This window comes from Chromobacterium sp. (assembly GCF_041912965.1).
Lineage (GTDB): Bacteria > Pseudomonadota > Gammaproteobacteria > Burkholderiales > Chromobacteriaceae > Chromobacterium > Chromobacterium aquaticum.
In genome coordinates this window covers 1-55799 of sequence record NZ_JAYSGF010000027.1, presented here as the reverse complement: position 1 = coordinate 55799, position 55799 = coordinate 1, and the positions used below count along the sequence as shown (strand labels likewise).

Annotated in this window: 51 protein-coding genes (1 of these 51 running past the window's edge); 29 read left to right on the top strand and 22 right to left on the bottom strand. The window is 64.1% G+C overall.

Features of this window, described 5'->3' with window-relative positions; all coding sequences use genetic code 11:
• The 3 genes from ACE3QM_RS14990 to ACE3QM_RS14980 form a co-directional block, all read right to left on the bottom strand.
• Positions 1-1147, bottom strand: partial view of an ABC transporter substrate-binding protein gene (locus ACE3QM_RS14990; RefSeq protein ID WP_374422973.1) — the 5' portion only. Its footprint begins 446 nt before the window's first position; 1147 of the gene's 1593 nt are visible here — the first part of the coding sequence; its start codon is at positions 1145-1147; the stop codon falls past the left edge of the window.
• A 288-nt stretch (positions 1148-1435) separates the two neighbouring features.
• Positions 1436-2209: a 3-oxoacyl-ACP reductase FabG gene (gene fabG, locus ACE3QM_RS14985; protein WP_374422971.1), complete on the bottom strand. Its 774-nt coding sequence runs from the start codon at positions 2207-2209 to the stop codon at positions 1436-1438.
• A gap of 41 nt (positions 2210-2250) precedes the next feature.
• Entirely contained in the window at positions 2251-3150 is a 900-nt protein-coding gene (locus tag ACE3QM_RS14980; RefSeq protein ID WP_048411556.1) for a LysR family transcriptional regulator, read from the bottom strand.
• A 469-nt stretch (positions 3151-3619) separates the two neighbouring features.
• Here ACE3QM_RS14980 and ACE3QM_RS14975 point away from each other — a divergent pair, with 469 nt between their 5' ends.
• The 4 genes from ACE3QM_RS14975 to ACE3QM_RS14960 are packed head-to-tail and all read left to right on the top strand — an operon-like array spanning position 3620 to position 7124.
• The gene (locus tag ACE3QM_RS14975) at positions 3620-4333 is read left to right on the top strand and encodes an ABC transporter permease (RefSeq protein WP_269326031.1); all 714 of its coding nucleotides are present in this window, start codon (positions 3620-3622) and stop codon (positions 4331-4333) included.
• Positions 4334-4386: 53 nt separating this feature from the next.
• Positions 4387-5307 carry a glycine betaine ABC transporter substrate-binding protein gene (locus ACE3QM_RS14970; RefSeq protein WP_374422967.1) on the top strand — a complete coding sequence of 307 codons (921 nt, stop codon included), beginning with the start codon at positions 4387-4389 and terminating at the stop codon, positions 5305-5307.
• A 9-nt stretch (positions 5308-5316) separates the two neighbouring features.
• Positions 5317-5976 carry an ABC transporter permease gene (locus ACE3QM_RS14965; protein WP_231462777.1) on the top strand — a complete coding sequence of 220 codons (660 nt, stop codon included), beginning with the start codon at positions 5317-5319 and terminating at the stop codon, positions 5974-5976.
• Positions 5976-7124, top strand: a complete 1149-nt coding sequence (locus ACE3QM_RS14960) for a betaine/proline/choline family ABC transporter ATP-binding protein (RefSeq protein ID WP_048411560.1) — start codon at positions 5976-5978, stop codon at positions 7122-7124. The genes ACE3QM_RS14965 and ACE3QM_RS14960 overlap by 1 nt, the downstream gene beginning before the upstream one ends.
• A 3-nt stretch (positions 7125-7127) precedes the next feature.
• On the opposite strand, the gene ACE3QM_RS14955 is transcribed toward ACE3QM_RS14960, so the two are convergent.
• Positions 7128-7355: a helix-turn-helix transcriptional regulator gene (locus tag ACE3QM_RS14955; protein ID WP_231462778.1), complete on the bottom strand. Its 228-nt coding sequence runs from the start codon at positions 7353-7355 to the stop codon at positions 7128-7130.
• A gap of 415 nt (positions 7356-7770) precedes the next feature.
• Between ACE3QM_RS14955 and ACE3QM_RS14950 the strand changes: the two genes are divergently transcribed.
• Positions 7771-8319, top strand: coding sequence for an NADAR family protein (locus tag ACE3QM_RS14950; protein ID WP_048411562.1), 549 nt, complete (start codon positions 7771-7773; stop codon positions 8317-8319).
• Between the two features lie 67 nt (positions 8320-8386).
• Here the strand turns inward: ACE3QM_RS14950 and ACE3QM_RS14945 are convergent, their stop codons facing one another.
• The gene (locus ACE3QM_RS14945; protein ID WP_048411563.1) at positions 8387-9394 is read right to left on the bottom strand and encodes a class 1 fructose-bisphosphatase; all 1008 of its coding nucleotides are present in this window, start codon (positions 9392-9394) and stop codon (positions 8387-8389) included.
• 319 nt (positions 9395-9713) lie between these two features.
• Here ACE3QM_RS14945 and ACE3QM_RS14940 point away from each other — a divergent pair, with 319 nt between their 5' ends.
• Complete coding sequence (locus ACE3QM_RS14940) at positions 9714-10475, top strand: substrate-binding periplasmic protein (RefSeq protein ID WP_374422963.1); 762 nt, start codon at positions 9714-9716, stop codon at positions 10473-10475.
• Between the two features lie 7 nt (positions 10476-10482).
• On the opposite strand, the gene gcvA is transcribed toward ACE3QM_RS14940, so the two are convergent.
• Complete coding sequence (gene gcvA / locus ACE3QM_RS14935; RefSeq protein WP_048411564.1) at positions 10483-11376, bottom strand: transcriptional regulator GcvA; 894 nt, start codon at positions 11374-11376, stop codon at positions 10483-10485.
• Between the two features lie 202 nt (positions 11377-11578).
• Here gcvA and acnB point away from each other — a divergent pair, with 202 nt between their 5' ends.
• Complete coding sequence (gene acnB, locus ACE3QM_RS14930) at positions 11579-14164, top strand: bifunctional aconitate hydratase 2/2-methylisocitrate dehydratase (RefSeq protein ID WP_048411565.1); 2586 nt, start codon at positions 11579-11581, stop codon at positions 14162-14164.
• A 190-nt stretch (positions 14165-14354) separates the two neighbouring features.
• On the opposite strand, the gene ACE3QM_RS14925 is transcribed toward acnB, so the two are convergent.
• Positions 14355-15140, bottom strand: a complete 786-nt coding sequence (locus ACE3QM_RS14925) for a helix-turn-helix domain-containing protein (protein ID WP_374422960.1) — start codon at positions 15138-15140, stop codon at positions 14355-14357.
• A 26-nt stretch (positions 15141-15166) separates the two neighbouring features.
• Here ACE3QM_RS14925 and ACE3QM_RS14920 point away from each other — a divergent pair, with 26 nt between their 5' ends.
• From ACE3QM_RS14920 to ACE3QM_RS14910, 3 genes are all read left to right on the top strand, one after another.
• Entirely contained in the window at positions 15167-16099 is a 933-nt protein-coding gene (locus tag ACE3QM_RS14920; RefSeq protein WP_374422958.1) for an alpha/beta fold hydrolase, read from the top strand.
• 116 nt (positions 16100-16215) lie between these two features.
• On the top strand, positions 16216-16401 hold the full coding sequence (locus ACE3QM_RS14915) for a hypothetical protein (RefSeq protein ID WP_374422956.1): 186 nt from the start codon (positions 16216-16218) through the stop codon (positions 16399-16401).
• Positions 16401-16607, top strand: coding sequence for a hypothetical protein (locus tag ACE3QM_RS14910; protein ID WP_374422954.1), 207 nt, complete (start codon positions 16401-16403; stop codon positions 16605-16607). Before ACE3QM_RS14915 ends, ACE3QM_RS14910 begins: the two co-directional genes overlap by 1 nt.
• Positions 16608-16630: 23 nt before the next feature.
• Here the strand turns inward: ACE3QM_RS14910 and ACE3QM_RS14905 are convergent, their stop codons facing one another.
• The 7 genes from ACE3QM_RS14905 to ggt all read right to left on the bottom strand — a co-directional run bounded on the left by ACE3QM_RS14905 (position 16631) and on the right by ggt (position 22547).
• Positions 16631-18019, bottom strand: coding sequence for an MATE family efflux transporter (locus tag ACE3QM_RS14905; protein WP_374422952.1), 1389 nt, complete (start codon positions 18017-18019; stop codon positions 16631-16633).
• Between the two features lie 120 nt (positions 18020-18139).
• Positions 18140-18583 (bottom strand): aminoglycoside 6'-N-acetyltransferase, encoded by a 444-nt coding sequence (gene aac(6') / locus ACE3QM_RS14900; RefSeq protein ID WP_374422950.1) that lies wholly within the window; start codon positions 18581-18583, stop codon positions 18140-18142.
• Between the two features lie 83 nt (positions 18584-18666).
• Entirely contained in the window at positions 18667-18825 is a 159-nt protein-coding gene (locus tag ACE3QM_RS14895) for a hypothetical protein (protein WP_156183980.1), read from the bottom strand.
• Positions 18826-18932: 107 nt separating this feature from the next.
• Complete coding sequence (locus ACE3QM_RS14890; RefSeq protein WP_374422948.1) at positions 18933-19253, bottom strand: SMR family transporter; 321 nt, start codon at positions 19251-19253, stop codon at positions 18933-18935.
• On the bottom strand, positions 19250-19624 hold the full coding sequence (locus ACE3QM_RS14885; RefSeq protein ID WP_048411570.1) for a multidrug efflux SMR transporter: 375 nt from the start codon (positions 19622-19624) through the stop codon (positions 19250-19252). Before ACE3QM_RS14885 ends, ACE3QM_RS14890 begins: the two co-directional genes overlap by 4 nt.
• 280 nt (positions 19625-19904) lie before the next feature.
• Positions 19905-20666, bottom strand: coding sequence for an ABC transporter substrate-binding protein (locus ACE3QM_RS14880; RefSeq protein ID WP_197081546.1), 762 nt, complete (start codon positions 20664-20666; stop codon positions 19905-19907).
• Between the two features lie 123 nt (positions 20667-20789).
• Entirely contained in the window at positions 20790-22547 is a 1758-nt protein-coding gene (ggt, locus tag ACE3QM_RS14875) for a gamma-glutamyltransferase (RefSeq protein ID WP_374422944.1), read from the bottom strand.
• Between the two features lie 166 nt (positions 22548-22713).
• On the opposite strand from ggt, the gene ACE3QM_RS14870 reads away from it, so the two are divergent.
• Both ACE3QM_RS14870 and ACE3QM_RS14865 read left to right on the top strand, forming a co-directional pair.
• Positions 22714-24333: a methyl-accepting chemotaxis protein gene (locus tag ACE3QM_RS14870; RefSeq protein ID WP_374422942.1), complete on the top strand. Its 1620-nt coding sequence runs from the start codon at positions 22714-22716 to the stop codon at positions 24331-24333.
• A gap of 197 nt (positions 24334-24530) precedes the next feature.
• Positions 24531-26150: a methyl-accepting chemotaxis protein gene (locus ACE3QM_RS14865; protein ID WP_231462789.1), complete on the top strand. Its 1620-nt coding sequence runs from the start codon at positions 24531-24533 to the stop codon at positions 26148-26150.
• A gap of 90 nt (positions 26151-26240) precedes the next feature.
• On the opposite strand, the gene ACE3QM_RS14860 is transcribed toward ACE3QM_RS14865, so the two are convergent.
• The 3 genes from ACE3QM_RS14860 to ACE3QM_RS14850 all read right to left on the bottom strand — a co-directional run bounded on the left by ACE3QM_RS14860 (position 26241) and on the right by ACE3QM_RS14850 (position 29596).
• The gene (locus ACE3QM_RS14860; RefSeq protein WP_231462790.1) at positions 26241-26435 is read right to left on the bottom strand and encodes a hypothetical protein; all 195 of its coding nucleotides are present in this window, start codon (positions 26433-26435) and stop codon (positions 26241-26243) included.
• 400 nt (positions 26436-26835) lie between these two features.
• Positions 26836-27201, bottom strand: a complete 366-nt coding sequence (locus tag ACE3QM_RS14855; protein WP_048411576.1) for a hypothetical protein — start codon at positions 27199-27201, stop codon at positions 26836-26838.
• Positions 27202-27949: 748 nt separating this feature from the next.
• The gene (locus ACE3QM_RS14850; protein WP_053074552.1) at positions 27950-29596 is read right to left on the bottom strand and encodes a methyl-accepting chemotaxis protein; all 1647 of its coding nucleotides are present in this window, start codon (positions 29594-29596) and stop codon (positions 27950-27952) included.
• 303 nt (positions 29597-29899) lie between these two features.
• Here ACE3QM_RS14850 and ACE3QM_RS14845 point away from each other — a divergent pair, with 303 nt between their 5' ends.
• A complete protein-coding gene (locus tag ACE3QM_RS14845; RefSeq protein WP_048411577.1) occupies positions 29900-30649 on the top strand; it encodes an endonuclease/exonuclease/phosphatase family protein in 750 nt (249 codons plus the stop codon).
• A gap of 107 nt (positions 30650-30756) precedes the next feature.
• Here ACE3QM_RS14845 and ACE3QM_RS14840 read toward each other — a convergent pair whose 3' ends face one another.
• Positions 30757-32502 carry a methyl-accepting chemotaxis protein gene (locus ACE3QM_RS14840; RefSeq protein WP_374422938.1) on the bottom strand — a complete coding sequence of 582 codons (1746 nt, stop codon included), beginning with the start codon at positions 32500-32502 and terminating at the stop codon, positions 30757-30759.
• A 46-nt stretch (positions 32503-32548) separates the two neighbouring features.
• Positions 32549-34243, bottom strand: a complete 1695-nt coding sequence (locus tag ACE3QM_RS14835; protein WP_374422936.1) for a methyl-accepting chemotaxis protein — start codon at positions 34241-34243, stop codon at positions 32549-32551.
• A 207-nt stretch (positions 34244-34450) separates the two neighbouring features.
• Between ACE3QM_RS14835 and ACE3QM_RS14830 the strand changes: the two genes are divergently transcribed.
• The 8 genes from ACE3QM_RS14830 to ACE3QM_RS14795 all read left to right on the top strand — a co-directional run bounded on the left by ACE3QM_RS14830 (position 34451) and on the right by ACE3QM_RS14795 (position 44776).
• Positions 34451-34753 (top strand): STAS domain-containing protein, encoded by a 303-nt coding sequence (locus tag ACE3QM_RS14830; protein ID WP_374422934.1) that lies wholly within the window; start codon positions 34451-34453, stop codon positions 34751-34753.
• Positions 34740-36833 carry a chemotaxis protein CheA gene (locus tag ACE3QM_RS14825; RefSeq protein WP_374422932.1) on the top strand — a complete coding sequence of 698 codons (2094 nt, stop codon included), beginning with the start codon at positions 34740-34742 and terminating at the stop codon, positions 36831-36833. Before ACE3QM_RS14830 ends, ACE3QM_RS14825 begins: the two co-directional genes overlap by 14 nt.
• A gap of 26 nt (positions 36834-36859) precedes the next feature.
• Complete coding sequence (locus ACE3QM_RS14820) at positions 36860-38521, top strand: methyl-accepting chemotaxis protein (protein WP_374422930.1); 1662 nt, start codon at positions 36860-36862, stop codon at positions 38519-38521.
• Between the two features lie 11 nt (positions 38522-38532).
• Positions 38533-39072, top strand: coding sequence for a chemotaxis protein CheW (locus ACE3QM_RS14815; RefSeq protein WP_048411580.1), 540 nt, complete (start codon positions 38533-38535; stop codon positions 39070-39072).
• Positions 39073-39954: a protein-glutamate O-methyltransferase CheR gene (locus tag ACE3QM_RS14810; RefSeq protein WP_374422927.1), complete on the top strand. Its 882-nt coding sequence runs from the start codon at positions 39073-39075 to the stop codon at positions 39952-39954.
• A complete protein-coding gene (locus ACE3QM_RS14805) occupies positions 39929-40999 on the top strand; it encodes a chemotaxis response regulator protein-glutamate methylesterase (RefSeq protein ID WP_374422925.1) in 1071 nt (356 codons plus the stop codon). Before ACE3QM_RS14810 ends, ACE3QM_RS14805 begins: the two co-directional genes overlap by 26 nt.
• Positions 41000-41453: 454 nt before the next feature.
• Positions 41454-43091 (top strand): methyl-accepting chemotaxis protein, encoded by a 1638-nt coding sequence (locus ACE3QM_RS14800; protein ID WP_048411582.1) that lies wholly within the window; start codon positions 41454-41456, stop codon positions 43089-43091.
• Between the two features lie 338 nt (positions 43092-43429).
• On the top strand, positions 43430-44776 hold the full coding sequence (locus ACE3QM_RS14795; RefSeq protein ID WP_374422923.1) for a glycosyltransferase: 1347 nt from the start codon (positions 43430-43432) through the stop codon (positions 44774-44776).
• A 65-nt stretch (positions 44777-44841) separates the two neighbouring features.
• On the opposite strand, the gene ACE3QM_RS14790 is transcribed toward ACE3QM_RS14795, so the two are convergent.
• On the bottom strand, positions 44842-45405 hold the full coding sequence (locus tag ACE3QM_RS14790; RefSeq protein ID WP_082151178.1) for a C40 family peptidase: 564 nt from the start codon (positions 45403-45405) through the stop codon (positions 44842-44844).
• Positions 45402-47312, bottom strand: a complete 1911-nt coding sequence (locus ACE3QM_RS14785) for an ATP-binding cassette domain-containing protein (protein ID WP_048411584.1) — start codon at positions 47310-47312, stop codon at positions 45402-45404. The genes ACE3QM_RS14790 and ACE3QM_RS14785 overlap by 4 nt, the downstream gene beginning before the upstream one ends.
• A 122-nt stretch (positions 47313-47434) precedes the next feature.
• Between ACE3QM_RS14785 and ACE3QM_RS14780 the strand changes: the two genes are divergently transcribed.
• The 7 genes from ACE3QM_RS14780 (at position 47435) to ACE3QM_RS14750 (ending at position 53153) form a co-directional block, all read left to right on the top strand.
• On the top strand, positions 47435-47788 hold the full coding sequence (locus ACE3QM_RS14780) for a hypothetical protein (RefSeq protein WP_231465705.1): 354 nt from the start codon (positions 47435-47437) through the stop codon (positions 47786-47788).
• Between the two features lie 3 nt (positions 47789-47791).
• Positions 47792-48244 (top strand): protein YgfX, encoded by a 453-nt coding sequence (locus tag ACE3QM_RS14775; RefSeq protein ID WP_374422919.1) that lies wholly within the window; start codon positions 47792-47794, stop codon positions 48242-48244.
• Positions 48241-49509, top strand: coding sequence for a bifunctional tetrahydrofolate synthase/dihydrofolate synthase (gene folC / locus ACE3QM_RS14770; RefSeq protein ID WP_374422917.1), 1269 nt, complete (start codon positions 48241-48243; stop codon positions 49507-49509). The genes ACE3QM_RS14775 and folC overlap by 4 nt, the downstream gene beginning before the upstream one ends.
• A gap of 7 nt (positions 49510-49516) precedes the next feature.
• Entirely contained in the window at positions 49517-50344 is an 828-nt protein-coding gene (locus tag ACE3QM_RS14765; RefSeq protein ID WP_374422915.1) for an SPOR domain-containing protein, read from the top strand.
• 5 nt (positions 50345-50349) lie between these two features.
• A complete protein-coding gene (locus tag ACE3QM_RS14760; protein ID WP_048411589.1) occupies positions 50350-50844 on the top strand; it encodes a CvpA family protein in 495 nt (164 codons plus the stop codon).
• A gap of 106 nt (positions 50845-50950) precedes the next feature.
• Complete coding sequence (purF, locus tag ACE3QM_RS14755; RefSeq protein WP_048411590.1) at positions 50951-52486, top strand: amidophosphoribosyltransferase; 1536 nt, start codon at positions 50951-50953, stop codon at positions 52484-52486.
• A 268-nt stretch (positions 52487-52754) separates the two neighbouring features.
• On the top strand, positions 52755-53153 hold the full coding sequence (locus tag ACE3QM_RS14750; RefSeq protein WP_048411591.1) for a hypothetical protein: 399 nt from the start codon (positions 52755-52757) through the stop codon (positions 53151-53153).
• Positions 53154-53160: 7 nt separating this feature from the next.
• Here ACE3QM_RS14750 and ACE3QM_RS14745 read toward each other — a convergent pair whose 3' ends face one another.
• Positions 53161-53550 (bottom strand): hypothetical protein, encoded by a 390-nt coding sequence (locus ACE3QM_RS14745; protein ID WP_374422912.1) that lies wholly within the window; start codon positions 53548-53550, stop codon positions 53161-53163.
• 519 nt (positions 53551-54069) lie between these two features.
• Here ACE3QM_RS14745 and ACE3QM_RS14740 point away from each other — a divergent pair.
• Positions 54070-55689, top strand: a complete 1620-nt coding sequence (locus ACE3QM_RS14740) for a methyl-accepting chemotaxis protein (protein WP_374422910.1) — start codon at positions 54070-54072, stop codon at positions 55687-55689.
• Positions 55690-55799: the final 110 nt, after the last annotated feature.

The following is a 55799-nucleotide window of genomic DNA, read 5'->3' as shown; positions in this document are numbered from 1 at the left end:
GGTTGTACGGCCGCTGCACCGGCATCGCCCACAAGCTCAGCTCGAAGCCGTTGGGGTAGCCGGCCTTGGCCAGCAGCGCCTTGGCGGCGGCCACATTGTAGGGCGCGTTCTTCAGGCTCTTGTTGTAGGACCACAGCGAGGATGGGAAGGGGTTGCTGGCGGCTTGGCCCTGGCCCTGGTAGACCGCGTCTATGATGGCCTGGCGGTTGATCGCCATGTCCAGCGCCTGGCGCACCTCGCGCTTCTGGAACTGCGGCTTGTCCAGGTTGTAGCTGAGGTAGCCGATATTGAAGCCGGGCGCGGTCAGCATTTTCAGCTTGGGATCGGTCTTCATCACCGCCAGATCGCTGGGGCGCGGATAGGACATGATCTGGCACTCGCCGGCCTTCATTTTCTGATAGCGCACCGAGGGGTCGGTGGCGATGGCGAACACCAGATTGTCCACCTTCACCGCGCTCTTGTCCCAATACGCCTTATTGCCGGCGTAGCGGATCTGGGCGTCCTTCTGGTAGCGCTTGAAGATGAAGGGGCCGGTGCCCACCGGTTTCTGGTTGATGTCGGCGGCGCGGCCGGCCTTGAGCAGCTGCTCGGCGTATTCGGCGGACAGGATGGAGGCGAAGGGCATGGCGATCTTGATCGCCAGGTCGGCGTCCGGCGCTTTCAGCACGAAGCGCACCGTCTGCGCGTCCACTTTTTCCACGGCGCTGACGTTGCTGGCCAGGCCGGTGTCCACCGCGTAGGGGAATTCCGTGTTGTAGGCTTTGCGGAAGGGGTGGTTCTTGTCGAACATGCGCATGAAGGTGAACACCACGTCGTCGGCGTTGAAATCACGCGTCGGCTTGAAGTAATCGGTGGTGTGGAACTTCACGCCCTGGCGCAGCTTGAAGGTGTAGACCTTGCCGTCCGGCGAGGCGCTCCAGGTGGTGGCCAGGCCAGGAATGGCCTTGGTCGAGCCTTTCTCGAAACCCACCAGGCGGTCGAACAGCGCGTGGCCGGCCGCGTCGAAGGTGGTGCCCGAGGTGAACTGGGCGGAGTCGAAGCCGTCCGGGCTGGCTTCGGAGCAGTAGACCAGGGTGCCGGCAGCCTGGATGGAGACGGCGAAAGCGGCGCAGCAGGCCGCGGCCAGCAGAGTGGCGGAGGTTCTCATCTATTTCCCTTTCTGAGCGATTCAGCGTGGCGGGGCGCGGCTGGCGCCGCTATCCGCCCGCCAATTGGCGCTTTGGCGCGCCTGTGTTGTTGTCGGGTTTAGCCGCGGTCCTTTGCATCCGCGGTGCCAACAGCATAACGATTGTTCGCGCACAGTCAATCGCCATCGCGGCGCATGCTGTTATGTCTTTATTGTTTTTTTGAAATGAAATCTATTGAAAAGCCCCATGTGAGCGCTGGAACATCGCTGGCGCCGAGGCCAGCGATGCCGGCCGGAGGTTTGTCGCGCTCAGCCGGCCATGGCGTCCAGCGACTCCGGCAACACCTGACCGCCGTCGACGATCAGGGTCTGGCCGGTGATGAAGCCGGCCTCCTTGCTGGCGAAGAACAGCGCGGCGTTCGCGATGTCGTCGACGCTGCCCAGCCGCCGCAGCGGCACCGCCGCCGCCATTTTGTTCAGATAGTCCTCGCCCAGCTCGCGCAGCCCCTCGGTCAGCACATTGCCCGGCATCACCGCGTTGATGGTGATATCGTCGCGCGCCAGCTCCAGCGCCGCGCTGCGCATGAAGCCCAGCTGCGCCGCCTTGCTGGCGCCGTAATGGCTCCAGCCGGCATAGCCGGTGACCGGACCGGTGATGGAGGAGGTGAGGATGACGCGGCCGTATTCGGCCTGGCGCAGAAAGGGCAGCGCCGCCTGCACGCACAGGAAGTTGCCGCGTACATTGGTGTGCTGCACCTGGTCCCACTCCTCGGCGCTCATGCTTGCCAGCGGGGCGGACGGGAAGATGCCGGCATTGCAGCACAGCACGTCCAGGCCGGCCTGCGCCGCGGTGGCGGACAGCAGGCGGGCAACATCCTCCGGCCGGGCCACATCGGCGATGTGACCGGCCGCGTTCAGCCCTTCGGCGCGCAGCCGGGCCAGCGCGGCATCCAGTTTGTCCTGGCTGCGGCCACTGATCGCCACGCGCGCGCCGGCGCCGGCGAAGGCACGGGCCAGGCCCAGGCCGATGCCGGCGGTGCCGCCGGTGATGAGTACGCTCTTGTCCTTAAGCGGGGTCAACATGGATAGGTCTCCTTGAACGAGGGTGAAAGGGGATGGCGGCGCTAGCGCAGCGCCGGATCGGCGCGCAGCCGTTGCGCCATCAGTTCGATGAAGGCGCGGGTCTTGGCCGAAGCCAGCCGGCCTTGCTGATGGACGATGTGAATGGCCTGGACCGCATCATCGCTGTCGCTCAGCACCGTGCGCAACTGGCCGGAAGCCAGCAGCGGCGCGGCCTGATAGGACAACAGACGGGTAATGCCGACGCCGGCCGCCGCGGCGGCGATCGCCGCCTCATTGTCGCTGACGGTGAGTCGGGGCGTCAGCCGCGCGCTCAGTATCTTGCCGCCGCGCTGGAAGCGCCATTCAGCGACGGAACCGACGCCGCGCGACGCGATGATGGCGTGGCGGCGCAAATCCTCCAGCGAGGCCGGCGCACCGTGTTCCGCCAGATAGTCCGGCGACGCGCACAGCAGCAGCCGCACTTGGCCCACGCGTTGCGCGCGCAGGCTGGAATCCGGCAGTTCGCCGATGCGTATCGCCACGTCCACGCCTTCTTCCAGCAGATTGACCACTCGGTCCAGCAATAGCGCGTCCACGGTCACTCCGGGGTGGCGGCGCAGGAAGTCGCTGATGCCCGGCATCACGTAACGGCGGCCGAACAGCACCGGAGCGGTCACGGTCAGCAAACCGCGCGGCGGCGCGTCTATGCCGGCGGCGGCTTCGTCCGCCTCGTCGGCCGCGGCGATGACGCGGCGCGCGTCCTCCAGATAGCGCTGGCCGGCCTCGGTCACACGCACATGACGGGTGCTGCGGTTCAGCAGCCGCACTTGCAGCCGAGTTTCCAGCGCGGCCACCGCGCGGGTCACCGCTGGCGGCGACAAGCCCAGTTTGCGCGCCGCGCCGGCAAAGCTTTCCGCCTCCGCCGTGGCGATGAATACAGTCATCAGATGGAATCTGTCCATATTTTTTGCCGCCATTATTCCGGCATCCGGAATAGCGCATTCTGCGGCCGAGTCATGCCGATGGCAAGCGCTGGCCAGCTGCGCTCACGGCCGTTCTCGCGCGCGTACCTTATAGGGGATGCCCGCGGCGGTGGCGGGGATGCGTCGTCGGCTTATCCATTTGGCTTTATTTGCAGGTAAAGAAATATCGGCTTTTCAAGGCCTTGCATCGGCCATAAACGGCTGTTAACGTAAATTAGAAAATTTGCATGTTCGATACAAACAGTGTTATAACTTATTAGGTTTTTCATCAGGCGCACACCGCGCCACTCAAAATCGGCAGCTTTGCCGCTGTCGAACTCCGCGTTTTACGCACCTCATGTCCGGTGAACACCGGATGTCTATCTACTGGCAGCTCTCTAGTTGTCGCGATCATTACAGCGGATCGTCGTGGCCCTGGCCGCCATCGTTTCCGCCTAGGAGGACGCAGATGCACAAAAGAGCGTTTAGCAAGCGCAGCATGATCGGGCTGATCCTGGCCGCAGTGGCGGCGGGATTGATTTACGGCGTCAGCCCCGCCGTATGGAGCGAGTACCGCGAAGACCTGCTGTACCTGGGGCGTCAGCATCTCTACCTGGTGGGCGCGTCCATGGCGTTGGCCCTGGCGGTGGGCTTGCCCAGCGGCGTGCTGCTCAGCCGTCAGCGGCTGCGGCACAGCGCTGAACACTGGATGCAGATTTTCAATATCGGCAACACCCTGCCGCCGATGGCGGTGCTGGCGCTGGCCATGGCCCTGATCGGCATCGGCGACGCGCCGGCCATCGTCGCGCTATTCCTGGCGTCCTTGCTGCCCATCGTGCGCAATACCTATGCCGGCCTGGCCGGTTTGTCCCCGGCGCTGCTGGAAGCGGCGGACGCGCTGGGCATGACCCCGCGTCAGCGGTTGTGGCGGGTGGAATTGCCGAATGCCTTCCCGGTGATGCTGTCCGGCGTGCGGGTGGCCCTGGCGCTGAATGTGGGCACCGCGCCGCTGGCTTTCTTGATCGGCGCCAGCAGCTACGGCGAGCTGATCTTCCCCGGCATCTACCTGAACAATCACACCGCCTTGCTGCTGGGCGCAGGCGCCACCGCGCTGATCGCGCTGGCCTTGGACCTGGCGCTGGCCGGCGTGGGCCGCCTGGCGGCCGCTCGCGGCCTGGCCTGATTCGAACACCCCGCTGTCGCCCGTCCCGACGGGCGTCCACACGGAGGATTTCCATGACACAAGCACTTCTTTTTCCGCGCTGGCGCAAGCTGGCGCGCCGCGCGCTGGCGTTGGCGGCCTTGCTGACCGCCGTGCCGGCGTTTGCCGCCGGCCTGGTGCTGGGCAGCAAGAACTTCACCGAGCAACACCTGCTGTCCGAGATCACCTCGCAATATTTGAACAGCAAAGGCTACCAAGTGACGCGCAAGCCGGATCTGGCGACGGTGATCCTGCGCAATGCGCTGGTGAACCGCCAATTGGACCTGGCTTGGGATTACACCGGCACCGGCCTGATCATCCACCACGGCATTCAGAAGAAAATGAGCAGCGAGGAGGCTTACGCCACGGTGAAGAAGCTGGACGAGCCGCTGGGCCTGATCTGGTTGAACCCGGCGCCGCTCAACAATACCTACGCGCTGGCGATGCGGCGCGTGCGCGCCGAGGCCGAGGGCGTGCGCACCTTGTCAGACCTGGCGCGGCGGGTGAATGAGAGCAATGAGAGCGCCAAGCGCTGGCAGTTGGGCTTCGACATGGAGTTCGCCGGCCGGCCGGATGGACTGAAGCCGATGCAGCAGTTGTACGGCATGGAGCTGAGCCGGCCGCAGATCCGCCAGATGGACCCGGGCCTGGTTTATAACGCCATCCGCGACGGCTTCGTCGACGCCGGACTGGTTTACACCACCGACGGCCGCGTCAAGGGTTTCGACCTGGTGGTGCTGCAGGACGACCTGGGCTATTTCCCCGCCTATGCCGCCACCCCGGTGGTGCGCCGCGAGGCGCTGGAGGCCAACCCCGGCCTCGCCGACGAGTTGAACAAGCTGGCGGCGCTGATGGACAACGACACCATGGCGGCGCTCAACGCCAAGGTGGATATCGAGCACCGTCCGGTGAAGGAAGTCGCCAGCGAATTCCTGCGCCAGCGCGGCCTGATCTGAGGAGGGCGCATGGACACCTTATTGCAAACCTGCTTGTACATCTGGCAAAACCTGCCGCAAATCGCCGGCCTGGCCGAACAACACCTGTACCTGGTCGGCATCGCCGTCGGCCTGGCGGTGCTGCTGGGCGTGCCGCTGGGGGTGCTGATCGTGCGCTTCCAGGCGCTGGCCGGCCTGGTGCTGGGCCTGGCCACCATTGTGCTGACCATACCCGCCATCGCGTTGTTCGGCCTGATGATTCCGCTGTTTTCCCTGATCGGACAGGGCATAGGCGCGGTGCCGGCGATTACCGCCGCCTTCCTCTATTCCCTGCTGCCCATCGTGCGCAACACCCACACCGCGCTGACTCACCTGGACCCTGGCGTGCGTGAAGCCGGCCGCGGCCTGGGCCTGACCTTCTGGCAGCGGCTGCGCTGGGTGGAACTGCCGCTGGCCACGCCGCTGATCTTCGGCGGCATCCGCACCGCGGTGGTGCTGAACATCGGCGTGATGGCGATTGCCGCCATCGTCGGCGCCGGCGGCTTGGGCACCTTGATCTTGCACGGCATCAGTCAGAGCGACATCCGCAAACTGATTGCCGGCGCACTGGCGGTGAGCGTGCTCGCCGTCGCCATGGATTGGTTGTTGCTGCGCGCTCAGCGCGCGCTGACCCCGAAAGGAATTCGTTGATGATTGAACTGCAAAACCTCTGCAAGCAATTTACCCAGAAAAACGGCCAAGTCTTCCAGGCGGTGGACAATGTCAATCTGCACGTGCCGGAAGGCGAAATCTGCGTGCTGCTGGGGCCGTCCGGCTGCGGCAAGACCACCACCATGAAGATGATCAACCGGCTGATCGAGCCGACATCGGGCAAGGTGCTGATCAATGGCGAGGACACCGCCGGCATCGACTCGGTGACATTGCGCCGCCAGATCGGCTACGTGATCCAGCAGATCGGCCTGTTTCCCAATATGACCATCGAGGACAACATCACCGTGGTGCCGCGCATGCTGGGCTGGGACAAGAAGCGTTGCCGCGAGCGCGCGCGCGAACTGATGAGCATGGTGGCGCTGGATCCCAACCGCTTCCTGCAACGCTATCCGCGTGAAATGTCCGGCGGTCAGCAGCAGCGCATCGGCGTGATCCGCGCGCTGGCGGCCGACGCTCCGGTCTTGCTGATGGACGAGCCCTTCGGCGCGGTGGACCCGATCAACCGCGAGCAGATCCAGAACGAATTCCTGCAAATGCAGCGCCAGCTGGGCAAGACCGTGATGCTGGTCAGTCACGATATCGACGAGGCGATCAAGCTGGGCGACCGCATCGCGGTATTCCGCCAGGGTCGCATGGTGCAATGCGCCGGCTCCGACGAAATCCTGGCGCGGCCGGCCGACGACTTCGTCGCCAGCTTCGTCGGCCAGGACCGCACGCTCAAGCGCCTGCTGCTGGTGCAGGCCGGCGAAGTGGCCGATCAGCAGGAAACGCTGACCGCGCGGCTGGACACGCCGCTGGCGGCCGCTTACAGCCTGATGGACGACAACGACCTGATGCACCTGACCGTGGTGGACGCGGACGGCTTGCCGCTGGGCTTCGTGCGCCGGCGCGACGCGCGCGGCGCGGATGGCGTGTGCGCGGACAAGATCAAGCCGGTGAGCGTGACCGCGGCGGCGGGCGAGAACCTGCGCGTGGTGCTGTCCCGGCTGTACGAGCACAATCTGACCTGGATGCCGGTGCTGGACGACGACGGCCGTTACAATGGCGAAGTGTCGCAGGACTACATCGCGGACTATCTGCATTCCGGCCGCACTGCGGCGCGCGGCGCGCGCCAGGCCGCCGGCTGAGCGTCACAGGGTGGGGTCTTCGTCGGCTTCCCGGCGATAGGCCAGCAAATCGCCTGGCTGGCAGCTTAGCTGCCGGCACAGCGCGTCCAGCGTATCCAGCCGCAGGCTCTTGACCTTGCCGCGTTTCAGCAGCGACAGGTTCTGCGGCGTGATGCCTATGGCCAGCGCAAGCGCTTTGGAACTGAGCTTGCGCTGCGCCAATACCATGTCCAGCGTGATCACCACGGTCATGCCGGTCTCCCCAGTGTTTGTCGTTTCGGTTCTCGCCGCGGCGTGGCGGCGTGGAATCAACATACTCCTGTCTGGCTCGGCGCCGCAATGCGGCCATCAGTAGTTTTACCTATGGGCAAGCGGGTGGGGCGCACCTATGTTGGTAAGGCAGTGTTGCATATCCACTGCGCGCCGCCGCCGCGTTAACGGGCAAAATCATCGCGGCGCGGTAATTAATCATTGTTTTTGTCGGTTTGCGCGGAAGCTGGCGGATGCGCGCGCGGTTTGGGTTCGCGCCGCGCTTGTCTAAGCCGGTTCCGGCTCCTTATAGTGATGGCCATGAAGATGTTCAGCGCCGCGGCGACAGCGGACACGAAGATGGGGCTCTTGGCTTTTTTTGCGGCGGATGCCGCGCTGGAAGTGGAGGACGCGGACCATGGCGATCCGAACGGTAAGTGAGTTGCGCAAGCGGGCTGCGGCCGGCGAAACCCTGGATTTCCTGTTTTTTTGGGGGCACCGGCCCAAGCACGACGGCGGCGTCTGCAAGAGCTGCCTGAGTCAATGGTACATGGCGGGCTTTGAACTTGGTGGCACGCATTACGCCAGCGCCGAGCATTATATGATGGCGGAAAAAGCGCGCCTGTTCGAGGATGCCGAAACCCGTGGCCGCATACTGGCGGCGGCCAGCCCGGCCGAGGCCAAGGCGCTGGGGCGCCAGGTGCGTGGCTTTGATTCCGCCTTGTGGCAGCAGCGTTGTTGCGAAGTGGTGATGCAAGGCAATCTGGCCAAGTTCCGGCAAAATCCGTTATTGGGCGATTTTCTGCGCGGCACCGGCGACGCGGTATTGGTGGAAGCCAGCCCGGTGGATTGCATCTGGGGCATAGGCTGGGCCGAGGACGATCCGCAGGCACGGCTGCCTGAGATGTGGGACGGCAGCAATCTGCTGGGTTTCGCGCTGATGGAAGTGCGCGAGCAATTGCGCTAGCGCCGGCGGCGAACAAAAAACAAGCCCTGTCGAATCCGGCAGGGCTTGTTTTGTTTGGCGTGGCCGCTTACTGCTGTTCGGCGTGGTAGCCAGTAACGCGCTCGACTTCTTCCTTGGAGCCGAGGAAGACCGCCACGCGCTCATGCAGCTTTTGCGGCTGGATTTCCATGATGCGCTGATGGCCGTTGGTGGCCGCGCCGCCGGCCTGTTCCACGACAAAGGCCATCGGATTGCCTTCATACATCAGCCGCAGCTTGCCGGCCTGATCCGGCGTGCGCGCGTCGCGCGGGTACATGAAGATACCGCCGCGGGTGAGGATGCGGTGCACTTCCGCCACCATGGACGCCACCCAGCGCATATTGAAATCGCGGCCGCGCGGGCCGGTGCTGCCGGCCAGCAATTCGTCGACATAGCGCTTCACCGGCGCATCCCAGTGGCGCATATTGGACATATTGATGGCGAACTCGCCGGTGCTTTCCGGCACCTTCATGTCCGGGTGGGTCAACACGAAAGAGCCTTGCTCGCGGTCCAGCGTGAAGCCGTTGACGCCGCTGCCAAAGGTTAGCACCAGCAAGGTTTGCGGGCCGTACACGGTGTAGCCGGCGGCCACTTGCTCGGTGCCTGGCTGCAGGAAGGCGCCCTCGGTGGCGTGATCTATGCCATGCGGACAGCGCAGGATGGAGAAAATGGTGCCCACCGAGATATTGACGTCGATATTGGACGAGCCGTCCAGCGGATCGAACATCAGCAGGTATTCGCCCTTGGGGTATTCGCCGGGAATGTGATAGGGCAGCTCCATTTCCTCGGAGGCCATCGCCGCCAGGCTGCCGCCCCATTCATTGGCGTCCAGCAGGTAATCGTTGGCGATCACGTCCAGCTTCTTCTGCGCCTCGCCCTGGATATTGCCGGTGCCGGCCTCGCCCAGCACGCCGGCCAGCGCGCCCTTGTTCACCGAGTAGCTGATGGCCTTGCAGGCACGGCCAACGGTTTCGATCAGCAGGCGCAGCTCGGGCGGCAGCGAGCCGGCCTTGCGTTGCTGTTCGATCAAAAAGCGGGAGAGGGTGATGCGGCTCATGACTATCCTTAGCTTTGGGTGGTGCGCGAATGATAAGGCCGGCGCTACGCCGGCACAACGCGCCATTATAGCGGATAAGCCGTTTGCCGTCGTCATGGACGCCCCGCGCTGGCGGCCGGGCCACGCCAGCCACGGGCCAGCGACGCTTTGCGGACCATGAGTCCGTGGCATGGCCGGCTTGTTTGCTGCTTAATGCTTGAATGCCAAATCGCATGCATTTGGTATCGTTTCCGTCAGGCTGGCGCGCCGGCGATTCCTCTGCAGCCGCGGTCAAGCGCGGCTATGAATAAAGACAGGATCAAGCCGGCGGAGAATCATCATGAAAGCGATATTGGCGCTGCTATTGCTGCTGGCGGCTTGGCCAGCGCGGGCCATCACGATCTACACCGAGGACTGGCCGCCCATCACCTATCTGCATAACGGTGTGCCGGACGGCATGGCGGTGGAGGTGGTGCGCGAGATCCAGTCGCGCATGCATGACAATAGCGCGATTGAAGTGGTGCCCTGGGCGCGTGGCTACAAGGAGGTGACCACCGCGCCCAATGTGATGCTGTTCACCGTGGGGCGCAATGACGCGCGTGAGAAGCAGATGACGCTGCTGGGACCCATCGCCATTTCCCAGACCGTGCTGCTGGCGCGCAAGGGCGAGGCCGCCGCTCTGCTGGCCTTGGGCTCCGGCATATATCAGCGTCCGGTGGGCGCTTACCGTGGCAGCATCTTCGCCGACGCGGCCTCCGCCGCCGGCTTCGTCGAGGTGGATCTGGCGCCGACGCCGCAAGTGACCGCGCAAAAGCTGCTGGTGGGCCGCTACGATATGTGGTCGGAAGGCGGTTTCGTGGTCGCCTCGGTGCTGAAAGACATCCATCAGCCGCCGGACTCTGTGGAAGTGGTCAAGGTGCTGGAGTCGCTGGAACTCTACCTGGCGTTCTCGCGCGGCACTTCGGCGGCCGAAATCCGGCGCTGGCACGACGCCTTCGCCGCGGTCAAGAAAGACGGCGCCTTCAAGCGCATCTACAATAAATGGCTGCCGCGCGACACCGCGCCGCCGGAGCTGAGGCAGATCGGCGTGACCCCGCGCTGAAGCCGGCTCAGGCGGTTTCCGGGCGCGCGGCCTCGCTTTCCAGCCAGCGGCAGAACGCCGCCACCGTCGCGTCTTCCGCCGCCATGCGCGGCGCCACCCAGCAATAGTCGCGCACCGTCGCCACCGGCGCCGGCAACGGCGACAGCAATGCGCCGGCATCGATCTGCGCCTGCGCCATCGGCATCGGCCCCAGCACCACGCCCAGGCCGTCCATCGCCGCCTGTAGCGCCAGGGAGAAGCGATCGAAATGCATGGCGCTGGCCGGTTTCAGCTCCGGCACCCCGGCCAGGGTCAGCCAGCGCTGCCAGGCGGTTGGGCGGGTATCGGCGTACAGCAGCGTGTGCCGGGCCAGGTCCGCCGGACTGGCGATGGGCGCCGCCGCCAGCAGCGCCGGGCTGCACAGCGGCAGCTCCCACTCCTTCAGAAACGGCTTGGCGATATGGCCGGGCCAATCGCCGGGACCACGGCGGATGGCGATGTCGAACGGGCTGTCCAGCCGGCTGATGTCGCGGTCCGAGGTGGCCAGGTGCAGCTCCAGCTCCGGAAACTGCTCGCGAAAGCGGCTCAGCCGCGGCAGCAGCCAGTGCATGGCGAAAGTGGGCGTGGAATTGATACTGAGCCGGCGCTGGCGGTCCGGCTGCAGCAGCTGGGAGGTGGCGTTGGCGATCAAATCCAGGCCGTCCTGCACCTGCACCAGATAGCGCCAGCCAGGGTCGGTCAGCTTGACTCGGCCGCCGCTGCGCTCGAACAGCGGCACGCCCAGCCAATCTTCCAACTGCTTGATCTGCTTGCTCACAGCCCCGTGGGTGACGAAGAGTTCGCCCGCGGCGGCGGAAAAGCTTTCCAGACGAGCCGCTGCCTCAAAAATACGCAGGGTGTTGAGTGGGGGATAAGTGCTCATGCTGTGATTTTATCTCACAATCTATGTTGCGATAACTCGTTTGAAAGCGGACCGCTAACAGCGTAATCTTCAGGCATGAAATCTGGGCCGCGGCCATCGGCATCCCACCGCGCGGTCCATAGCCTTGCCGGCATCGCCGCGCGCAGCAGCGCGGGCCATGCCGGGGACGCTGCCGACAACCCAAGCTATAAAGGTCAAAGTCATGCTGGAAGCTTATCGTCAACACGTGGCCGAGCGCGCCGCGCTGGGTATCCCGCCGCTGCCGCTGTCCGCCAAACAAGTGGAAGCGCTGGTCGAACTGCTGAAAAACCCGCCCAAGGGCGAGGAAAGCACCCTGGTCGATCTGATCACCCATCGCGTGCCGCCGGGCGTTGACGATGCCGCCAAGGTCAAGGCTTCCTTCCTGGCCGCCGTGGCCGAGGGCGACGTCAAATCCCCGCTGATCTCCCGCGAACTGGCCACCCAACTGCTGGGCACCATGCTGGGCGGCTACAATATCAAGCCGCTGATCGACCTGCTGGACGACGCCGCGGTCGCGCAGATCGCCGCCGACGGCCTGAAGAAAACCCTGCTGATGTTCGACGCCTTCCACGATGTGAAGGAAAAGATGGACAAGGGCAACGCCCACGCCAAGCAAGTGGTGGAATCCTGGGCCAATGCCGAATGGTTCACCAGCCGCCCGGCCGTGGCCGAGAAAATCACCGTCACCGTGTTCAAGGTGACCGGCGAGACCAATACCGACGACCTGTCCCCGGCGCCGGACGCCTGGAGCCGTCCGGACATCCCGCTGCACTACCTGGCCATGCTGAAAAACGCCCGTCCCGGCATCACCCCGGAAGAAGACGGCAAGCGCGGCCCGATGCAGTTCATCGAAGACCTGAAGCAAAAAGGCCATCTGGTCGCTTATGTCGGCGACGTGGTCGGCACCGGCTCCAGCCGCAAATCCGCCACCAATAGCGTGATCTGGGGCACCGGCGAAGACATCCCTTACGTGCCGAACAAGCGTTTCGGCGGCGTCTGTCTGGGCGGCAAGATCGCTCCCATCTTCTTCAACACCCAGGAAGACTCCGGCGCGCTGCCCATCGAAGTGGACGTGTCCAAGATGGAAATGGGCGATGTGATCGACATCTACCCGTATGCAGGCAAGATCGAGAAGGCCGGCCAGAAGATCGCCGACTTCGCGCTCAAGTCCGAAGTGATCCTGGACGAAGTGCGCGCCGGCGGCCGCATCAACCTGATCATCGGCCGCGGCCTGACCGGCAAGGCGCGTGAAGCGCTGGGCCTGCCGGCATCCACCGAATTCCGCCTGCCCAAGGCCCCGGTCGATTCCGGCAAGGGCTTCAGCCTGGCGCAGAAAATGGTCGGCCGCGCCTGTGGCCTGCCGGAAGGCCAGGGCGTGCGCCCGGGCACCTACTGCGAACCGAAGATGACCACCGTCGGCTCCCAGGACACCACCGGCCCGATGACCCGCGACGAACTGAAAGACCTGGCTTGCCTGGGCTTCTCCGCCGATCTGGTGATGCAGTCCTTCTGCCACACCGCCGCCTATCCCAAGCCGGTGGACGTGAAGATGCACAAGGAACTGCCGGCCTTCATCTCCACCCGCGGCGGCGTGTCGCTGCGCCCGGGCGACGGCGTGATCCACAGCTGGTTGAACCGCCTGCTGCTGCCGGATACCGTGGGCACCGGCGGCGACAGCCACACCCGCTTCCCGATCGGCATCTCCTTCCCGGCCGGCTCCGGCCTGGTGGCCTTCGCCGCCGCCACCGGCGTGATGCCGCTGGACATGCCTGAATCGGTGCTGGTGCGCTTCAAGGGCAAGATGCAGCCGGGCGTGACCCTGCGCGATCTGGTCAACGCCATTCCGCTGTACGCGATCAAGCAGGGCCTGCTCACCGTGGCCAAGGCCGGCAAGAAAAATGCCTTCTCCGGCCGCATCCTGGAAATCGAAGGCTTGCCGGATCTGAAGGTGGAGCAAGCATTCGAGCTGTCCGACGCCTCCGCCGAGCGCTCCGCCGCCGGCTGCACCGTGCACCTGGACAAAGCGCCTATCATCGAATACATGACCTCCAACATCACCCTGATGAAGACCATGATCGCCAACGGCTATCAGGACGCGCGCACGCTGGAGCGCCGCATCAAGGCGATGGAGGCCTGGATCGCCAATCCGCAGCTGCTGAAGGGCGACGCCGACGCGGAATACGCGGCGGTGATCGAGATCGATCTGGCCGACATCCACGAACCCATCGTGGCCTGCCCGAACGACCCGGACGACGTGAAAACCCTGTCCGACGTGGCCGGCGCCAAGATCGACGAAGTGTTCATCGGCTCTTGCATGACCAATATCGGCCACTTCCGCGCCGCCTCCAAGCTGCTGGAAGGCAAGCGCGACATCCCGGTGAAACTGTGGGTGGCGCCGCCGACCAAGATGGACGCCGAACAACTGACCGCGGAAGGCCATTACGGTACCTTCGGCACCGCCGGCGCGCGCATGGAAATGCCGGGCTGCTCGCTGTGCATGGGCAACCAGGCGCAGGTGAAGGAGGGCGCCACCGTGATGTCCACCTCCACCCGCAACTTCCCCAACCGTCTGGGCAAGAACTCCAACGTCTACCTGGGTTCCGCCGAACTGGCCGCGATCTGCTCCCGTCTGGGCCGCATTCCGACCAAGGAGGAATACATGGCCGACATCGGCGTGCTCAATCAGAAGGCCGGCGAAGTGTACCGTTACATGAACTTCAACGAGATCGCCGACTACCAGGAACTGGCCGATACCGTGAAGGTGTAAGCCAAGCGATGGTTTGATGCCGGAGCCTTGGGAAGAGGCCCGGGGAATACCCCCAGGCCTAGCCCAAGCCAATACCCCGCGCCAGCGGGGTATTTTTTTGGCGGCAGCCATTCAAGAAAGCGTCTCAGAGCCTGTTCAAAGTCTCGCGAGCAAGAGCGAGACAAGGCGAAAACCGCTGAGAAAGCGGCTCTCAGACCGGCCGGCGCGTCTCCAAATACTGAGTAGGCGTTTCGCCGAGCACACGGCGGAAGGCTGAGGAAAAGGCGCTGGGGCTGGCATAGCCCAGGTCCAGCGCAACCCGCGTCACCGCTTGACCGGCGCTCAAGCGCTCGATGGCGGCGAGCAGGCAAACCTGCTGGCGCCACTCGGCGAAACTCACCCCGGTCTGGGCGCGGAACTGCCGGGTGAAGGTGCGCCGGCTCATTCCCGCGTCCATGGCAACCGCATCCAGATCGACGCCTATCGAGGGCGCATCAAACAGCCGCTGGCAGGCCCGAGCGAGTCGAGGGTCCGCGGGCAAAGGCGCATGCAGCGACAGACGCGGCATCGATGCGATTTCCGCCACCAGCAGGCTCATCAGCTTGCCGTCACGGCCATCCCGGTCATACAGGGCGGGCAGATCGACAGCCTCTTCCAGCAATTGCCGCAACAGGGTGGAGACGCCATAGACGCCGCACCGCGGTGGCATGCGCGCAATTGCGGGCTCTTCGCGCGACACAAAAGCATTGAGCATGGTCACTGGCCCGCTCATCGTCATGGCGTGGCTCATGTCGGCGGGCAGCCAGCAAGCGCGCCGCGGCGGCACGAGCCAGCGGCCTTCGGGTGTGGCCACGCTGATGGTGCCGCTAGAGGCGAAGGCAAACTGCCCGCGGCGATGCGCATGCGTTGGAAACAGGGTGCCGGCCGCGTAATCGTTGGCGGTCACCACCACGCCGCGCGGGATGTTCTCGTAAGGATCAAGCAAGGTGTTTCTCATGGCCCAAACCCTACAGTAAATGGCCTTTGATAGAAAGCGGGCCGATTCCAGCTGGTTTAGGATGCGTTATCGCCGTGCCAGCACGGCGCAATGGCGCCAGCGGCGGCACCCGTCGCGGCGAATATGCACATACCGGAGGCGATATGCCCAATACCTTTCACCGCGTGGGGAATGGCCCTCACCCTGTCATCGTGCTGCATGGCTGGTTCGGCGATGCGCGCTCGTTCAAGCCGATAGAGCCATGGCTATCCGGCCAGCGTTTCAGCTACATCTTCATGGATTGCCGCGGCTATGGCGGCATGCGGGAAGCGCAGGGCGCCTACACCATGGACGAGATCGCCGCCGACGCGCTGGCGCTGGCGGATGCGCTTGGCTATCCGGCTTTTAGCCTGATCGGCCATTCGATGGGAGGCATGGCGAGCGAAAGGATCGCGACGCTGGCCCCGGAACGCGTGCTGTCCATGCTTGCCGTGGCGCCGGTGCCTTGCGGCGGCATGGCTTACGATGCCGCGACGCGGCGTTTGCTCGAAGACGCCGCGGAACATGTGGACAGCCGCAAAACCATCATCAATCGCAGCACCGGCGGCCGGCTGCCGTCGTCCTGGGTCGAATGGAAGGCGGCCTATTCGGCGTCGCGCTCCTCTCGGCAAGCATTCGCCGCCTATCTGCGCGCGTGGGCCGACACCGATTTCAGCGAGCGGATCAGCGGCCGGCATCCGGTGAAGGTCTTGGTGGGGGAGCATGATCCCACGTTCAATGCCCGGCTGATGGCGGACACCTATCTGCGCCGCTACCCGCTGGCCACGGTTGAGGAGTTGCCAAACGCCGGCCATTACCCGATGAACGAGACGCCGCTCGCGCTGGCGGCGGCGATCGAGTCTTTCCTTGAACCCATCCATGTGAGCAGCAAGCCGGAGCGGGCGGCGCCCTCGTGCCAGCAGGCGGCCGCCAGCCGCTGAGATTGCTTCGAGGCGGCTGTTTTGGCGCGGCATGGCCTGAAATGCCTGCCGGCCGAGCATGCTAAAATGCCGCCCTTTATCCGATGGCGGCATGGTTTTGAGCGAGGAGGCGTTTGGTGGAGTTTCTGGTGAACCTGGTCATGGCCGTTGTGGTGACGGCTTATCCCTTGTGGCGCATCTTCAAGCGGGTAGGCTTGCCGCCTTATTATGCGCTGCTGGTGCTCGTGCCGGTGCTTGGCATGCTGGCGGCGCTGTGGATTCTGGCGAGGTCGAAATGGCCGGCGTTTGAAGGAGCCAAGTGATGGCGATAATGGGGATCATTCTACTATTGATAGCGGTAGTCACGATTTTGTCGGTGGTGCTGTCCGGAATCGTGCTGTCGAGGATGGGATATTCGAGATGGGTCGGCCTGCTTTTCGCGTTTCCCTTTTTCGGCATCGTCGCGCTTTGGTTCATGGCCTTTTCCCAATGGCCGCGGGAAATGAATACACCGAAGAAAGATCAATAAGCGCGGATGTTTGCGCGCCGTCTTTATCTACGCGCGGATAAGGCCTGGGGCGGAGTCCATGCGCCTAGCCGGCACGCCAGCGCAAGCGCCGCCAAGCTGAGCCCCGCGGCCAGCCCATACCAGAGGCCGACGCCGCCCAGCCCTCCCTGGGTGGCCAGCATCCAGCCGCCGCCTATGCCTATCAGCCAATAGCCGATGCTGGCGATCCACATTGGCGCCAGCGTGTCGCGCAAGCCTTTCAGACTGCGCGACAAGATGATTTGAGCGGCATCCGCCAGCAAGAACCAGGCAAGAATGCCCAGCAGGATTTGGGCGTATCGCAACACCTCGGCCGCCTCGGCCTTGGCGGTATCGATGAAGATGCCGGCAATCCAGTCCGGCCCCCACCAGCAAAGCGCGGCCAGGGGAGCGGTCAGCACGGTGATCAGCAGCAGGGCGCTCCAGGCCAGCCGGCGGCCGCCGCGCACATCGCCCCGCGCCGCCTTGGCGGCCAGTTGCACGGTTAGTAAATCGCCAATTCCCAGCGCCAGGATGATGAAAAGATCGCCAACGTAGATGGCTATGGTGGTGGCGGCCATGAAGGCCACGCCGAAGTAGCCCGCCAGCAGCGTCACCACGCCGAACAAGCTGCTTTCGAACAAGCCAATAGCGAAGGAGGGCAGGCCGATGCGGAGCAGGTCGCGGCAGGTTTGTCTGTCCAGCCCAGACCGCGAGCGCCAGCGAAAGCGGTAGCCGAGTCGATGCCGGCAGTGGCGAGCGATGGCGAACAACATCGCCCAACTGGCCAAGGCGGTTCCTATCGCCGCGCCGGGCAAACCAAGAGCGGGCAGGCCGAGCGCTCCGAAAACCAGTACATAATTGAGCGCGGCATTCAGCAGCACACCGCCCAGGCTGACGACGAAGATCACCCGGTTCGCGCCCAGCGCCGAAACATAGGCGCGGTAGACGCTGAAACCCAGCATTGCGGGAATGCTCCCGCCGACGACGGCAAGGTATTGCCCGCACAAGGCGACCACGGCCGGGTCCTGGCCGGCAAGACGGAACGCCGCCGGCAGCAGCAAGGCGACGGCAATCAGCGCCGGGGACAGGGCGAGGCAGGCCCATAGACTGAGATCGAGCGCCGCCTGGGTACCGGCGTGATCACCGCGCGCATGGGCCTCGGAAACGAAGATGCACCCGGTCGAGACCAAGGCCATGCCGCCAAATATCAATGGAAACAGCGCTCCGATGGAAAGACCTATCGCCGCCAGCTCCGTGTTGCCGAGATGGCCGACGAAGGCCGCATCGGTAAGCGTCATCGCCACTTCGGCCAGATAGAAGCTGATCACGGGCAGCGAGCCCTTGAGCAAGCGGCGCTGCTGAAGCAGGGATCGCCGCACATGGCGGGCTGGCGGGCGGAAGGGGCCGGGCATTGGCGGTCTCCGCCATGAATCGCTGATGAGCGCCATTGCATCATGGAGATCTTGCCGGCAGCAAATCTACGCGGCCGCGATGGCCGGGAATGGAATGGGTTTTGCGCGCAGCCGCCGCTGCTAGGCCAGCGTTTTCTTGAAAAACACCACTCTTTCAGTTTCCTCGAAACCCAGGCAGGCGTGCATGCGCTGCGAATCGACATTGCTCAGCGGCGCATCCGACGCCAGTTCCATGCAGTCGTGCTCCAGGCCCCAGGCCTGCACCGCCGCAACGAGTTGCCGGGCGATGCCGTGTCGCCGGCAAGCGGGCAACACGAAAATGCCTTCCAGGAAAGCCACCGGGCTGTCGGCGCAACCATTGACATAGTCGTGCCGGATCGCCGCGTCGGCGAAGCCCACCGCCTGGCCGGCGGCGTCCCGCGCCAGGAAGGCGGCAAGGTGGCCCGACGCGAGGATGGCCTCGCCGTCGCGGTGGTGGGCGGCGGACGCATGGCGCGGCCAGAGTTGTTGGCGCAGCGCCACCCAGTCTGGCAGGGCGGCGTGGTCCAGTTTTTGAATCGGCATCGGTATTCCTGTGCCGGCGCGGCGGCGCCGGGAAAAACAAAGGGCCGGCAAGGCCGGCCCGGTGTGGAGACGGAAGGCGCGGCTTAGTCTACCTCGCCGCACAACTCGCAGGGTTGATCCGTTTCACCGTGGATGGCCAGGATGCCGACATCGCTGGCGCAGTGCTCGCAAAGGGTGAGCAAGGCTTGGGGGTTCTCCAAGGGTTCCTGGCTCATGCCGCTCAAAACTTGATACTGTTGCATGTCTCAGCCTTTCATTGCCTGGATGGAGCCCGTACCGTAAACCGATAACGGCCACATCGCCATATTCAGATTGGACAGGTGGCCTGCTGCGACGCGTCATAAAACCGTCACGCCGTGGTCAGCACCACCACCGAAGAAACCACCACCGCCATGCCCAGCCAGCCCAGCGGCTTCAGCTTCTGGCCGAAGAACACCCGTGCGCCGATGGCGGTGCCGATGATGCCCAGCGCGCCCCACAGCGCGTAGGCCACCGCCAGATCGATGCCGCGCACCGCCTGGCCCAACAAGGCGAAAGCCACCCATACCATGGCGATGGCGCCGAAGCCCCAGGCCTTGTGGCGGAAGCCGTTGGACTTTTCCAGCATCAGGTTGGCGGCCACTTCGATCAGCGCCGAAGACACCACGAATAAGTAGAAAACGGTTTTCATGCGGCTTGCTCCTCGGCGTTGCCATGGTCTTCGCCGAACACCACGCAGGCGATGCCGACCACGGACAGCGCCAGACCTATCATTTCCTGAGTCAGCAAGGCTTCGCCGAATACATAGACGCCGATCAGCGCCAGCCCGGCCAGGCCCAGCGCCTCCCAGGCGGCGTAGGCCACGCCCACCGCGATGGTGCGGATGGCCAGCGACAGGAAGTAGTAGGACAGCGCCAGCGCGGCGGCCATCACGCCATAGCCCCAGTAGCTTTCGGTGCGGGCGGCGTAGGCCATGAAGGAGGTGCCGATGATTTCGGTGACGATGGCGGCCAACAGGCACAGCCATCCCAGCATGGGTTGGTCTTGTTGATGAATGGGCATGAAAAGCTCCTGTGATGAAGATCCGGGGCCACATGCGCTAGAGGCGCAACAACGCTCCGCTAAAAGCGCGGATGACGCCGTCAGCAAAGACAGTCGGTCGCTTAGGCTGCCCCGTGAAACCGTTTGGGGCAGAAGGGTTGTTTATCGCATTGAAGCGCAAGATAAGCGCAAAACGGCTACGCGCTTAAGGTGGCTGTTTGATATTTTGAACAATTCTAGCTGATGCGGCTGAAATGTTCAACTTAATTGATAGTAATTTCTATCTAATGAAGAGCGGGTATCACTTGCAGCCAGCCATGCGCACATTGTAGCGACGCGCCAGCCGCGGCAAGGTGCCGTCGCGGCACATGGCGGCAAGCGCCTGATTGAAATCCGCCACGGTATTGGGTTTCACGTTTTTCAGCGGGAAGCCGTACAGATAAGTCAGCGGCTGAATGGTGGCGAGCGGGCGGATGCCGCTCAAGGCCTCGCGGCGGATCAGAAAGCGAGTGACGTCCTCGTTGGCGAACACCACCGCGTCCGCGCCATAGCGCAGGGCGGCCAATTTCTTCAACACCGTTTCCTGATTATTTTCCACGGTGATGTTGATATTGGGCAGGCCGGCGACCAATTTATCCAGCGCGTTCTGGGTGATGGACGGCCCGTATACCGCGATGCGGCGCAGCGCCAGATCCTGCGGTTGCTGGTAGCGGAAGTTGGAACTGGCGGTGGCGAACAGGCCGTAGCTGCTGTTGAACACCGGTGCGCTCAAGGCCAGCGACAGCCGGCGCTCCGGAGTGTCCTGCACCGGGAAGATGCCATCCACCTTGCCCTCCTCGGCCAAGAGCAGCGCGCGGCGCCACACCATGGGCTGGATCTCGCAGCTCCAGCCCAGGCGCTGGCAGGCGGACACCAGCACATCCACCATCAGGCCCTGCGGCTGTGGCTTGTCGCTCACCTCGATGAAGGGCGGGAAGTCCTGGGTGGCGAAGTGCAGGGTGGCCGCGCCGGCGTTGGGCAATAGCGACAAGGCGAGCGCGGCGCGGCTCAGCGATTTCAGCATCGGCGGTTTTTCTCCGTTCAGCATGCTTGCATTATGGCCAATTGCACACCCCTTGCCGTTTTATCGGTGAGCCGGGCCGGGGAGAACGCGCGAGGCGCCCGCCCGGCCCGGTGCCGGACGGGATCAATAGCCCAGGGTCGCGCCGTCGGGGTTGCGCGGATCGGAATAGCCGTACAGGCCGTCGTCACGCAACTGGATGGTCTGGGTTCGGCCCATGCTGGGCTTGACCGCGATCTGGTAGCCCTGTTCGCGCAGCAGGCGCAGCGTGTCCGGGCTCAGGCCCTTTTCCACCCGCAATTCATCCGGCAGCCATTGATGATGCACGCGCGGCGCGGCGGCGGCTTCGGCCGGGTTCATGCCGAAGTCGATGGCGTTGACGATGGTTTGCAAGGTGGTGGTGATGATGCGCGCGCCGCCGGGGCTGCCGGTGACCAGCCACGGCTTGCCGTTTTTCAACACCAGGGTGGGCGACATCGACGACAGCGGCCGCTTGCCGGCCGCCACCGCGTTGGCGTCGCCGCCGATCAGGCCGAAGGCGTTGGGCACGCCGGGCTTGGCGGAGAAGTCGTCCATCTCGTTGTTGAGCAGGATGCCGGTGCCGCCGGCGATGATGCCGCTGCCGAAGTTCAGGTTCAGCGTATAGGTGACAGCCACCGCGTTGCCCTGTTTATCGACGATGGAATAGTGAGTGGTCTGGTCGCTTTCATAGGGCTGCGGCTTGCCCGGCTTGATCTCGGCGGCGGGGCGCGCCTTGACCGGATCGATGGACGCGGCCAACTGATCGGCGTAGCGCTTGGAGGTCAGGCCGGCTTGCGGCACTTTGACGAAGGCCGGGTCGCCCAGGTATTCGGAGCGGTCGGCATAGGCCAGCTTCATCGCCTCGGCCAGGTAGTGGATGGTCTGCGCGCTATTGGAGCCGTAGTCGGCCAACGGGTAGCGTTCCAGCAGGTTCAGGATCTGGATGATGTGAATGCCGCCGGAGCTGGGCGGCGGCATGGACACCACCTGATAGCCGCGGTAGCTGCCGCTGACCGGCGCGCGTTCCTCAACCTTGTAGCCGGCCAGGTCCGCCTTGGAGATCAGGCCGCCGTGGCGCGCCATCTCCGCCACGATCTTGTCGGCGATGCCGCCCTGGTAAAACGCCTTCGGTCCTTGCTGCGCGATCAGGCGCAGCGATTTGCCCAGGTCGCGCTGCACCAGCTTCTCGCCGGCGCGCAAGGGGCGGCCATCGCGGAAAAACACCGCGCGGCTGCTGTCCCAGCGGCCCAGATTGTCCTTTTCCACTTCCAGCATCTCGGCCAGCGTCTGCGACACGGCGAAGCCTTGCTCCGCCAGCCTCACCGCCGGCGCAATCACCTTGGCCAGCGGCAGGCTGCCCCAGCGCTGCTGCGCGTGGGCCAGGCCGGCCACGGTGCCGGGCACGCCCACCGCCAGGTGGGTGTACAGCGAGCGGCCGTCCGCCACCTTGCCTTGCGCATCCAGATACATGTCGCGGCTGGCCTTGGCCGGTGCGATTTCGCGGAAGTCCAGCGCGATATTGCGGCCGCTCTTGGCGTCGTGCAGCACCATGAAGCCGCCGCCGCCCAGGTTGCCGGCATTGGGCAGGGTCACCGCCAGCGCGAAGCCCACCGCCACCGCGGCGTCCACCGCGTTGCCGCCCTGGCGCAGGATGTCCAGCCCCACTTGCGAGGCCAGCCCCTGCTCGGTGGCCACCATGCCGTTGCGCGCATGCACCGGGTGGAAGATGTCGTAGTCGTAATCGTATTTGACCTGCGGCGCGGCCGGCGGACTCAGCGCCAGCGCCGGCGCGTTGAAGCCCAGGCTCAGGCCCAGCGCCAGCGCGCTGAGCAGCAGGCGTTTACGGGTGCGGAATGCCATCATGATCGTTCTCCTTTGTCATTATGGGTTTTTTGTGATTGCGAGGACATTCTACGGTGCGTTTCTTCAGTGCAAAAGCCTGATTTTGCATGCCAAATGATTTGAAAATTACCGGAATACGTACCTATAAAGAATCGAGCTTCATATGCAACGGATTGAGGGGGAAACCATGAGCATATCCCAGCGCTTGTTATTGACCTTGGCGGTGGCCCTGCTGGGCCTGTTCGCCGTTGGCAGCTACGGCCTGCTCCAACTGCACCGGGCCAATGAGCGTTTCGATTACCTGCAGAGCAACACCTTCCCCAGCATTCACGCGCTGGACCAAGCCTTGCAAGCGCAAACCGATATGCGGGTGCTGACCTATCGCCACGGCATCAGCGAAGACCCCAAGCTCAAAGCCGAGATCGAGGTCAGCATCGCCGAGCTGGACAAGCAAATGGATCAGGTGATGGACAAGTACCAGAAAGAGCTGGTGTCCGATGACGAGGACCGGCGGCTGATAGAAAAGGACAAGGCGGACATCCAGGTATATCGCCAGCAGCGCAACGCGGTGTTCAAGATTTCGCGCGAGCAGCCGCCGGAGACCACCCGCAAGGAATTGGTGAGCGGGCCGCTGTTGCCGGTGGCCAAGGCCGTGGTCAAGGACATCAAGGATCACATCGAATACAACTACAAGCTGGCCAAGCAGTTGTCCGCGGATAACGCCGTCGCCTATGAGCAGGCTTTCGTGTCCTCGCTGGTGGTGATCCTGGGCGCGCTCATCCTCAGCGGCGCGCTGGGCTTCACCTTGTTCCGCAACATCCGCCACAGCTTGAACCTGATCGGCTCCACGCTGGACCGCGTCAGTTCCAGCAAGGACTTCCGCCTGCGCGCCGAAGTGGAACGCATGGACGAAGTGGGCCGCACCGCCACCGCCTTCAACCGCTTGCTGGATGATTTGCAGCAAAGCTTCAAGGGCATACGCGACAGCATCGCCGAGATCGACAGCGCCACCTCCGGCCTGGCGGCCAACACCAATCAGATTGCGCGCAGCTCGGAACTGCAAAGCGAATCCGCCGGGGCGATGGCGGCGGCGGTGGAACAAATGACGGTGAGCATCAACCACGTGGCCGACAATGCGGTGGAAGCGCGCACCCAGGCGCAGCAGGCGGGCAGCATGGCCAGCGAAGGCGGGCAAGTGATTTCCGCCACCGTGCTGGGCATTTCCGAAGTGGCCGGCGCCATCTCCAATGCCGCGCAGCGCATCGAGCAACTGAAGGACGACAGCGCCACCATCGCCTCGGTGATGGGGGTGATCAAGGACATTGCCGATCAGACCAATCTGCTGGCCTTGAACGCGGCGATCGAAGCGGCGCGCGCCGGCGAGACCGGGCGCGGCTTCGCGGTGGTGGCGGACGAAGTGCGCAAGCTGGCGGAGCGCACCGCCAAGTCCACCACCGAAATCGCCACCATCATCAACAAGATGCAGGGCAGCACGCTGGACGCGGTGCAGAGCATGGAAAAAGTGGTGGAGCAGGTGCACCAGGAAACCGACAATGCCCGCGAGGCCAATACCGTGATCGAAAAAATCCAGGACAGCAGCGGCCAGGCGATGGCGCTGGTCAAGGATATTTCCGGCAGCATCAACGAGCAAAGCAGCGCCAGCAACACCATTGCGCAGAAAGTGGAGCAAATCGCGCAGATGGCGGAGGAAAACGCCTCCGCTTCCAGCGCCTCCGCCGACGCGGCGGAGAAATTGCAGCGGCAGGCCAAGAATATCCTGCACACGGTCACGCAATACCAGGTTTAAAGCCGCTCACAAAACCCCGGGGCCCGCGTTGGCGCGCCTTGCCCCTGGTTTCGCTCTAGCTCGCAAGAGCATAAGCACGGTTTTAGCACCGCGCGACGATTGGTATGTAATAGATATTCAAAATTAGAACTTTCTCTGGGTTTTTCGCTGCGCCTATAACAAGACATAGGTGTCGGGCGAAGAAACGGAGAAACAAAATGAATATCTCACAACGGCTCATGCTGACCATGATGGTGGCCATGCTGGCCTTGATCGGTATTGGCAGTTACGGCTTGTGGCAACTCAAAAGCGCCAATGCGCGTTTTGATTATCTGAAGGTGAATACCTTCCCCAGCATCCGGGCGCTGGATCAGGGTTTGCTGGCCTTGACCAAGATGCGCGTCGCCGCGTATCGCCACGGCATCGCCGTCGACGCCAAGAGCAAGGCGGACGCCGAGGCGCAGATCGCCGAAGGCGACAAGGCGCTGGAGCAGGTGCTGGCCAGTTATGAGAAAGACCTGCTGTCCAATGACGCGGACCGCAAGCTGTTGCAGCAGGACCGGGCGGATCTGCAAGCCTACCGCAATAATCGCGAGAGCTTTTTGAAGGCTTCGCGCGAGCATCCGGGCGCGGCGACGCAGGCCATGCTGGTGGCTGGGCCGATACCGGACTCCGCCAAGGCCTTGGCCAAAGACCTCAACGACCACATCGACTTTAACTACGCGCTGGCGGACAGCCTGTCCAAGGACAATGCCGCCGCCTATACCTTGGCCTTCGGCAGCTCGCTGGCGGTGATCGCCGCCTGTCTGCTGCTCAGCGGCGCACTGGGTTGGGTGTTGTTCCGCCATATCCGCCTGAGCCTGCACCAGATCCGTTCCACGCTATTCAATGTCAACCAGCAAAAGGACTTCCGCCTGCGCGCGCCGGTGGGGCGCATGGACGAGGTGGGGGAAACCGCCACCGCCTTCAATCAGTTGCTGGACAATCTGCAACGCAGCTTCCAGGAAATCCGCGACAGCATCGGCACCATAGACGGCGCGATGTCCGGTCTGGCCAATAACACTCATGAAATCGCGCGCAGCTCGGAAGTGCAGAGCGAATCCGCGGCGGCGATGGCGGCGGCGGTGGAACAGATGACGGTGAGCATCAACCATGTCGCCTCCAGCGCGGTGGAAGCGCGCGGCCAGGCGCAGCAGGCCGGTGAAATGGCCACCGAGGGCGGGCAGGTGATTTCCGCCACCGTGCGCGGCATCACCGAGGTGGCCGGCGCGATCACCGACGCCGCCGAGCGTATCGGGCAATTGAAAGAAGACAGCGCCACCATCGCCTCGGTGATGGGGGTGATCAAGGATATCGCCGACCAAACCAATCTCTTGGCCTTGAACGCGGCGATCGAAGCGGCGCGCGCCGGGGAAATGGGGCGCGGCTTCGCGGTGGTGGCCGACGAGGTGCGCAAGCTGGCGGAACGCACCGCCAGCTCCACCACCGAGATTGCCGCCATCATCAACAAGATGCAGAGCAGCACGCTGGAAGCGGTGCAGAGCATGGAAAAAGTGGTGGAACAAGTGCACCAGGAAACCGCCAACACCCGCGCCGCCAATGACGCCATCGACCAGATCCGCAGCAGCAGCGGCAAGGCGATGGAACTGGTGCGCGATATTTCCAACAGCATCGCCGAGCAAAGCGTGGCCAGCAACACCATTGCCCAGCGGGTGGAACAGATTGCGCAGATGGCGGAGGAAAACTCCTCGGCGTCCAATGGCTCGGCGGATGCCGCCGGCCAATTGAGCCGACAGGCGCGGGTGATTCTGCAGACGGTGTCCGCCTATCAGGTGTGAGCGGCGGCGGAATGCGTAAAGGCGGCGCGGCAGAGTTGCCGGCGGCCGCCTTTACGCGTGCGGGCTCAAAGGGCTTGAGCCGCGGGAGGCTTATTCAGCCTGTTGCTTGTCCGCCTTGTCCTTCTTGGCGCGCTTCTGTTCTTTCTTCTTGACCGGCTTGTCGGTCATCGGGTGCTTCAGCACCTTGGCGGCCAGCTTGCGCGCCGATTTGGTCGCCTTCTTCTGCCCGCGCACCTTGTCCGCCAGCGCTGCCAGTTTCTTGACGGAACGCTTGCTCTTGGCCATCTGACTCTCCTTTACGGATTGATGAATCGAAGCCCCATGGTAAGGCGCGGGACAAATTAAGCACCGGACCTTTAGGCCATTGACGGAACGGGATTCAGGGGAAAGCGAGGCGGGGTGGAACGGAAGGGTGCGTGCGGCGCCGGCTGGGCGAGTCACCCGCCTGTGGTTTTTATCCGGCACCAAGAGGGTAGGGTGAATGGATCAAACAGGTGACTCGCGCAACCGCCTTGTCAGCCGCGCGCAGCAAGGATTGCAGGCTTTGTACCATAGTTTGCCGGCGGCAGCCATTGTCAGATTCCCCAGACGCGGCAGCGGCCAGGCCCGGAGCGGGGGCGCTCGGGCTGGCCGTCAGCGGTTTTCACCGGGTCTCGCTCTTGCTCGCGAGAGCGTACCCCCGTTCTCAGGCGGGCGGCGGCGCCTCAGCGCCTTGTTCCTGTTGGCCGGCTGACATCATGACTTCCAGGTGGTGGAAAAACCCCAGGGGCAGACCGCGTTGCAGGCTGAAATCCAGCAAATCCATATCACGCACGATGCGACCGAGCAGGCCGTTGCCGGCATGGTCGGGGTAATCGTGGAAGAGCTGGAGCAAGGCGGCGCCGTAGCGTTCGCCCAGATCAAACGCCTCGGGAAAGGTGCGGCATTGGGGCACGCGCCAATAATGCGGGTAGTTGCGATCCGGCGCCGAGCCGACAAAGGGCAGCCCGGCTTCGCGGCGGTCCCGTTCCCGGTAATGAGCGCGCAGGCTCAGGATTTTAACTTTGCTCATGGCGCGCCTCCTGCAGGTGGATGGACGCGGGGACGGGTGGGCTGCCGGGCAAGCGCCAGGCCGGGGCGGGGGGTGGAAGGGAGACGATGCGGAGACTCCGCTGGGTAGACTTCAACATTGCAACCTCCTCAAGCTGATGCCAGCCTGGCCGCGGGGTGCGGCTAGGCGGGCGCATGACAAGGTTGGCCTACCGGGAGACGTTCATACCGGCGCACCCATGGGGTGCCCTCGCCATGGCCCGCCCGAATGGGCAAAGCAATAGCGAGAACGTCTCTCTCGGGAGGCCAATCCCGAACGCCGCAGTTGCAGCGGCGCGGGGCTATTGTTGGCGAGGCGGGCCTTGGCTGTCAATGCAGGGCCGGCCGGAATAAAGCCAACGCCCCGCGGGCGAGGCCGGCGGGGCGGAGGGGATGGCTTATCTTTTCGCGGTGTTATTTGAATACGCAGGAAACCACGTATCCGACTCGCCCCGGGTCCCTTCAAGCCTGCCGACGGGTGGCAGGCCCGAGGTCTTAAGCGGCTGCTTGTTCGAGCAGCGCGACGTTAGCGCGCTGCGAGTTCAGCCGCGCCTCGGGCCTGACGGGCCCCGGCGGGAAGCCGCAGGCCAGGCTTGCAGGGCGGCCTTTCGGGTAAAGGGGAATTTGGCCGCGCAAATTCCCCTTTCCGTTCGCCGGGCGGAACCGGCCCTAAACCATCATCCGCGCAGCGGATTCAATGTCTTGAGCAAAACACCCGGTGAACAGGCTTCTTAGAGCTTGAAGGCGAGCGTGGTCTGCTGCAGCCGCTCCGCCACCACCGCCAGCTCGCGGGTGGCTTGCGAGAACACATCGACGGCCACGCCGTTTTCCTTGGACATCTGGGCAATCGCCTCCACGCGGCCGGCCAGGTCGGTGCTGGCCTGGCGCTGCTCCTGCATCGCCAGCGCGATATCGCTGATGGCGCTGACCACTTCTTCCGCCCGTTCTTCCACCGAACTGATGGTGGTGGAGACGTGCTCCGACGATTCCACCACCTGGCTGACGATGTGGCGGCTGCTGCGCATGCTGTCCACCGCCTCCTTGGCGCCGGCCTGGATCTTGGCGATCATCTGGGTGATTTCGGTGGCGGAGCCGGTGGTGCGCTCGGCCAGCTTGCGCACTTCGTCGGCCACCACCGCGAAACCGCGGCCCTGCTCGCCGGCGCGCGCGGCTTCGATCGCGGCGTTGAGCGCCAGCAGATTGGTCTGGTCCGCCACTTCCTTGATCACGGTGGCGATGCTGCTGATCATCTGCGCCTGTTCCGACAGCGATTCCAGATTATTGGCCGAGGTGGCCACGCTATCGTTGACCTTGCGCACTTGCTGGGTGGAGTCCTGCACTTCCTTATTGCCGATCTTGGCCTGGCTGCCGGCTTCGCTGGCCTGTGAGTCCGCCAGCGAGGCGTTATTGGTGCATTGGTCGATGCTGACGGTCAGTTCCTCGATCGAGGCGGCGGCGCTGGAGGTGGCGTTGACCTGCTGGCCTATGCTGGCGCTGACTTGTTCGGTGGAGGCGGCCAGTTGCTCGGCGGTGGCGGCCACGCTGGTGGCGGAGTTGATGATGTCGCCGACGGTGACGCGCAGTTTCTTCTGGGTATCGGCCAGCGATTGCATCATCTGCGCCACTTCATCCTTGCCCTGAACCTTGATTTCGCCGCCCAGATCGCCGCTGCCCAACTGGAACAAGGCCGCCATCGCGCTCTTGAGGCTGCCGATGATGCCGTTCTGTATCATCAGGCCCAGCGCCAGCAGGATCAACAGCGCCACGACCAGCACGCCGATGACGACGTTGCGCGCGTGCTGGTATTTGGCGTCGGCGTCTTTCAAGGCCTTGTCGGCCCCTTTCACATTGATGTCGACAATCTGGCTCATGATGTCGTCCACGGCCTGGAATTTGGGCCGGCATTCCTTTGCCATTAGTTCCACCGCTTTCCTGTTGTTGGCGCCGTCGCCAGAGTCGCTGTAGCTGAGGTCGCGGACTTTTTTACAGGCTTCCTCCATGGCCGGCCAGGCGGCGTCAAAACGTTTGAGCGCGTCCACTTCCGGCGGGGTGAGTACGGTTTTGCGATAGAGATCCATCAGCCGGTTCATTTCCGCTAAGAATTTGGAACGGTTGGCTGTGACCTGATCCATCTGCTTTTTTTCGGTTTCGGCGATAAAGCGGTAATCAGCGCGGTTGATGTAAATCGCGTTTTGGTTGGCCACGGCCACCCAGTAGACCGACATCAATAAATTGTCGTGCATATCGACAGTGAGGTCGTTCATATCCGACGTGCTTCTGACACCGACGGTGCCGATGATCAGACAGGCCAAAACGCCCAGTGCGATCAGGCCGAAGATTTTGACCCGGATGCTGAACTGCGCAAGAAAGTTTCCCATCGCTCGCTCCCTAAGTGCCGCATTGTTTTTTGAACCTACTGTTATAAGTGTGTAGTGCAGCTGTATATATCTTGCAATCGCGGAGTGGTAGCGGGCGACAAGCGGCAAGCTCTTGGCGATAATAGGTTTTTCCAGGGAGTTGAACGGCAGGCGGAGATTGAAATTGGCCAGCCAGCGCTTATCTTGGAGATACATGTCCATGCCGCGGCGGCGCTTGCGCGCCGGCACGACGGGAACGGGGCGTTGGATGGTGAGTCCGACTCAAGCATCAGCATAAAAAAGCGGTTCCAAGAGCCTGTCCAAATGAAAGCCATCACAGTAGCCACCTACAACATCCACAAAGGCATGTCGCCGCTGAACCGCCATGTGCGGCTGGGCGACATGGCCTCCGCGCTGGAATCCATAGACGCCGATGTACTGTTTCTGCAGGAGGTGCAGGGCCGCAACGTGGAGCGCGCCTTGCAGCACGCCAGTTGGCCCAAGCTGCCGCAACACCATTTCCTGGCGCGGCGGCTGGATCACAAGGCGGCGTATGGCCTGAACGCGGCGTATGAGCATGGCCATCACGGCAATGCCTTGCTGACCCGTTTTCCGATCAATACCTGGTGCAACCGCGATATCTCGGTCAACCGTTTCGAGAGCCGTGGGCTGCTGCATTGCCAAGTGACGCCGGCTGGCTGGAAGCGGCCGGTGGTGACCTTGTGCGGGCATTTCAATCTGCTGGCGCGGGACCGGCGCAAGCAGTACCTGGACCTGGCGCGTTATGTGCGCGAGAACGTGCCGGCCGATGTGCCGCTGATCCTGGCCGGCGATTTCAACGATTGGCGCGAGGAGGCCACCGAGCAGCTGATGGACAGCCTGGGCCTGGTGGAGGTGTTCGATCAGCTGTTTGGCCGTCATGCGCGCAGTTTCCCGGCGCGGCTGCCGATGCTGGCGCTGGACCGCATCTATGTGCGCGGGCTGAAGCCGCTGGAGGCGGAGGTGCTGAAGGGGGCGCCGTGGTCGCGGCTGTCGGATCATTTGCCGTTGGCCGCCAGCCTGGTGCCGGCGTAGTGCCTGTTTACGATCGTTGCGCGTCGTGAGGCGTGGCATGAGTTGAATCCGCTACGCGGATAAGGAACAGGGCGCCGCAATGCGGCGCCCTGTCGCATTGCGGCGTGTCAGATGTGGAAGCGTTCCACCACGTTCTTGAGCTTGCTGGCGTGGCCGTTGAGTTCGCTGAGGGTGGCGCTGGCGCCTTGCGCCACTTCGGAGGTGCTGCGGGTCATGCCGTTGATGTGCTCGGTGGTGTGGGCGATATTGCCGACGGCGGTGGATTGCTCGCGGGTGGCGTGGGTGATCTGGGTGAAGGTGTCCACCACTTGCCGCATCAGGCCGCCGATGTTCTCGATTTCGCTGGCGGCGCCCTGGGCCAGGTCCACGCTTTGATCCACGGTGGAGCGCGCCTGCTGCATGCTGGCGACGGTGCCGGCGGTTTGCTGGCGCATGCCCTGGGTCATCTGGGTGATTTCGGTGGTGGCCTGGGCGGTACGCTCGGCCAGCTTGCGCACTTCGTCGGCCACCACGGCGAAGCCGCGGCCCATTTCGCCGGCGCGGGCGGCTTCGATGGCGGCATTGAGCGCCAACAGATTGGTCTGGTCCGCGATGTCCTTGATCACATTGACGATGGAGCTGATTTCCTCCGAGCGGGTGCCCAGCGAGTTCAGGGTGTCGCTGAGGCTGGACATGGCTTGCGACAGTTTGCCGACTTCGGCGGACACCTGATGCACGGCCAGGCGGCCGCGCTCGGCGCTGCTATTGGCCTGGGAGATGATGGCGTTGGCGTCGGCGGTGGTGTCGGCGACATGGGTGACGCTGACGGTGATCTGCTCGATGGTGGCGGCGCTGGAGCTGATGGCCTGGTTGACCTGGTCGGCGTCGTCGCTGATGCGGCTGGTGGTCTGGTGCAGGGAGCCGACGGCGCTGACCAGCTGCCCGGCGTTGTTGTTGACTTCGCCGATCAGCCGGCGCAAGCGCTGGTTCATCACGCCGATCTGGCCCAGCGCGCTGGCTTCCGGCGCCTTGGGCACGTCCACCGCCAGGTTGCCGGAGGCGATTTCCTGCAGCACGCCTTCGATGTCGGTGACCGAGCCGCCCAGCTGGGTGTGGATCTGACGCCGGCCCAGCAGGATCAGCAGCAGGATTTCGCCCACCAGCAGCACGATGGCGGTGAGGAATTGCAGCTGGCTATTGGACAGGCGGTCCTTGGCCTGCGCCAGCGCGGCATTGGTGCGCTGGTCCAGCAGCACGAAGAAGTCGTCGATGGGCTTCATGATCTGGGCCTTGAACTGGTGGTATTCCTTGCTGTGCACCAGTTTGCGCGCCAGTTCCATGTCCGGCTGGCCGCTGACGGTGTACTGTCCCTGGGCATCGGCGAACTTGCCCTTGACCGCGTTCATCGCCCGCACTTCCAGTTTGACCAGGCCGTCGGAATTGGCCTGCGCTTCCTTGAGCTTGGCGAACTCGCCCTCGGTGAAGCCGGCTTGCTGCATCAGGGTTTGCAGCGGCACGGTTTCGCTGTCCGGCCTGGGTTTGTCCTGGCCGGCGGCAACGAAGTCCCAGTAGATGCGGTTGTACTCCTGCGGCCGCGGCGCCTTGCCGTTGCGGATGTCCAGCACCCGGTTGTATTGCTGCTCATAGCTGGGGTCCCCGGTGACGACATAGGTGCGGCCCAGCCGGGTCAGGTCGTCCGAGCTTTGTCGTAGTTCCGAGGCCAGCAGGTAGGAGTGGTAGCGGTTTTCGCTGGCTTCGTTCATCGCGCCCACGGCCTGGCGCATGGAGATGAAGGTGTAGATCACGCCGATAAAGGTGAGCGCGATGAGCAGCAGCAGGCCGGTGATGGCCTGGCTGGCACGAAGGTTTTTCATGTGGAGATCTCCTCACAGTACTGCTGACTATTGTGGCGGTGGCCGGTCAAGGGCGGGGTCCATGACCCGCGGAGGCGCGGCCGGCGATGGGTTCTCCGGGTTGGGGAGCGGGAGCGGTGTCGGCATGGAAGCGCTGCATCTGGGCGTGCACTTGTTCCGCATGACCGCGGCTGTCCGCCGAGATGGCGGCGAGTTCTTCCACCAGGCCGGCGTTGTGCCGGATGGCGGCGCTCAATTGCTGGATGGTGGCGTTGATTTGTCCCACGCCGTGCGCCTGTTCGTTGGCGGCGGCGGCGATTTCATGGATCAGGCCGGCGGTTTTGGCGCTGGAGGCGACGATGGCCGCCAGTTGCGCGCCGGCCTTGCCGGCGAGCTGGACGCCGTTGGCGGCCATGCCGCTGATTTCGCGCGCCGCCACCTGGCTGCGTTCGGCCAGCTTGCGCACTTCCTGGGCCACGATGGAGAAGCCGCGGCCTTGCTCGCCGGCGCGGGCGGATTCGATGGCGGCGTTGAGCGCCAGCAGATTGGTTTGATAGGCGATGTCGTCTATCACCGAGATGTGTTCGGCGATGCGCTGCATGCTGAGCACGGTGTGCTGGACCACTTCGCCGCCGTGGCGCGCGTCTTCCGCCGCCTGCATGGCCATGGTTTCGGTGAGCTTGGCGTTGTCGCTGCTCTGGCTGACGGCGGAGGAGATCTGCTCCAGCGAGCAGGCGGCCTCGGCCAGGCTGGCGGCCTGGCCGCTGGTGTTGCGCGAGAACTGCTGCGAGGTGCGGTTGATTTGCGCCGACATCATCGACAGATGGCCGGCGCCGCGCCGTGAATCGTCGATCGCCTGGCTGAGCGTGGTGACGGTTTGCAGTATCGCTTCCGCCAGGCTGCCGCGCGGGTAGCCGCCGGGCGGGGCCGCCGCGGCCAGCTTGCCGGCGGCCACCGCCTGCATCAGCCGGGTGACGCGCAGCGGTTCGTCGCCCAACATCGCGAACAGCCGGCGGTATATCGTCCAGAACATCAACAGTCCCAGCGCGCAGCCGGCCAGCATCAGGCCGATGACGATGGCCAGCCAGAGTTCGGCCCGTTCCCGCGCGCTGGCGACGGCGCGGTTGGTGCGCTGTTCCATCAATTGGTAGAAGGCGTCCACCGGCTGCATGATGGCGGCCTTGTCCACATGGTATTGGTGGTCGTGCAGGATGCGCCTGGCCAGCTCCGGGTCCGGCGGGCCTTGCCGGCTGTAGCCGCCTTGGCCGTCGGTGAAGCGGCCCTTCATCGCGTTCATCGCCGCGGTTTCGGTGGCGACCAGGCGGTCGGAATTGGCCTGGGCCTGGCCCAGCATGTCGAATTCCCGCTGGCTGAAGCCGGCCTGGCGCATCAGTTGCTGCAGCGGGACGGCGGGGCCGTCCGGCTGCGGCTTGTGTTCGTCCGCGGCCATGAAGTCCCAGTAGATGCGGTTGTAGTGCTGAGGGCGCGGCAGCTGGCCGTTGCGTATCGCCAGCACCGCCCAGTACTGGCGTTCGTAGCGCGGGTCTCCGGTTTCGGCGTAGGTGCGGACCAGGCGGGTGAGGTCGTCCGAGCTTTGCCTCAACTCATTGGCCAGCAAATAGCTTTGATTGCGCTGCGCCTCGGCCTGGGCCTGTAAATCCAGTTCTTGCCGCAGCCGCAATGTGCAGAGCAGGAGCAGCAACAAGAGCAGGGCGAAGACGCCGGCGCTGGCCGTCAGCAGTGATTTGATGCTCAGTTTCATAGGCCTCCCGCCATGCCGCTTGTTGCCCGGCCCGTGCCGGCGCGGTGCCGGCTGTTATCGTTATAGGTAGTTGTGCTTGCATTGCCAGCTATCCGCGCCCGGTTTCTGTTTTTTATAAAACAATCCATTTCTTGACTACTTACCGTGCGAACACTTAAGTAAAAACAGTGAGTTAAAACCCATCTGGCGTCTGCTTTGGGAATGGATATGGCATTGCATCTGGAAACCGCCGATGGCTGGGCCTGGGCCAGCCTGAGCGGGGAGTTGACGGTCTATACCGCGGCGCAGCTGAAAAGCGAGCTGCTGCCCTTGCTGGAGTACGAGGCGGTGTCGCTGGGTTTTGCCGGCATCACCGAGCTGGACGGCTGCGCGGTGCAATTGCTGCTGGTGTTTGGCCGGCAGGCGCGGCGCGTGGAGTGGCGAGCGGACAATCCCTTGCTGTGCGAGGCGTTTGGGCTGCTGGGGGTGACACTGACGCCGCCGCCGGGAGGCGTTGGTGGACTGGGCTAAGGCCAGGGCGATTTTCCTGGAGGAGTCGCGCGAGTTGTGCGCGGCGCTGGAGGGCGCCTTGCTGGACCCGGTGGCCTTTCCCGCCAATGCCGAGACTTTCAATTTGTTGCTGCGCACCGCGCACACCATCAAGGGTTCGGCCGGCACTTTCGGCCACGAGGCGCTGGTGGCCTTCGCCCATGCGCTGGAGAGCGTGCTGGAGCGCTTGCGCGGCGGCAAGATCACGCTTGACGACGAATTGGTGAGCCTGCTGCTGGCTGGCAACGATCATCTGCGGCGCATGCTGGACGCGGTGGAGGCGGTGGCGGTGGACGCCGAGCCGGATTGGCCGGACGGCGCGCCGCTGTTGCAGCGCTTGCAGTTGTTCCTGCTGGAGGACGCGGCCTGCGCGGTTCCGGGCGAGGAGGCGCTGGATGCCGCCGCCACGCCTTGCTGGCAGTTGTCGCTGCGTTTCTATCCCGATTTGTTCCGCGACGGTTTCGATCCCTTGGCCTGCCTGCGTTATTTGGCGCAGTTGGGGCGCTTGAGCGCGGTGGCGCCGGTGTGGCCGCCGCTGCCGGAGTTCGCCGAACTGGAGCCGACGGATTGCCTGCTTGGCCTGGAGTTGAGCCTGGAGAGTTCGGCCAGCCTGGAGCAGGTGCGCGATGCGTTCGAGTTCATCGCCGAGGGCAGCCTGGTGGGGATATTGCCGCCGCATGCGCCGCTGGCGGCGTTCCGCGCGCTGGCGGAGCGGCTGGGCGCGTCGATAGAGCCGCAGTTGGAGCGCTGGCTGGCGTGCGGCGCGCTGACGCCGATGGAGGCGGAACGGGTGCGCGAGGCCGCCTGGCTGGCGGCTGAGCCGGGCGCGGGCCAGCCCGGCGCGGCGGCGGGCAAGCCGGCGCGCGGCGACAGCCACTATATCCGCATCGAGGCCGGCAAGCTGGATAGGCTGATCAACCGGGTGGGCGAATTGGTGATCGCCGCCGCCGGCACCAAGCTGATCGCGCAGATGCGCGGCGACGGCGAGCTGCTGGAGTCGGTGGCCATCATCAATGAATTGGTGGAAGGCATACGCGACGACGCGCTGACCTTGCGCATGGTGCCGGTGGACGAGGTGTTCTGCCGCTTTCCGCGCATGGTGCGCGAGGTGTCGCGCCAGTTGGGCAAATCGATACAGCTGACGGTGCGCGGCGCGGACACCGAGATAGACAAATCCATGGTGGAGCGTTTGACCGATCCCTTGCTGCACCTGGTGCGCAACGCGGTGGATCACGGCCTGGAACCGGCGGAAGAGCGGCGCGCCGCCGGCAAGCCGGAAACCGGGCAACTGACGCTGAATGCCTTCCACGACGCCGGCTCGGTGGTGGTGGAAATCGAGGATGACGGCCGCGGCATAGACCGCGACAAGGTGCTGGCCAAGGCGCTGCAGCGCGGCCTGGTGGCCGAGGGCCGGAGTTTGAGCGAGCCGGAGCTGTTGCATCTGATCTTCCTGCCCGGCTTTTCCACCGCGCGCGCGCTCAGCGATCTGTCCGGCCGCGGCATGGGGCTGGATGTGGTGAAGCGCAATATCGAATCCTTGCGCGGCGAGGTGGAAATTCATTCCCGGCCCGGCCTGGGCACGACCTTCCGTCTGCGGCTGCCGCTGACGCTGGCCATCATCGACGGTTTCCGGGTGGAGGTGCATGAGTCGTCGCTGGTGATGCCGCTGGAGATGATGATCGAGTGCGTGGACATGCCGCAGGCGGCGATGGAGCGGCAGACGCGCCAGGTCAATGTGCGCGGCGATTGGCTGCCCTTTGTTTCGCTGCGCGAGTTGTTCGGCCTGCCGCCGGCGGCCGGGCCGGAGTTCGTGGTGATCGTGCATTACGGCGACAAGCGCGCCGGCATCGTGGTGGACAGGCTGATGGGCGAGGTGCAGGCGGTGATCAAGCCGCTGGGTGACATCTTCCGCTCGCTGCGCGGCATCAGCGGTTCCACCATTCTGGGCAACGGCAAGCCGGCCTTGGTGCTGGATGTTCCGCAATTGATCCACCACGCCTGCCGCCGCGAGCGGCGGCGGATTCGTCAGGCCAGCGAAACGCCGGCGAGCGACATGATCTAGCGCGGCTAGCGCGCCAGGAGACAGCCATGCAGTGGTTTCACAATGCGCAGGTCAAGACCAAGCTGGTCATTTCCTTCTCCCTGGTGCTGGCGTTCTTGCTGGCGCTGGGCTTTGTCAGCTATTCCGCCACCGAGCGCATGAGCACGGTGATGGTGAACCTGTTCGACAACCAACTGACGCCGATCAAGGATATCGGCAACGCGGCGCGCAGCGCGATGGCCAGCAATCGCTCCTTGTATCGCTATATCGCGGAAACCGACACCAAGACCATGGATGAGGTGGACGCCGAGATCGCGGGTTTCGACAAGAGCATGACCGCCAGCCTGGATGCCTATCGCAAAACCGATCTGACCCCGCCGGAGGTGGACGCGCTGCGCCGTTTCGACGCCGCCTGGGCCAATTACCAGTCCTATGTCAACGAGGTGAAGAAGCTGTCCTACACCGACCGCGGCGACGGCGAGAACAACAAGCTCGCCTTGAAGCTGATGGCGGACAAGGGCTGGCCGGCGTTCCAGGCGGTGGACAGCGTGCTGACCGAGCTGGTCATTCTTAACGCCAAGCTGGCCGACAGCTCCTTGGCGGAAACCAAGGTCATCAGCGGCGACGCGCTGCGTTTGCTGGTGGCCATCGTGGTGGTGGCGGTGCTGCTGAGCGTGGCGCTGGGGGTGATGGTGGCGCGCAGCCTGCTCAAGCAGCTGGGCGGCGATCCGTCCTACACCGTGCAGGTGGTGGGGCGGGTGGCGGCCGGGGATTTGTCGGTGCCGGTGAAATTGCACCCGGATGACACTTCCAGCCTGTTGTATTCGATCAAGGCGATGGCGCATCGCTTGTCCGAAACCTTGTCCGAAGTCAGCGCGATGTCGGAGGCGATAGGCTCGGCGTCCGAGGAGGTATCGTCCACCGCCAATTCCCTGGCGCAGACCTCGTCCGAGCTGTCGTCCAGCATCGAGCAGACCAGCGCCTCGGTGGAGGAGATGGCGGCGACGGTGACGCAGAACGCCGACAATGCGCGCGTGACCGAGGGCATCGCGTCCAAATCCGCCTCCAGCGCCACCCAGGGCGGGGCGGCGGTGGGCGATATGGTGCACGCGATGAAGGAGATCGCCTCGCGCATCACGGTGATCAACGATATCGCCAACAAGACCGATTTGCTGGCGATCAACGCGGCGATAGAGGCGGCGCGCGCCGGCGAGCACGGCAAGGGCTTCGCCACGGTGGCGGTGGAGGTGAGGAAGCTGGCGGAGCGCTCGCAGGTGGCGGCCAAGGAGATTGGCGATCTGGCCAGCCGTTCGGTGGGCGTGGCGGAAAAGGCCGGCCTCTTGTTGCAGGAGATGTTGCCGGGCATAGACCAGACCGCCAGCCTGGTGCAGGAGATTTCCGCCGCCTCGCGCGAGCAGCGCAGCGGCATCGATCAGATCAATAGCGCGGTGACCCAGATCAGCAACGGCATGCAGTCGTCGGCCACCTCGGCGGAAGAGCTGAGTTCCACCTCCGAGGAGTTGAGTTCGGCGGCGATGCAGCTGCAGGAGCTGATGCAGCAGTTCAAGCTGCGCAATGCCCGCGGCGCCCGCCGCGGCCGGCAGTTGCACATCGGCCATTTGCACGCGGCCAAGCCCGCCGCGCCGCCGCCGGACGACGATGACGATTTCGACCTGACGGTGGACGAGGACAAGTTTTCCAAGTATTGAAGGGGCCGGCGATGAAACACAGCGAGCAAGAGGCCGCCGAGAGCGGCGAGCAGACATTCCACTGCGTGACCTTCATCCTCGGCGAGGATTTGTTCGGCATCCAGATCGGCTTCATCCGCGAGATCGTCGAATTCGAAGGCATCACCGAGGTGCCGATGATGCCGGCCTTCGTGCGCGGCATCATCAATCTGCGCGGCGCGGTGGTGCCGGTGGTGGATTTGTCGGTGCGCTTCGGCCGCGGTCGGACCGCGCTGCGGGCGTCCACCTGCGTGGCCATCCTGTCCTTGCCCGGCCTGGAGGGCGGCTACACCGATATCGGCATTCTGCTGGATTCGGTGTGCGAGGTGCTGGAAATCCCGCTGAAGGAGATCGATCCCTCGCCCAGCTTCGGCTCCAATATCCGCAGCGACTTCATCCAGGGCATCGCCACCATCAAGCAGCGCTTCGCCATTCTGCTGGATGTGCGCCAAGCGCTGTCGGTGACCGAGCTCAGCGCGATGGCGGAGGCGGTGACGCAGCAGTTTCTCAGCGACGATATCGAGGCCTTGTAAGTGTTCCACCTGGAAGAGCCCTTGCCGGCCCCGCCGATGCTGAGCGACGGCGAGTTCGCCCAGCTGCGGCGCTTCATCCATCAGGCCGCCGGCATCGCCATGTCGCCGGGCAAACGCTCGCTGATCCAGTCGCGGCTGGCCAAGCGGCTTAGACAACTGCGGCTGAACAGCTATGCCGCTTACTGGCGGATGATTGCGGACCCGGCCAACGCGCTGGAGCGGCAGTACGCGATCAATCTGCTGTCCACCAATGAAACCTATTTTTTCCGCGAGCCGGAACACTTCGCCTGGCTGCGGCAGTTGGCGGCGCGGCGGCAGGGCGGCGGCGAGCTGCGGCTGTGGTCGGCGGCGTGCTCCAGCGGCGAGGAGGCCTACACCATCGCGATGATATTGGCGGAAACACTGGGCCTGCAGGGGCTGTGGCGGGTGTACGCCACCGACATCAATACCCGGGTGACCGCTTTCGCCCGGCGCGCGGTCTATCCGCAGGCCAAGGCGAGCCGGACGCCGCCGGATCTGTGGCGGCGTTATTTGCTGCGCGGACGCGCCGAATACGCCGGCATGGTCAAGGTGGCGCCGGAGCTGGCGCGCAAGGTGAGTTTTTCCAACTTGAACCTGCTGCACGCCGCGCATTTTCAGCACAGCCGCTTCGATGTGATCTTTCTGCGCAATGTGCTGATCTATTTCGACGAGGCCACCAAGCTGCGGGTATTGCTGGCGTTGTGCGACAAGTTGCGCGAGGGCGGGCACCTGATCATCGGGCATTCGGAATCGATACGCCACCTGGAGCTGCCGCTGACTCAGGAGGCGCCGTCGCGTTATCGGCTGGACTCGCGTTTTGCGGATGGAAGAATCGATGAGCATCGCCGTTCTGATTGTTGACGACTCCGCGGTGGCGCGCGAGATGTTGGGCCAGATGCTGGCCACCGCGCCGGACATCAAGGTACTGGCGGCGTCGCCGGACCCCTTGTACGCGATGAAGCGGATGAAGATACGCTGGCCGGACGTGATCATCCTGGACCTGGCGATGCCGCGGATGGACGGGCTGACCTTTTTGCGCCAGGTGATGGCGGAGCGGCCGACACCGGTGATCATCTGTTCCGCGCTGACCACCGAGGGCGCGGCGGTGTCGCTGGAGGCGATGAGCGCCGGCGCGGTGTCGGTGCTGCTCAAGCCGCTGCTCAACGCCAGGACCCAGTTCCACGACAATGCCAAGCGACTGGTGGACGAGGTGCGCGCTGCGGCGCGCGTCAAGGTGGAGGCGCTGAAGCAGGTGGCGGCGTCCTGCTATCCGGCGCCCAGGCTGGACGCCGACGCCATTCTGGCGCCGCCGCCGGAGTTGAAAAAGCCGGCGCCCGGCAGCGAGCGCATCATCGCGGTGGGCGCGTCCACCGGCGGCACCCAGGCGCTGGAATTCCTGGTGCAGCGCTTGCCGCCATATGGGCCCGGCATGGTGGTGGTGCAGCATATGCCGGAAGGGTTCACCGCCATTTTCGCCGGGCGGCTGAACCAGCTGGCCCAGGTGGAGGTGAGGGAGGCGCGCGATGGCGACGTGGTCGGCCCCGGCACGGTGCTGATCGCGCCGGGCGGGCGGCATTTGCTGGTGCAGCGCCGGCAGAAGCGTTACTTCGTCGAGATCAAGGGCGGCCCGCCGGTGTCGCGGCATCGGCCTTCGGTGGACGTGCTGTTCCGCTCGGTGGCGGTCAGCGCCGGCAGCAGCGGGGTGGGCCTGATTCTCACCGGCATGGGCGACGATGGCGCGCGCGGCATGCGCGAGATGCACGATGCCGGCGCGCGCACGCTGGCGCAGGATGAAAGCTCCTGCGTGGTGTTCGGCATGCCGCAGGCGGCCATCGCCCGCGGCGGGGTGGGCGAGGTGATGTCGCTGGAACAGATGGCGTGGATGTTGCAAGGCTTGCGCGCCTGAGAATCAGGCGCCAAGAACCTGTCCGCGGTCTTGATGGGCGCGCCGGCTCAAGCATACAGATGACTTAGGTGTTTTTACTTAACACTGGTCAATGCCTGGGTTTATCTTTAAAAAATCCTTTAAAAACAAAGACAGGGCAGCTCGCTTTAGCTGGAGAGAAAGCGATTATGCACTTGCTATGTGCAAACTACCAAAGTCACCCGCAACGCTTTGCCAGTGATTGGCGTTATCATCGCTTTCCATATTCAGCGCCTGCCGCGCCGGGACGTCCGTTTCGGCGCGCCGCCTGTCTATCCATCCCCGCCAGCGCCGCGTGACACCGCGGCGTCGCCATCGTCACTTGTCGATTTCTGCCTGATCCATTGCTTGGACCTGCGGCGCCGCCGCGCGGGCCGACTTGCCGCCAGCGGCGGGGACTTGTTTTTGGTAATGAATGTCGAGGGAATGCATCCGTATGAGTGTCTTGAACAAGGACTGGGGCTTGCGGGCCAAGTTATCCGCCGCTTTTACTCTGGTGAGCCTGTTGATCGTGGCGGTTTATTCGGTCTACGCCTACCGCAGCACCGTGGACTCCGAAATGAAGGGCGTGGATCAGACCTTGCTGACCGCCGCCTACGCCGCGCGCCAGATGGTGGGCGAAAACTTCCACGATCAGCTGCCGGACAGCAATCCCAACAGCCAGGTGACCACCAAGCAGCTGACCGACTTTACCCGCGACAGCGGCCTGGCTTACGCCTATTCCACCATTCAGCGCGGTGGCCGCATTCTCTATACCAGTTCGTCCGCCAGCCCCAGCGAGGTGAAGTCCGGCCAGTATCAGCAATGGTTCCTGGCCGAGTACAAGGACGTGCCGGCCGGCCTGGCCGCGGCCTTCAATAGCGGCAGCGTCCAGTACGAGGAGTACCAGGGCGAGTTCGGCCTGTTCCGCTCGGTGTTCGTGCCCTTCACCTCGGCCAGCGGCATGCGCTACGTGGTGGGGGTGGACACCTCGCTGCAGAAGGTGGAAGCGCTGCGCATGCAAGTGCTGTGGCAGAGCGGCGCGGTGGGCCTGGGCCTGCTGCTGATGTCGCAACTGGTGGCGCTGCTGCTGGCCAATCGCATGGTGCAGCCGGTGAATGAGCTGAACGTGGCCTTGCAGCAATTGGCCGGCGGCGACTGGAACCTGGTGCGCAGCATGCCGGTGCGCAGCCGCGACGAGGTGGGCCGCATCGCGTCCTCCTTCAATACCTTCATGGCGGCGCTGCGCCAGCGCTTGCTGGAAATCCGCGGCGAATCCGACGCGGTGCAGAGCGAATCGCAGCATATCGATCAACTGGTGGGCGGCGTGGCCGCGCGTTCCAGTCAGCAGGCCGAGGATGTGCGCGGCAGCGCGGCGGCGGTGGAAGAGCTGGCGGTGAGCATCGCCCATGTCTCGGAAATCGCCGAGGACGCGGCCAATCTGATGTCTTCGTTCGAAGGCCAGACCCAGACCACGGTGCAATACATCCAGAACGCGGTGAGCGGCATGCAGACGGTGCAGCAGGAAGTGACGCAGCTGGCTGGCAAGCTGGACCAACTGGACGCGCGCACCAATGAGATCAATATGATCGTGGCGGTGATCAAGGACATTGCCGATCAGACCAATCTGCTGGCGCTGAACGCGGCGATCGAAGCGGCGCGCGCCGGCGAGCAGGGCCGCGGCTTTGCGGTGGTGGCCGACGAGGTGCGCAAGCTGTCCGAACGCACCGCCAACGCCACGGTGGAAATCGGCTCGATGATAGATTCGGTGCAGCAGGATTCCGCTTCCGCCATCGCCGGCATGCGCGCGGCGGTGGACCGGGTGGACGCCAGCGTCAGCCACGCCGGCGAGGCGCAGGACACCTTGCAGGGCTTCTCGGTGCAGATCCAGGGCGTGTCGCGCGGCATGGGCGATATTTCGGCGGCGGTGCGAGAGCAGGCGAATGCTTCGCAGCATCTGGCCGGCAGTGTGGAATCGGTCAGCAGCTCGGCCGAGGAAAACCGCCTGGCGGCGGAAGAGGCGCAGCAGGGCGTGGTCAATCTGCTGGAGCGCGGCGTGTCCTTGCGCGGCGTGGTGCAGCAGTTCACGCTCTAAGAACCTGCTCATAGTCTGCTGTGCTTCTGCGATACGGCGTTGAAAACGACTTCGAAATGCTCATGTACCGTGTGTACATTCCGCTTTCTCAGCCGCAACGCCTTGTCTCGCTCTTGCTCGCGAGACTTTGAACAGGCTCTAAGAACCTGTTCACGATCTTTCCGAGTGAGATCATTGTTCAATACATTGAATCCGCTGCGCGAAAGATCGTAAACAGCTTCCAAGCCATGGCGCGAGTGCGCCATGCCCACGCAACCGCCCCTAGTGGCGGTTTCTTTTTGCCGAATAAATGACGTTGGCGTAAACTGGCTTGCCAAGCTAGAGCATGGAGGCAGGTCATGGAGCGGAAGCAGTCGTTGCCGTCTGGCGGCGTGGATCCGGCGCGCGGTCCTTTGATCATCGTGGCGTCCAGCGGCACCGGCGGGGACATGCAGCCCTTTATCGCGCTGGCGCGCGGGCTGCGCGAACGCGGCCACCGGGTGCTGCTGCTGGCGCCGGCCTTGCAGGAGGAGGCGGCGCGGGCGGCCGGCCTGCCGTACTGGCTGTTCGGCAGTATCGAGCGGGAGCAGGCGGCGCTGGACAATCCCGACCTATGGCATGAGCACAAGAGCTGGGGCGTGCTGTGGGAGAGCCTGGTTCCGGATCTGGACGCCTTGCGGGAGCGGGTGCGGGCGCTGCCGGCGGATGAGGACTGCGTGGTTTTGTGTCATCCCGTCCTGGTGCCGATGGCGGCCTTGGCCCGCGCGGCGCGGCCGGATTTGCGCATCGTCGCCGCCTATCTCGCGCCGTCCAATCTGTGCAGCAGTCACGATCTGCTGAGCCTGGGCTCGCTGCGCATCCCCGGCTGGCTGCCGCCGGCCGTGACCGGCCTGCTGTGGCGCTGGCTGCATCGCTGGTTCAATGCGCAGACCTTGCCCGGCTTGAACGCGGCGCGCGCGCAGCGCGGCTTGGCGGCGGAGCCGCATTTCTTCGAGCACATGCTGCGGGCGCCGAATGCATCGGTGGCGCTGTTTCCCGACTGGTTCGCCGCGGTGCAGCCGGATTGGCCGCGGCCATGCGCGCAGGGCGATTTCATGTTGCCGGCGGCGGCGGGAGCCGGGCTGAGCGCGGAGCTGGAGGCTTTCCTGGCCGCCGGCGATGCGCCCATCGTGTTCACGCCGGGCACCGGCCATCGGCACGCGGCGGCTTTCTTCGACGCCGCGCTGCTGGCCTTGCGGAGGCTGGGGCGGCGCGGGATCTTCGTTACGCCGCACGCGGCGCAGTTGCCGCCGGCTCTGCCGGACTCTGTGCTGTGGCAGGCGCACGCGCCTTTCGCCGCGCTATTGCCGCGCGTGGCGGCGCTGGCGCATCACGGCGGCGTCAGCACCACCGCCGACGCGATGCGCGCCGGCATTCCGCAATTGATCGTGCCTTTTGCCTATGACCAGTTCGACAATGGCTTGCGCGCCAAGCGCCTAGGCGTGGCCGAGGTGCTGCTGGCGCGGCGCTTGTCCGGCGCGCGCATGCATGAACGGCTGCGACGGCTATTGGCGGCGCCAAGCGTGCGCCAGTCCTGCCGCGAGCTGGCGGCGCGGATGGCCGGGGCGGAGCCGGCGCGTTCGCTGGATTGTGTGGAACGGGCGTTGCTGGGGCCGGTCTCGAACGGAACGGAAAACGCCGGCGCAAGGCCGGCGTTGGTGTGGTGAGCGCTTTTCGATGCGGCATTCTGTGCGCCAGGCCTCACGAAACGCGGTAGACATTGAACAGGTTCTTAGCTGAACAGCGTGCGCGCGCCCTCGTAACGGGCGGCGAAATAGCTATTGTCCAGCCGCGCCACGCGGATGGCGCTATTGGTGCGCGGCGCGTGCACGAACTTGGCGTCGCCGATGAAGATGCCCATGTGCGAGAACGGGCGGTTCATGGTGTTGAAGAACACCAGGTCGCCGACGCGCATGCGGCTGTCGGGAATCGGCCGCGCCACATTGGCGATCTGGGCGGCGTTGTGCGGCAGTTTGACGCCGACGGCGTTCTGATAGATGTAGCTGACCATGCCGCTGCAATCCAGGCCGGCCTCCGGGTTGGCGCCGCCGAACTTGTAGTCCAGGTCCAGCAGACCCAGGGTATACATCAGGATTTCGCGGCCGGCGCCGTCGGCCTTGAGGCCGGACAGGCTGACATCGCCGGAAGGGCGCGGCTTGCGCCCGCCGCCGGCCACCTTGGTGGGGGTGGTGCCGCAGGCGGCCAGCAGGCCGGCCAGGGACAGCAGCGCGGCGCCGCGCAGCAGCGCGCGGCGGTCCAGCGGCGAAGAGGGCGAGGGCGGCAGGATCTTGCTCATTGTTGCTTTGACTCCAGTTCTTCCCAGCGCGCCAGCTTTTCCATCAGCGTCTCGTCTATCTGTTCCACCCGCTGCTGCCAGGCGATGGCCTCCTTGGGCGTGTCGCGGTAGCAGTTCGGGTCCAGCAAACGCTGATTCAGGCTGGCCTGCTCGGTTTCGAGCGCGGCGATCTCGTCCGGCAGCGCGGCGAGTTCTCGCGTCTCATTGTAGGACAGTTTATTGCGCGCGGACTTGGGCTTGTCCTTGGCTTTTTCCTGCGGAGCGGTGGTTTCCTTCGGTTTTTCCGCCGGTTTCATCGCCGCCATGCGCGCCTTGGTGTCGATCCAGTCCTGGTAGCCGCCCGGATATTCTTCCAGCCGGCCGTTGCCCTCGAAGGCGATCACCTGGGTGACCACGTTGTCGAGGAAGGCGCGGTCGTGGCTGACCAGGAACACGGTTCCCGAGTATTGAGCGATCACGTCTTCCAGAAGTTCCAGCGTGTCGATGTCCAGATCATTGGTGGGCTCGTCCAGCACCAGCACATTGGCCGGGCGGGTGAACAGCCGCGCCAGCAGCAGGCGATTGCGCTCGCCGCCGGACAGCGAGCGCACCGGGCTGCGCGCGCGCTGCGGCGAGAACAGGAAGTCCTCCAGATAGCTCATCACGTGTTTTCTGACGCCGCCGACTTCTACGAAGTCATTGCCCTGGCTGATGATGTCGGCGACGCTGCTGTCTTCGTCCAGCTGCTCGCGGAACTGGTCGAAATAGGCGATCTCCAGCTTGCTGCCTTGCTTGATGCTGCCGCTGTCCGCGTCCAGCTGGCCCAGGATCAGCTTGAGTAGGGTGGTTTTGCCGGCGCCGTTGGGGCCGATCAGGCCTATCTTGTCGCCGCGCAGGATGCGGGTGGTGAAATCGCGGATCAGGGTTCTGCCCTCGAAGCCCTTGCTGACGTGTTCCAGTTCCGCCACCAGCTTGCCGGAGCGTTCGCCGGCATTGAGCTGGAAGTTGACCTGGCCGACGCGCTCGCGCCGCGCCGAGCGTTCGCGGCGGATCGCCTCTAGCCGGCGCACCCGGCCTTCGTTGCGGGTGCGGCGCGCCTCGATGCCCTTGCGGATCCATACTTCTTCCTGGGCGTGGAATTTGTCGAAGATGCGGTTCTGCTCTTCCTCTATCGCCAGTTCCTCGGCCTTGCGCACATGGTAGCTGGAGAAGCTGCCCGGATAGCTGCGCAGAATGCCGCGGTCCAGTTCCACGATGCGGGTGGCGACATTGTCCAGGAAGCGGCGGTCGTGGGTGATCAAGAGCACGCTGCCGCTGAAATTCTTGAGCAGGCTTTCCAGCCATTCAATGGCGGATACGTCCAGGTGGTTGGTGGGCTCGTCCAGCAGCAGCACGTCCGGCTTGGATGCCAGCGCGCGCGCCAGCGCCACGCGTTTTTTCCAGCCGCCGGACAATTCGCTGATGCGCGCGTCCGGGTTCAGGTCCAGATGGGACAGGGTGGAGGAGATCAGCGCGTCGAACTGCCAGCCGCCGCGGGCTTCCAGCTCGTGCTGGATATGTTCCATCCGCGCCAGCGCCTGTTCGTGGTCGGCGTCGGCCTGGGTCAGCTGATGGGTGACTTGATGGTATTCGGTGAGCAGGCTTTTCAATTCGCCCAGGCCTTCGGCCACCGCTTCGAACACGCTGTGTTCCGGGTCCAGTTCCGGCTCTTGCGGCACATAGGCCACGCTGACGTCGCCCTTGATGTTGACGCGGCCGTCGTCCAGCGCCACCGCGCCGGCCACGCTCTTGAGCAGCGAGGACTTGCCGGCGCCGTTGCGGCCGATCAGGCCGACCACCTCGCCCGGCTCCAGCGCGAAGTCGACATTATCCAGCAGTGCGTGGTGACCAAAAGCCAGGCAGGCTTTCTCGACGGTAATCAGGGCCATGTGAGTATTGTTTTCTGTATGGAAAGTTGCTCGAATTGTAACATGGGCTTCACCTTTCCACGCTTAGCGCCGCGCGGTTTGTGCTGTTACAATGCCGGCCAAACTTGAATGAAAGGCATGCTATGTACTTCGTTGACCGCTCTGTGGCCGTGATCAAGCCGAAGCAACCGTTCCTGGACTGGCTGAACCAGGCCCCGGACAACGATATGGACCTGGCGCTGGACAGCCTGCGCACCGACTGCACCGTGATCCTGCTGCCGGAGTTCGACGAGCCGGAAGAGGGCGTCGCCTACATCGACGAAATCTACGAACAATTGTTCAAGATGGAACTAGCGTCCTGGTACGAGGACGAAGCACTCTGGCCCAAGGATTTGTCCTTGAAGGCGTTCTGGGAGTGGTTCGACGTGGAAATCCACTCCACGCTGATAGACAGCGTGGACGCCGACATCAGCAACACCCCGGCCATCGATCTTTGAGCCATGGCCCGGCGGCAGCTGTTGGCGCCGTTCGGCTTCGAGCTGAGGCCCTCGCGGCTTTGGCTCGCGCTGGTGACGCTGGCCGCCGCGGCGTTGTCGCTGACGGTGGCGCGTTATCTGCCGCCGGCCTGGCTGGCCTTGTTGGCGCCGGCGGCCTGGCTGAGCTGGCGCGCCTTGCGCGCCGATGGCTGGCGCGACGCCGCGCGTTTCCGCCGCCTGGAGGTGGATGGACTGGGGCGTTTGACCCTGTGGCGCGAGGCAGCGTTGCCGGCGCGGGTGCTGGACGATTGCTTCGTCACCCCGTGGCTGACGGTGCTGAATGTGACGCTGGACGGCCGGCGGCGCTCGCTGATGCTGTGGCCGGATTCGGCGCCGGCGGATGGACGCCGCCAACTGCGCGCCTACCTGCTGTGGTTCCAGACCGCGGACAAGACGGACTCGACTGAAACGAAATGACTCGACACAAGACACTGGCCGAGTGGCTGAGCTGGCAGGAGAGCCTGCACGCCACCGCCATCGACATGGGCCTGGCCCGCGTGGAGCGGGTGCGCGCCGCGATGAATCTGCAAGCGTCCTGCCCGGTGGTGATGGTGGCCGGCACCAATGGCAAGGGCTCGGTGTGCGCGATGCTGTCCACCATGCTGCACCGCGCCGGCTTCAAGGTGGGGACGTATACCTCGCCGCACATTCTGCGTTACAACGAGCGCATCGCCATCGATCTGGCCCCGGCCAGCGATGAGCGCATCGTCGCCAGCTTCGAGGCGATAGACGCCGCGCGCGGCGACACTTCGCTGACTTATTTCGAATTCGGCACCCTGGCGGCGATGCACAGCTTCGTCGCGGAAAAGGTGGACGTGATCGTGCTGGAGGTGGGCCTGGGCGGCCGCCTGGACGCGGTCAATATTTTCGAGCCGGACGTGTCGGTGGTGGTCAGCGTGGACTTGGACCACCAGGCCATCCTCGGCGATAACCGCGAGGACATCGGCTTCGAGAAGGCCGGCATCTACCGCGCCGGCAAGCCGGCCTTGTGCGCCGACCCGAAGCCGCCGGCCAGGCTGATCGAGCACGCGCGCGCCATCGGCGCGGATCTGAAATTGTATGGTCCGGACTTCGGTTTCCAGCGCATGGACAATCAATGGTCCTTCCACATGGGCGACGCCCATCGCCACGCCTTGCCGATTCCGGCGCTGCGCGGCGGCTACCAGATGGTCAACGCCTCGGCGGCGCTGGCGGTGCTGGAATGCCTGAAGGAGCGCTTGCCGGTGGGCATAGGCGCGGTCAAGCGCGGCCTGCTGGAGGTGGAATGGCCGGGCCGCTTCCAGGTGCTGCCGGGCCGTCCCGCGGTGGTGCTGGACGTGGGCCACAACCCGCACGCGGTCAAGGCCATGGTGGCCAGCCTGAAGCAGCTGCCGTTCGCGCGCAACCGGCTGGCGGTGTTCTCCATGCTGGAGGACAAGGACCTGGCCCAGGTGGCGGAACTGGCGCGCGAGGAGTTCGACGCCTGGTTCGTCGGCGGGCTGGACATGCCGCGCGGTCAGAGCGGCGAGCGCATCGCCGCCAAGCTGGCGGAAATCGGCATGACGCGAGTACAATCCTTCGCCACCGTGGCGCAAGCCTGGACGGCAGCCTTATCGCAGGCGGAGGAGAGTGATAGAATCGTCGTTTTTGGTTCCTTCCACACCGTCGCCGAGGTGATGGAAGCCCGGCAACACCCGGCTTGAGGAGAGCATGGCCTTATCCACCCACGAGGAGTTGATCCTGTTGCGCAAGCGCGCCAGACGCCGTCTGGTGGGCGCTGTCGTATTGGTTACCATCGCGACCGTAGTGTTGTGGAATGTGGTAGGGCGTTTGCCCGAGCAGCAGATGAAGCCGGAGTCGATCGAAGTGCTGGGCGCGTCCGCGCCGGCCGCCAGCCACGCGGACGCGTCGGCCGGCGCCGCCGTGCTGCCGCCTATGGCCCAGGCCGCTTCCGCGCCGCAGGCCGCGTCCGCCGGATTGGCCGAGGCCCGGCCCAGCGCCAAACCGGGCGCCACCGAACTGGCCGCCAATCTGTCCACGATGACGCCGGCCGCGCCCGCGGTCCAGCCGGCGCCCGCCGTCAAGGCGGAAGCCAAGCCCGAGCCCAAGCCGGAAGCCAAAACGGAAACCAAGCCCAAGGCCGAGCACAAGCCCGAGCCGAAACCGGCCAAGCCGGAGCACAAAAAGCCCGACATCAAGCTGGAAGAGAAACCGGCGCGCAAGCCGGATCCGGCGGCTATTCTGGAAGGGCGCTTCGATTCGCTGGACAAGCCGGCGGCCAAGAAAGAAGAGCCGGCGGCCAAGGCCGAAGGCAAGTCGGTGATCCAGCTGGCGGCGCTGTCGGACCCGGACAAGGCCGACGCCTTGAAGTCCAAGCTGTCGTCGATAGGCGTCACCGCCCACTTCAGCAAGGTGCAGACCAGTAAGGGCGAGGTCACCCGGGTGCGGGTGGGGCCGTTCAACAGCCGCGCCGAGGCGCAGGCCACTTTGCAGAAGCTGGCCAAGGCCGGCGTTAACGGCATCATAGTGACCAAGTAGCCGTCATGACCCTCTTCGACTATATTGCCATCGCCATCATCGCCGGCTCCATCCTGGTGGCGATGATGCGCGGCCTGGTGGCCGAAGTGCTGTCGCTGGGCTCCTGGCTGATCGCCTTCTGGTGCGCCAAGCAGTTTTCGCCGGTGGTGTCGGCTTTCCTGCCCGGCGAATTGAGTTCGGAAGGCCTGAGGCTGGTGGCCGGCTTCGTGGCGGTGTTTTTCCTGGCCTGGCTCGCCACCGCCTTGCTGCGGGTCACGCTGACCGGCATGCTGGACAGCGTGGGCCTGGGCGGGGTCAATCGATTGTTTGGGGCTGTTTTCGGCCTGGCCCGCGGGCTGGTGCTGGTGACGGCCTTGGTTTTGGTAGGCGGCTTGAGCGATCTGCCGCGACAACCCATGTGGAGGAATGCCGTGCTCTCGGCGCCATTCGAATCAGTGGCCTTATCATTAAGGCCCTGGTTACCGGCGATGCTGGCCGATAACCTCCACTACACCGGGTAGCTGGTGAACAAGGCGGAATATCTTGATATCTTCACTTCAAGATTCCGCCTTTTTCTTTGTCTTGTTTTTTTGTCCGTTTCTTTAGTTGTAGGGAAGAGAGCAAAAGATGTGTGGAATTCTAGGCGTGGTCGGTCAGGCTCCGGTCAACCAGTTGCTGTATGACGGTTTGCAGGTGCTGCAGCATCGAGGTCAGGACGCCGCCGGCATCGTGACCGCCAATGGCAAGACCTTTCACATGCACAAGGGCAGCGGCATGGTGCGCGATGTGTTCCGCACCCGCAATATGCGTTCGCTGCTGGGCAGCGCCGGCATCGCCCATGTGCGCTATCCCACCGCCGGCTCCGCCGCCTGCCTGGCCGAGGCGCAGCCCTTCTACGTCAATTCGCCGTTCGGCATCGTGCTGGCGCACAACGGCAACCTGACCAATACCGAAGAACTCAAGGCCGACATGTTCCGCCATGATCTTCGCCATATCAACACCAACTCCGACTCCGAGGTGTTGTTGAACGTGTTCGCCCACGAACTAACCCAGCGCCTCAGCGGCAATGAGTTGAGCGTGGACGCGGTGTTCGGCGCCATCGAGGCGGTGCATCGCCGCGTGCGCGGCGCTTACGCGGTGGTGGCGATGATAGCCGGCTACGGCCTGGTGGCCTTCCGCGACCCCAACGGCATCCGTCCGCTGGTGATCGGCACTTGCGTCAACAACGGCAAGACTGAATACATGTTCGCGTCGGAATCGGTGGCGTTGGACTGTTCCGGTTTCAGCCTGCTGCGCGATGTGCAGCCGGGCGAGGGCGTGTTCGTCAGCTTCGACGGCGAATTCCACGCCCGCAGCTGCGCCAGCGACACCCGTCACGCGCCTTGCTTGTTCGAGTATGTGTATTTCGCGCGCCCGGATTCGGTGATAGACGGCGCCTCGGTCTACCAGGCGCGCATCGTGATGGGCGAGAAGCTGGCGGAGAAAATCCGCCATGCCTTGCCGGAGCTGGACATCGACGTGGTGATGCCGATTCCGGACACCAGTCGCCCCAGCGCGCTGCAACTGGCCAACCATCTGGGCCTGCCGTACCGCGAGGGCTTCATCAAGAACCGCTATATCGGCCGCACCTTCATCATGCCGGGCCAGGCGGTGCGCAAGAAATCGGTGCGCCAGAAGCTGAACCCGGTGGCCTGCGAATTCAAGGGCCGCAATGTGCTGCTGGTGGACGATTCCATCGTGCGCGGCACCACGTCCAAGGAAATCGTGCAGATGGCGCGCGACGCCGGCGCCAAGAAGGTGTATTTCGCCTCGGCCGCTCCGGCGGTGCGTTTCCCCAATGTGTACGGCATCGACATGCCGACGCGGGCGGAACTGTTGGCCACCGGTCGCGACGAGGCGGCGATCGCGCGCGAGATCGGCGCCGACGCGGTGATCTACCAAGACCTGTCCGCGCTGGAAGAGGCGGTCAGCAGCGTCAATCCCAAGCTGAGCAGCTACGAAACTTCCTGCTTCAACGGCGAGTACATCACCGGCGACATCACGCCGGCCTATCTGGACGCGATCGAGGCCGAGCGGCTGGACGGCAAGGCCGGGGCCGAGCAGGGCGGCAGCGAGCAGATGATAGACCTGAACCTGAACGTGGCCGAGCAAAACCTGATGTAAGCCGCGGCGCGGCAGCGCGCGGCGGGGATAACGGCGGGCTCTGGCCCGCCGTTTTTTGTTTCAGCGACGCGTCAATTTGGCGACAGCCGCGGCACGCTAGCGGCTTTTTGCTTGCCAAACCCATTTATCATAATGAATATTTAATGCCATAAGCCGATAAAAACCCGGCGCGATAAGGCAGGCAAGTAAACTGGTATAAATCAATATGTATTTGAAAGTGTTTACTAGTTAATCTGTGCCGCATGCGCCTGATAGCCAAGGAGTGGAGATGGAGGACATTCTGGAAATGCTGGCAGCGCGGCAAGCCGCGCTGGAAAGAATCATAGAAGGGTTGGTGCTGACCATGAATCAGCATGGCGCGATCAAGCTGCAGGATTATCTGCAGATCGCGCAGCTGATGCGGCTGAACAGCGCGGTGACGGATTCCATCGATGTGTCCGACAGCCTGCGCCGCATCAACGCCCGCTTGCAGACGCACGCCCAGGGCGGGCTGGATTCGATCAATGCGCTGCTGAAGGAAACCATGTTGTTCGCCCAGGCCGCGCCGCCGCAACGCGACGCGCTGCAGCAGGGCTTGGGCATGCGCGCATCGCTGGAGATTTGCGCGCAGCTGGAGGAATTGCTGCAACGCCGGGCGCGGCGTCCGCGCAAGCCCACCCGGGCCTGAGCCGCCGTCAGGACTGCCGCACCGCCGGCGCCGGCCGCAGATAGCTGGCGCGGGCGGGGTTTTGACGGTCCACCATGATTTCCACGCGCTCGCCGGCGCGCGGCATATTGCCCAGGTCTATCAATTGTTCAATCGTCAGTTCCCGGTTGAAGCCATCCTGCGACACTTTCAATTCCAGCCGCATCATCGGCTTCTGATTCACCAGTAATCCGGTTTGCCGGATAGACAACAGCTCCGCATCCAGCCTGACGCCATCCTGAATCTGTTGGCCGGACAATTTGCGTAGCGATGAATCCCGGTCAAACGCGCGCAGCAGCAGGAAAGCGGTGAGGGCCAGCGTCAACACGGCCACGCCTATCGACAAGAGCACGGAAAATCGGACCCAGGATTCAAGCATGTAGCTCTCCTTCCATTTTGACTAAGAACCAGTTCAAAGTCTGCTGCGCTTCGGCGATACGGCGTTGAAACCAAGCTCAAAATGCTCATGTACCACGAGTACATTCCGCTTTTTCGCTCGTTTTCGCCTTGTCCCGCCCTTGCTCGCGAGACTTTGAACAGGCTCTAAGAAGTTGTTCAAAGCCTGCTGCGCGTCGTGAAACGTGACACGCATTCGAAAGGCTCATGCACCACTCCTACATTCCGCTTTCTCCGCCGTTTTCACCTTGTCTCGCTCTTGCTCGCGAGACTTTGAACAGGCTCTAAGCGCCGCGGCCATTGCGCAAAGGCAGGCTCCACCGAAGAAAGTGAAAACATTAAGAAATTGCGGCAAAGTGAGAGGCCTTGGCCCGCGCTGAAATTCCATCCCGCACGGTGGACATGCATGGGCACGGAGTGAGTGGACCGCGCCATCGCCTATAGTGATCGCATGACGGCGGGCCATCCAGTTATGCGCAATGAAAGACAGAGGAGAGCGTAGATGACGATCGTGCAAAGAATCGCGATGTTGCTATTGACCAGCCTGCTGGCCGTGCTGGCGGTTGGAGGCTATGGCCTATGGGAGCAGCAGCGGGCCAAGCAGCGTTTCGACGATGCGCTGGGCAATCTGGTTCCCAGCGTGCGTGAGCTGAATAAGGCGACCAGTGCCTTCATCGACATGCGCAGCGGCATCATCCGCCATGTGCTGGCCAGCCGGCCGGAAGACAAGCGCGCGGCGGAAGAACTGGCCACGCAAGCGGATCAGCTACTAAGCGGTGTGCTGGACTCTTATGGCAAGAACGATGTTTACGATGAGCGCGACCGCAAGCTGCTGGACGAAGACCTGCGCGCCTTGGCGCGGATGCGCGAAGCCAGGCAGAAGCTGTTCGCCATTTCCAATAGCAATGATATCGCCGCCACCAACAAGGAGTTCGTCAGCGGGGCGATGGGCGCGGCCACCAGTGACTTTCGCAAAGCGATAGGCGCGCATGTCGACTTCAATATGCAAGTGGCTTTCGAGATCCAGAAAAGGAACGAAGAGGCGTTTCAGCGCACGATCTGGCTGATGGCGGGCTTCATCCTGCTGGTGCTGCTGCTGGTGGCGCTGCTGGGCGGCCAGGTCTTCGCCGTGATCCGTCGCGGTCTGGCGCAAATCCAGCAAACAATTCAGCAAGTCAGCGAGCAACTGGACTTCTCCCGCCGCGCCCCGGTGACGCGCATGGATGAAATTGGCGTCACCGCCAGCGCCTTCAATGACTTACTGGGGCGTTTGCAACAGAACCTCGGCGCCATTCTGTCCGGCGCCCGCGAGGTGGCCGGCGCGTCGCAGGCGCTGAACCAGACTTCTGAGCAGGTGGCCGCGGCGGCGGCCTCGCAAAGCAGCTCCTCGGCCAATGTGGCGGCCACCATCGAACAGATGACGGTCAGCGTCAACCATGTCGCCGACCGCGCGCATGAAACCCATGGCCTGGCCAGTTCCGCCGGCGATATGGCGACAGAGGGTTCGGCCACCATCAGCCAGACCATCAACGATATTCGCCAAATTTCGCGGGCGGTGGACGAGGCGGCGGGCAGCATACGCGAGCTGGAAAAATTCAGCGGCCAGGTCAACGCGGTGGTCGGCGTGATCAAGGACATTGCCGATCAGACCAATCTATTGGCGCTGAATGCGTCGATCGAGGCGGCGCGCGCCGGCGAGATGGGACGCGGCTTCGCGGTGGTGGCGGACGAGGTGCGCATGCTGGCGGAGCGCACCACCAGTTCGACCCAGGAAATCTCCAGCACCTTGTCGGCGATGCAGGAGCGTTCGCGCCAGGCCAGTACCCAGATGCAGAGCGCGGAAGAGTTGGTGAAGAACAGCGTGGCGCGCGCCGATGACGCCGACACCGCCATCCGCCAGATCGGCGGCGCCACTGGCGACACCGTGCGCATGGTCAGCGAGATTTCGGCGGCGATCAAGGAGCAGGGCAGCGCCACCAATAATATCGCGGTGCAGGTGGAAAGCATTGCACAGATGTCGGAGCAGGCCAGCGCGGCGGCGCAGGAAACCGCCAGCAATGCGCAGCAATTGGACCGGTTGGCCCGGGATCAGATTGCCACGTTGTCGCAATATCGCCTGTGAAACGCCGGCCTTGGCGCCATGGCGCCCAGTCAAAATGCCCGCTTCAGCGGGCATTTTCTTAGAACCTGTTTACGATCTCCGGAGCAATAGAGCCAGGAAAGCCAAGTGGA

What these genes read in the sequence shown, in the direction of transcription:
- fabG (WP_374422971.1), bottom strand. Translation starts at nt 2,209, where the DNA reads ATGTTGACCCCGCTTAAGGACAAGAGCGTACTCATCACCGGCGGCACC.
- ACE3QM_RS14980 (WP_048411556.1), bottom strand. Translation starts at nt 3,150, where the DNA reads ATGGACAGATTCCATCTGATGACTGTATTCATCGCCACGGCGGAGGCG.
- ACE3QM_RS14975 (WP_269326031.1), top strand. Translation starts at nt 3,620, where the DNA reads ATGCACAAAAGAGCGTTTAGCAAGCGCAGCATGATCGGGCTGATCCTG.
- ACE3QM_RS14970 (WP_374422967.1), top strand. Translation starts at nt 4,387, where the DNA reads ATGACACAAGCACTTCTTTTTCCGCGCTGGCGCAAGCTGGCGCGCCGC.
- ACE3QM_RS14965 (WP_231462777.1), top strand. Translation starts at nt 5,317, where the DNA reads ATGGACACCTTATTGCAAACCTGCTTGTACATCTGGCAAAACCTGCCG.
- ACE3QM_RS14960 (WP_048411560.1), top strand. Translation starts at nt 5,976, where the DNA reads ATGATTGAACTGCAAAACCTCTGCAAGCAATTTACCCAGAAAAACGGC.
- ACE3QM_RS14955 (WP_231462778.1), bottom strand. Translation starts at nt 7,355, where the DNA reads ATGACCGTGGTGATCACGCTGGACATGGTATTGGCGCAGCGCAAGCTC.
- ACE3QM_RS14950 (WP_048411562.1), top strand. Translation starts at nt 7,771, where the DNA reads ATGGCGATCCGAACGGTAAGTGAGTTGCGCAAGCGGGCTGCGGCCGGC.
- ACE3QM_RS14945 (WP_048411563.1), bottom strand. Translation starts at nt 9,394, where the DNA reads ATGAGCCGCATCACCCTCTCCCGCTTTTTGATCGAACAGCAACGCAAG.
- ACE3QM_RS14940 (WP_374422963.1), top strand. Translation starts at nt 9,714, where the DNA reads ATGAAAGCGATATTGGCGCTGCTATTGCTGCTGGCGGCTTGGCCAGCG.
- gcvA (WP_048411564.1), bottom strand. Translation starts at nt 11,376, where the DNA reads ATGAGCACTTATCCCCCACTCAACACCCTGCGTATTTTTGAGGCAGCG.
- acnB (WP_048411565.1), top strand. Translation starts at nt 11,579, where the DNA reads ATGCTGGAAGCTTATCGTCAACACGTGGCCGAGCGCGCCGCGCTGGGT.
- ACE3QM_RS14925 (WP_374422960.1), bottom strand. Translation starts at nt 15,140, where the DNA reads ATGAGAAACACCTTGCTTGATCCTTACGAGAACATCCCGCGCGGCGTG.
- ACE3QM_RS14910 (WP_374422954.1), top strand. Translation starts at nt 16,401, where the DNA reads ATGGCGATAATGGGGATCATTCTACTATTGATAGCGGTAGTCACGATT.
- ACE3QM_RS14905 (WP_374422952.1), bottom strand. Translation starts at nt 18,019, where the DNA reads ATGCCCGGCCCCTTCCGCCCGCCAGCCCGCCATGTGCGGCGATCCCTG.
- ACE3QM_RS14895 (WP_156183980.1), bottom strand. Translation starts at nt 18,825, where the DNA reads ATGCAACAGTATCAAGTTTTGAGCGGCATGAGCCAGGAACCCTTGGAG.
- ACE3QM_RS14890 (WP_374422948.1), bottom strand. Translation starts at nt 19,253, where the DNA reads ATGAAAACCGTTTTCTACTTATTCGTGGTGTCTTCGGCGCTGATCGAA.
- ACE3QM_RS14885 (WP_048411570.1), bottom strand. Translation starts at nt 19,624, where the DNA reads ATGCCCATTCATCAACAAGACCAACCCATGCTGGGATGGCTGTGCCTG.
- ACE3QM_RS14880 (WP_197081546.1), bottom strand. Translation starts at nt 20,666, where the DNA reads ATGCTGAAATCGCTGAGCCGCGCCGCGCTCGCCTTGTCGCTATTGCCC.
- ggt (WP_374422944.1), bottom strand. Translation starts at nt 22,547, where the DNA reads ATGATGGCATTCCGCACCCGTAAACGCCTGCTGCTCAGCGCGCTGGCG.
- ACE3QM_RS14870 (WP_374422942.1), top strand. Translation starts at nt 22,714, where the DNA reads ATGAGCATATCCCAGCGCTTGTTATTGACCTTGGCGGTGGCCCTGCTG.
- ACE3QM_RS14865 (WP_231462789.1), top strand. Translation starts at nt 24,531, where the DNA reads ATGAATATCTCACAACGGCTCATGCTGACCATGATGGTGGCCATGCTG.
- ACE3QM_RS14860 (WP_231462790.1), bottom strand. Translation starts at nt 26,435, where the DNA reads ATGGCCAAGAGCAAGCGTTCCGTCAAGAAACTGGCAGCGCTGGCGGAC.
- ACE3QM_RS14855 (WP_048411576.1), bottom strand. Translation starts at nt 27,201, where the DNA reads ATGAGCAAAGTTAAAATCCTGAGCCTGCGCGCTCATTACCGGGAACGG.
- ACE3QM_RS14850 (WP_053074552.1), bottom strand. Translation starts at nt 29,596, where the DNA reads ATGGGAAACTTTCTTGCGCAGTTCAGCATCCGGGTCAAAATCTTCGGC.
- ACE3QM_RS14845 (WP_048411577.1), top strand. Translation starts at nt 29,900, where the DNA reads ATGAAAGCCATCACAGTAGCCACCTACAACATCCACAAAGGCATGTCG.
- ACE3QM_RS14840 (WP_374422938.1), bottom strand. Translation starts at nt 32,502, where the DNA reads ATGAAAAACCTTCGTGCCAGCCAGGCCATCACCGGCCTGCTGCTGCTC.
- ACE3QM_RS14835 (WP_374422936.1), bottom strand. Translation starts at nt 34,243, where the DNA reads ATGAAACTGAGCATCAAATCACTGCTGACGGCCAGCGCCGGCGTCTTC.
- ACE3QM_RS14830 (WP_374422934.1), top strand. Translation starts at nt 34,451, where the DNA reads ATGGCATTGCATCTGGAAACCGCCGATGGCTGGGCCTGGGCCAGCCTG.
- ACE3QM_RS14820 (WP_374422930.1), top strand. Translation starts at nt 36,860, where the DNA reads ATGCAGTGGTTTCACAATGCGCAGGTCAAGACCAAGCTGGTCATTTCC.
- ACE3QM_RS14815 (WP_048411580.1), top strand. Translation starts at nt 38,533, where the DNA reads ATGAAACACAGCGAGCAAGAGGCCGCCGAGAGCGGCGAGCAGACATTC.
- ACE3QM_RS14805 (WP_374422925.1), top strand. Translation starts at nt 39,929, where the DNA reads ATGAGCATCGCCGTTCTGATTGTTGACGACTCCGCGGTGGCGCGCGAG.
- ACE3QM_RS14800 (WP_048411582.1), top strand. Translation starts at nt 41,454, where the DNA reads ATGAGTGTCTTGAACAAGGACTGGGGCTTGCGGGCCAAGTTATCCGCC.
- ACE3QM_RS14795 (WP_374422923.1), top strand. Translation starts at nt 43,430, where the DNA reads ATGGAGCGGAAGCAGTCGTTGCCGTCTGGCGGCGTGGATCCGGCGCGC.
- ACE3QM_RS14790 (WP_082151178.1), bottom strand. Translation starts at nt 45,405, where the DNA reads ATGAGCAAGATCCTGCCGCCCTCGCCCTCTTCGCCGCTGGACCGCCGC.
- ACE3QM_RS14785 (WP_048411584.1), bottom strand. Translation starts at nt 47,312, where the DNA reads ATGGCCCTGATTACCGTCGAGAAAGCCTGCCTGGCTTTTGGTCACCAC.
- ACE3QM_RS14780 (WP_231465705.1), top strand. Translation starts at nt 47,435, where the DNA reads ATGTACTTCGTTGACCGCTCTGTGGCCGTGATCAAGCCGAAGCAACCG.
- ACE3QM_RS14775 (WP_374422919.1), top strand. Translation starts at nt 47,792, where the DNA reads ATGGCCCGGCGGCAGCTGTTGGCGCCGTTCGGCTTCGAGCTGAGGCCC.
- folC (WP_374422917.1), top strand. Translation starts at nt 48,241, where the DNA reads ATGACTCGACACAAGACACTGGCCGAGTGGCTGAGCTGGCAGGAGAGC.
- ACE3QM_RS14765 (WP_374422915.1), top strand. Translation starts at nt 49,517, where the DNA reads ATGGCCTTATCCACCCACGAGGAGTTGATCCTGTTGCGCAAGCGCGCC.
- ACE3QM_RS14760 (WP_048411589.1), top strand. Translation starts at nt 50,350, where the DNA reads ATGACCCTCTTCGACTATATTGCCATCGCCATCATCGCCGGCTCCATC.
- purF (WP_048411590.1), top strand. Translation starts at nt 50,951, where the DNA reads ATGTGTGGAATTCTAGGCGTGGTCGGTCAGGCTCCGGTCAACCAGTTG.
- ACE3QM_RS14750 (WP_048411591.1), top strand. Translation starts at nt 52,755, where the DNA reads ATGGAGGACATTCTGGAAATGCTGGCAGCGCGGCAAGCCGCGCTGGAA.
- ACE3QM_RS14745 (WP_374422912.1), bottom strand. Translation starts at nt 53,550, where the DNA reads ATGCTTGAATCCTGGGTCCGATTTTCCGTGCTCTTGTCGATAGGCGTG.
- ACE3QM_RS14740 (WP_374422910.1), top strand. Translation starts at nt 54,070, where the DNA reads ATGACGATCGTGCAAAGAATCGCGATGTTGCTATTGACCAGCCTGCTG.